The following is a 53,494-nucleotide window of genomic DNA, read 5'->3' as shown; positions in this document are numbered from 1 at the left end:
CCTTGTTCAGGCAGGCAATACATCGCTTTTTTACGGAAATATTACCGGAACTTGCCGGGAACCTGTCGTGTCGTATTAATGATGACTTCCAGGTTTTGAATCCTGCATCTTCAAGTTAAGCGGGTATATATTGTTGTTTGGTTACTACTTCTATGTGCATTCTTATGGTTAACTTAGCCATGATATCAACTATAAATACATTATTTATGGACATAAGAAAACGTAAACCTATTTTCATTCAAGTCAGCCATGTATTGTATATGATACTTGGATATTGGAATCCAAATCATTTACCTAAAGCTTTGATATCTTTCTCATCAGAAAGTTCGCTATATTTCATCAGGTTTTTATTACCATCGATCACCATTAGCTCTTTCTGTGATTTGAAACAATTGCTTAATGGTGAACGGCAGTATTCTGGAAATTTATGATAAATACCTAGCCAATCACTGATAAGGTAATAATTATCTGAAGTTGAGAAAGGGGTATTTATTACACCAGTATGACGATATTTTGGATCAACATTATCGTTATACCAAATAAATAAGGGGATATTATAAGCCTCTTTTCTAGGATGACTAACTCCGTGGTGATAACGAATGTCACCGTTTTTATCTAAGCGTTGTAATCCATGATCTGAAAAATAGAGAATAGATGCTTTATAATCTTTGATTTTATTAATGATTTTCTCTATTAGATGATCAGTATAAATTATTGAGCTGTCATAGCAATTATCATCTTCGTTCGATGAGAAAGATATTAGTTTATTTTCGGGAAATCGGTTACAGGATGGCTCATGACTGCCGTAGATATGCATAATAATAAATTTTTTACCTTTCTGTTTTAGTGCATCATCTAGATAGGGTAGTAACTCTTCATCGTATCCAATATATTCATTCCATTTTTGGCTTTCAGCCATATTAGCAATAACTGTAATCAGGCTATTGCTTTTACCTGATCTTCCTTGATTACTTATCCAAGTTGTCCTAAAACCTGCATCTTTAGCTAAAGATATAATATTGTCGGCATAATGAACCTTATTTCTGAGCTGATATAGAGTAATATTAGAAAGCGAAATAGGTAAGGATAATATAGTAACTGGAGCTGGGGAAATAGCTTGATTGAATATCAACATATTTCTCTGCATTGTGTCTAATGTCGGTGTTGTGGTTTTGTTATAACCGTACAGAGACATATGATCTCTTCTTACTGATTCTCCTATCAGCAATATGTAAATATCAATATCTTTATCTTCTTTTATGTAATCAAAATTCACATTAACAGAAGAAATATTTTTAATTTGTTGATTTTCATATATTGCTTTTACCATTGCTGATGAGTTATAGAATGGTGTTCCCATTAGAAAGTGTTCTGATAGAATAATGTCATCTGAATATTTCTTTCCTGAGATATAGTAGTCAACAGGCACTAATAGGCAGACAAAAATAAAAGCCCATAAACTGGATTTGAGTAATTTTTTGTCTATATTTTTGGATAGCCATCTAATAGACAAAAAATATATTAACAACATGAAAATAAAGAAAAGCACATAGTATTTATTGTAGGACAACATACCTACAGCTTCGTTGCTATTTGTATTAATAAAAGTATTGGCAATAGTTGAAGAAAAGCTTATCTGGTGTTCATTAAAGAAGAAAAAAGATGTGGATATATTAAGCGACCACAATAGAGAAATAAGTAAAACCAATGGTTTAAGATATTTATAACAATAAAAGAATGCGTTAACACTTGCTAGCAAGAAACTCAGTAATATTATTTTTAACTTATACTCACCGGCTAAATCGCTAGTGAAAATTATCGGTAGTAAAGAGAGAATCAAAATAATAATAATCGGAGATTTATTTCGCATACAGATTAATAGTTTAATTAATAAATTGAAATAAAATAGTTAATCATTAACCTGTGATTAAAACAAGAGGTTAACTTGTGAAATAGCTCTGAATTCAGGTGACTTCTAATGAAAATACCTCTCCCGAAGGAGAGGTTGGACATAAAAACGTAACTAATGTGTTTTTCCTTGTGCGATACCGAGTCCTGTTTGTGATCGAATAAACTGGATTCTAAATTGTTCTCTTTCCTGCATACCTTGTTGTGAATTATCGGTGATAGAAAATAGCCATGAGCCAATAAAAGCGATAATCATTGAAAATAATGCTGGATATTCATAAGGATAGATTGGTCTCTCGTGGCCGAGAATGCTGACCCAGATTGTTGGGCCGAGAATCATCAAAACCACCGCTGTAATTAATCCTAGCCAACCCCCAGCTAAGGCACCACGGGTAGTGAGTTTACGCCAGTACATAGATAAAAGAATAATTGGGAAGTTACAGCTTGCAGCAATAGAAAATGCCAATCCAACCATGAAGGCTATATTCTGGTTTTCAAATAAAATACCTAATCCGATTGCGATAAACCCAAGTATCACAACTGTTATTTTTGATACTCTCAGTTCATCTCGTTCATTGGTTTTACCGCGTTTAATGGCGTTTGCATATAGGTCATGTGATACCGCTGATGCGCCAGCCAGCGTTAGCCCCGCAACAACGGCTAGAATTGTGGCAAAGGCGACAGCAGAGATGAACCCCAGGAACAAGTTGCCTCCAACTGCATTAGCGAGGTGAACGGCTGCCATGTTAGTCCCACCAATGAGCGCGCCGGTAGCATCTTTAAAGGAAGGGTTTGGACTAACCAGTAAAATAGCACCGAAGCCGATAATAAAAGTCAGAATGTAAAAATAGCCAATAAAGCCAGTAGCATAGAAAACGCTTTTTCGTGCTTCTTTCGCATCACTTACAGTAAAGAAACGCATAATAATATGAGGTAAACCAGCAGTACCAAACATCAATGCCAGACCGAGAGAAAGTGCGGATATTGGGTCAGATACCAACCCTCCTGGACTCATGATAGCTTCACCTTTTGAGTGAACAGCAACAGCTTCTTTGAATAACGTATTGAAATTGAAGTTTACTGTTTTCATGACCATAAGCGCCATAAAGGTGGCGCCAGCTAGTAATAGGATAGCTTTGATAATTTGTACCCAAGTCGTTGCTAGCATACCGCCAAATAGAACATAAAGTACCATCAGGATGCCAACCAATACGACCGCTACATGGTAATTGAGTCCAAAAAGCAATTCGATAAGTTTACCTGCCCCAACCATTTGAGCGATAAGATAAAGAGCGACAACAAACAGCGAACCAATTGCAGATAACGTACGGATTGGACGTTGCTGTAACCGGTAAGAAGCGACATCGGCAAAAGTATAGCGTCCAAGGTTTCTTAATCTTTCGGCAATCAGAAATAGGATAATAGGCCAGCCAATCAGGAAGCCGATAGAGTAAATTAGTCCATCATAACCAGAGGTATAGACTAAAGCGGAAATACCAAGGAATGATGCTGCGGACATAAAATCTCCCGCAATTGCCATTCCATTTTGAAAACCTGTAATACGTCCACCCGCCGTGTAGTAATCACTACGGGAGCGTGTTTTTTTTGAGGCCCAGTAAGTGATATAGAGTGTAAAACCAACAAACAGGACAAACATGATAATAGCTTGAACGTTGACAGGTTGCCTTTCTCCGGTTTCAGAGATTGCATTAGCCCAAGTGAGATGAGGAAATAGCATTATTGCTAATAGCAGGAACTTTTTCATTTCTTTACCTCACTGAGAATTTGTGAGGTAAGGTGATCAAACTCGCTATTGGCTCTGATGACATATAAGCCGGTTAAGATGAATGAAATAATAATTAAACCAATACCAACCGGTATTCCACGGGTAATACTGGAATCATTATAAAGGGGAGTACCTAGCCATTCGGGTGAAAATGCAATGAGAAAAATAAAACCGACATACAGAATTAATGTGATTATTGATAGCAACCATGCAAAACGTCCTCGCTTTTCAACCAATTCTTTAAAACGAGGGTTATTTTCGATCCCTTGGTAAATATCGTCATTCATCGGAATATATCCTCTTATATTTATTATATTTTGATTACAGCCGCCTTACGGCGGCATGATCTGTTACGAAATTCTCATTGTTTGTTTTTCTTCCAACAATTTTTCTACTACGCCTGGATCTGCTAGTGTTGAAATGTCTCCTAGATTGCTGGTATCGCCGGAGGCTATTTTGCGCAGAATACGGCGCATAATTTTTCCTGAGCGGGTTTTTGGTAAGGAGTCTGTCCAGTGTAGGATATCTGGTGTAGCAATCGGGCCGATTTCTTTACGTACCCAATTACGGACTTCTGTATAGAGTTCTGGAGAGGGTTCTTCACCGTGATTTAAGGTGACATAAGCGTAAATTGCTTGCCCTTTAATGTTATGCGGGGTACCTACGACAGCAGCTTCTGCAATTTTAGGATGAGAGACCAAAGCAGATTCAATTTCAGCAGTACCTAAACGGTGGCCGGAAATATTCAACACGTCATCAACACGGCCAGTTATCCAATAGTAGCCATCTTCATCACGGCGTGCTCCATCGCCACTGAAATACATCCCCTTAAAGGTGGAAAAATAGGTTTGTTCGAAGCGATCATGATCACCAAATAGTGAGCGTGCTTGTCCTGGCCAGGAATCAGTAATAACCAGGTTTCCTTCACAAACACCTTCTAGTAGCTCACCAAGATTATCAACCAACGCGGGCTGAACACCGAAGAAAGGTAGCGTTGCGGAACCTGCTTTTAGTTCGGTTGCGCCCGGCAGTGGTGTGATCATGAAGCCACCAGTTTCTGTTTGCCACCAGGTATCGACAATCGGGCAATTGCTGTTACCAATTTTCTGGTAATACCATTCCCAAGCTTCCGGATTAATCGGTTCGCCAACTGATCCCATAATACGCAGAGAAGTACGTTTTGTTTCTTCAATAGCTTTGTCGCCTTCAGCCATCAGGGCTCGAATCGCTGTAGGCGCTGTGTACAGGATATTGACCTGATGTTTATCTATAACCTGGCTCAGACGGTTAACCGCAGGATAGTTTGGTACGCCTTCAAACATTAGAGTGATAGCGCCGCAGGAAAGGGGACCGTAGAGCAGGTAGCTATGCCCGGTAACCCATCCCACATCTGCTGTGCACCAATAGACTTCCCCCGGCTGATAGTCGAATACATATTTAAATGTCAGAGATGCATATACAAGGTAACCTCCAGTGGTGTGCAATACACCTTTAGGTTTACCGGTAGAGCCTGAGGTATAGAGAATAAATAGCGGGTCTTCTGCATTCATCTCTTCGACTGGGCAATCAGCACTAGCGTCTGCTACCAATTCATGCCACCAAAGGTCACGGCCAGATTGCCAGTGACTAATATTTCCAGTACGTTTAAAAACGATCACATTGGATACACTGACAACGGCTGCATTATTTAATGCGTCATCAACATTCTTTTTCAGGGGAATGGTGCGTCCGGCTCTCAATCCTTCATCGGCGGTAATGACCAATTTTGTGTTTGAATCGATGATGCGCCCGGATACGGCGTCAGGAGAAAAACCCGCGAAAATAACAGAGTGAATAGCACCAATGCGGGCACATGCCAACATGGCAACCGCTGCTTCTGGCACCATCGGCATGTAAATAGCAACAACATCGCCTTTTTTAATACCCAGATTTTTTAATACATTGGCAAACTGACATACATCATGGTGTAGTTCACGATAGGTTATTGCTTTGGATTCTGTTGGATCATCACCTTCCCAGATAATAGCGGTTTGATCGCCACGTTCTTTTAGATGACGATCGAGACAATTTACGCTTAAGTTTAGTGTCCCATCTTCAAACCAGCGGATATTGATATGTCCAGGATCAAAAGAGGTATTTTTTACCTTGGTGTAGGGCTTAATCCAGTCAATAATTTTGCCTTTCTCACCCCAGAACCTTTCGGGATCTTGCAACGATAATTGATAATCTTGTTGATATTGTTGTTTATTCATCAGGGCATGTTCTGCGATGGAGGCAGGAATAGGGTGCTTCATTATTTTGGTCATATAATATTCTCCTTACGAATGTTAATATTATGTCAAATCAAAGTTAACTAAAGTGTAAAGAGAATTTTTGTTTTTTTTTTGCGCGGAAGATCACGCAATAAAAAGAATATTTTTCACGTAATCGTCATTTAGTGTAGCGGGTTTCTTTAGGTTTAATTGCTAACCAAAAATAGTAATTCAAAATCCTAATCCAATAATAATGTTAAATATAGATAAATTAACTGATAAGTTGCTGAAACACAGTCATATAACAAAACCATAATGAGAGTATGGTATTGATAAACATTTCCAATAATATTTAATTAACTATAATGATCACGTTGTTCACAAGGTGTGGACTTTGAACCATTCTTATATGACTGGAGTACATGATATGAGCTATTCATTACCTTCTCTTCCTTATTCTTATGAAGCTCTGGAACCTCATTTTGATAAGCAGACGATGGAAATTCACCATACCAAGCATCATCAGACTTACGTCAATAATACCAATAGTGCCTTGGAAGCTTTCCCTGAGCTAGCGAGACTGGATATTGATGATCTGATTCAGCAATTAGATAAGATACCTGCTGATAAGCGTACTTTTGTACGTAACAATGCTGGTGGACACGCTAACCATAGCTTGTTTTGGAAAGGTCTGAAATTAGGTACAACTCTGCAAGGCCCATTGAAAGAAGCTATTGAACGTGATTTCGGTAGCATAGATTCTTTTAAAGAGAAATTTGAGCAGGCAGCGGCTACCCGTTTTGGTTCTGGCTGGGCGTGGCTAGTACTGAAAGATGATGGCAAGCTGGCGGTTGTATCGACTGCTAACCAGGATAGCCCATTAATGGGCGAAGCTATTTCTGGTGCATCTGGTTATCCGATTATTGGTCTGGATGTTTGGGAACATGCTTATTACTTACAGTACCAAAACCGTCGTCCTGACTATATTAAAGCGTTCTGGAATGTTGTTAACTGGGATGAAGCAGCAACACGTTATCAGGAAAAAGTGAAATAACTAGCTGAATAATTTCTCTTTTCTGCTATGCCGGCTGATATGACTGCCGGCATTTTTATTGGTTGAATGTTGGTTTATGATGGTGATGTCAGACTGATTTCAATAAGGAAAGTGCATTATGTATTGTCCGCAGGTATATACAGGTAAAATTGAAATATCAGGAAAACTTTCTGCTAGCGCAATTAATAAACGAATGGTTGATGGTAGTCTGAGTCTGACTTCTCTAGGATTGGAAGGTGATGAGCAGGCTGAAACCCGTTTCCACGGTGGACCTGATCGTGCACTTTGTCATTATCCTCGTGAACACTATGATTTCTGGAAACATCAATTTCCTGATCAAGAAGATTTTTTTATTGCTCCAGCGTTTGGTGAAAATATTTCCACAACGGGGTTGACTGAAGAAAATGTTTGTATTGGTGACATTTTCAGTTGGGGTGGGGCAATGATTCAGGTAACTCAGCCTCGTTCGCCTTGTTACAAACTTAACTGTCATTCTGGTATCAGCAATTTTTCTGCCATTATGCAGGAGAGTGGCCGTTGTGGCTGGCTTTATAGAATTATTTCCGCGGGAAATGTCAGCCCAGATGAGCCTTTTGTTCTTGTTTCCCGTAATAGTGATGTTTTAATTAAGGAAGCGATAGCTATTGCTTTTAATATGCCATTTGACGAAGAGCAATATCGTCGGCTGATGAGTGCCGCTGGCTTATCTGCTAGTTGGAGCCTGACTATGCAAAAGCGGGTGATGTTTGGAAAGATTGAGGATTTTAACCGTAGGTTATTCGGAAAATAATAAAATGTGCACGTGATGAACGTGCATATTTTAGATTGCTGGTTTTTAACGTTATTTTTATTCCTTTATTAACCTTGCGATTTAGTGTTTTTTATTGACTTTTCTAAGTCCGATTTATCAGGTTAAATCATATGGATTATCTTTTCTATACCATTTAAAAACAAATGGTTATATAAAACTCTCTTATTTAAATGCGTTATCTGAAAATGATAAAATAGTAGTTAAGAAAAGCCGATAGTCTTTTAGATTAACCATATTACAGCGAAAAAAGAATAAAAACATTTAACAGTATTAAAACCATTAAATAAATGGACTTTGATTTTAATACTATTAGCATATCTATTATCCTTTTTGGTTTTAAACTTAAAATAAATCAAATATGGGAAAAACGAGAAAACTTAAGTATCAGTTTAATGAAAATGGAAAAACCATTATGTTTGCAAAAACTACTCGTTTAAACGGTAATCTGGCAGGTTTTTTAAAATAAAGTTACGCACATCTGGTTTTCGGTTGATTTATCAAGTGATTGATGAAGAAATCGTGATATAGGTTATTGTTGTTGGTAAACGTGAGGATGAGAAAGCCTATGATACTGTGCGTAAATGGATTCACTGAGGTTGAGCAAAAAAACAGGCGTATCTGGGGAAAAGGCTTTTTCTCTGCTGTACAAAAAACAGATTTAATTTAGAATTATCCCGTTTTCCAAACAGCCCCTAGGTCATGTGGGTGAATTTAAGCGATTCCACCAAAATAGTGTTTCGTAATACCCGGTTATCCCGAACAATCCTGTTGAGATAGAAACCACGATGTCCGATATCAGTAATCTGCTGCGGGATCCGCAGTTTTTTTCCATGCTGCATAAACAGATGTTGCAGTTTGCCAGCTTGCAGTTGAATGATTTTCATCAGGCGGAAGATGTTGTCCAAGAGGCGTTGGAAGGGGCGATGAAGAATGCCGCTTCTTTTGCCGGACGAGCCGCTTGGAAGAGTTGGGTGTTTACGATCCTGCGCAACAAAATCTCGGATGCCTTGCGTATGCGTTATCGGCACAGCAACGTGCAATTGACTGATGATGTTGATGAGCAAAATTTCGAAGCGCTGTTTGATGAATCTGGTCACTGGCCGAGAAATGAGCACCCACAGCGCTGGCATTTACCGGATGAAGCGGTCGAGCAGGAGCAGTTCTGGACGGTTTTCGAGCTTTGTTTGACGCAGTTGCCAACGCAAAACGCCCGGGCATTTATGATGCGCGAATTTATTGGCCTTGAAACTCAGGAGATCTGTCAGGAAATGGCGCTTTCTGTCAGCAACCTGAATGTGATGCTCTGGCGTGCGCGTATGCGTTTACGCGAATGTTTGTCACAACGTTGGTTTTCCCAGGAGGGTAAATATGCTTAGTTGTTATCAAGCTACGCGCCTGATGTCTCAGGCGCTGGATGAAAAAATCGTGCTTTCCCAACATGTTCAGCTAATGCTGCATTTGCGAATATGCGGCGGGTGCCGAAACGTCAGACAACAGCTTGCCGACCTGCGCACTATCACTTCCGCATTCACTCGTGGCGAAAACGAGAATCAAAATAAAGTAACGTAGGGAAGGGGAATCAGGTGGTACGATGGCGGTAAATCAGGCGATCAAGCGAAAACCTCCCACCGCCATACGTCACCAGATACAACTGAGCTGTCAGCCAGGTAGCGTGAACAGGCCAGGCATCTGGATAAACAAATATCTGAATCACCAGCGTCATCACCATTAATGCTAGCGCGGAGAAGCGTGTCGCTAATCCGACAATCAGCAGCAGCGGAAACAAGTGTTCTGCGGTCGCGGCCATGACGGCAGCAACATCGGGTGGTAGCAGAGGGAGCTTGTACTCGCTGATAAAGAGCGACACGGAGCTGTCGGTAACGCGCGGGATACCTAATTGCCAGGGTGTACGTGTTTCCAGAATATCTATGTTTAATCCCACCACTTTGCTTTGGCCCGACAGCCAGAATGTTGCGGCAAGGCTAATGCGCGCCAGAAGGGGGATAACACTTTCCTGCGCAATGTGTTGCCCTTTTAACACTAATGTTTTGAGTAGTGCCATCTTAGCGCTCCGTGTTGCTATATAGAGAAAGGATCAGTTCGTAGTGCTGCATGCGTTGTAAAACCGGCTGAGGCTCAAAAGTTGCATCCTCCCTGGCGGCAATCTCCAGGGCTTCGGCAAGGCACCGACCGGACTGGAGCATGGCGACAAATTGCATTTCCGCACGGCTGAGCAACATTATTCGCACGTCGTCGGCAACGCGGCACAGCAGCATATGTTCCGGCTGGAATGGGTCCAGCGCCATCTCGTTTTCACTTTGTTGGTGTGCGGCCCACAGGCTGAAAACGGCATAATCTGAACTAAAGAGCCGTACCGAGGGATGGAGCACCATCCGCAACTGTGTAGGATCGTCAACGAGAGCTGCTTCTGTTGTCTGTTCGGTAGGGTCTGCCGCGTGCAGCGATTCAATAAACAACATTTCCAACCGGGTGAGATCGCTCAGCCAAGGCCAGTCTGCCAACGGCTGAAACGTCGCAATCCAGTCCGGCAATTTAGCGCCATAGCCTGCCAAAACAGGAGAAGAAGGCGGTTGTTGACGTATAAACTCCGCCGCCATCGCGCGGAAAAAGCCCTCTCCAAGTTGGGCGACAAGGACGGGGCAGTTTTCGGCCAGTGCGTCGATCAGCGACGTTATGACATTATTACGATAAACCGCAAAACGTACCGCTGGATCGCTACCGTTCCAAGCTGTCAGCCCTTCTGGCACCATGAGGTCGGGGTTAAGGAGGGCTTTATACAGTTTTTGTTGCATTTTTCGTGCTCTCCGTAATGTAACGCTGGGCATGGCTGGCTTCGTTCAGCAACACATCTAATGGTGGAATATTGCTGTCCCATTCGAGCAGGGTGGCGATCGGCCCCGTTTCACGTAGGGTCTTGTTATAAAGATCCCAGACAGGCCCGGTCACATGACTGTCGTGTGAATCAATCAGCAGCCGGTCGTTTGCTCCATCGCGGCTTTCCGTATAGCCCGCCAGATGAATCTCACCGACACGGTGAAGCGGTAGCTCGAATAGCATCTGCCGTGGGCAGCGATTATGGTTGACGCCACTGATATAGAGATTGTTCACGTCCAGCAGTAGTCCGCATCCGGTACGGCGTATCACCTCGGAGATAAAGTCAGTCTCGCTCATGGTTGAGGCACTGAACTCGACATAGGTGGACGGGTTTTCCAGCAGAATGGGGCGACGCAGCGCATTCTGTACCTGATCGATGTGTTCGCAGACCCGAGTCAGTGTGATGTCAGTATAAGGCAGCGGCAGCAGATCATTGAGAAATAGATCGTTGTGAGTCGACCAGGCAAGGTGTTCAGAAAAAACGGCTGGCTGATAGCGTTCAACCAGCGCAGCAACACGTTGTAAATGGGTCTGATTCAGAGGATTTTCTCCTCCGATGGACAGGCCCACTCCATGAATAGAAAGCGGATAATCCTGGCGAATGGCGGTCAGTGCCTGATGAAACGGACCACCCGCAACCAGATAATTTTCCGCGTGAATTTCAAAAAAACCAATGTCGGGTTTATCGCGCAGAATAGCGTGAAAATGTTCCGGCTTTAATCCGATCCCTGCTCTGGCCGGAAGCCTATTTAGCATGAGGCGGTCAGGAGCATCACGAGAGACGCTGTGTGAGGGTAAAGAAATTGTCATCGTATGAGCTCCTGCCTGATACCGGAATTACACTTCTTTAAATGCGTCCAGTTGACCAAAGCCGGTCGGGGAGGTCGGAGACTTCATTTTTACGCAGGAGCCCGCGGGTACCATTTTCCAGGCGTTACCTTGATAATCCTTTTTTGAGGTACCAGCACAGGTGGTGCCTGCACCTGCTTTACAGTCGTTTTTCCCTTTCAGAGAAACGCCATAGCATTTCTCCATTTTGCTGCCGGAATCCGCCATTGCTGAAGTGCCTACCGTAATCAGTGCGCTACCTAAGGCCAGAGCCAGTAATGCTTTTGTCGTTTGTTTAGTCATAGAACGTTCCTTTTATATTGGTGTAGAAGGTGAATTACTGCTTCGCTTAAACGAGCATTTGCTTCACTCCATTAGTCGCACCACACATTAATTTCTTACAGTGAATATGAGAAAAAAATGATTTTTTTATAGTTAACTGATTTTTAATGACTTATTTTTTTGAATTAGATATCGCTCTGTACAATAAATAGGCTTGTTTTGGGATGTTTTCCGTATGTTCATCGTAGTAGGCGTGAAAGCGGGGTGGTTGTGGTCGTCATAGTACATCTGTATCAAGATGCCAAAAAACTTCCGATTAAACCTAATAAAAAGCAGGTGTTAAAAGTGGTAAAAACAACGCTCAAAACCTTATACCGATTAAAACTAGGAGGTAAAACAACGGCCTTTAATAATGGTTTAAAATATGCCCATCATAAAACTATTAATGGAAAATGAACCGTTTTAATAATATTTTCAACCGCGGAATAAACTTTTTGATAAACCAGTTAAATAATCGAATATGAAAAATCGGAATACCTTAAATAGGTCAGTTTAAGCTTGCTTTACGCTGTTTTTAATCTGTTTAATCGTATTGCTTTTCTGTCTGATTAAGCTATCAGGCTTTTTACCATCGATGATGTAAAAATACGCCTCGTTTTTTAAATGGATTTTTCTGTAGCTTGAAATATGCACGTAATGAACGTGCACATTTTATCGATTTAAGGATGGGCAATAAAGCCAACAGCTTCGTATACTTTATCCAGCGTAATCTGGGCGCGGGCTTTTGCCTTCGCTGCACCTTCCGCCATGATTTTATTCAGCAGGACTTCATCGTTACGGAAATGATGGAAACGCTCTTGTAACTCAGTCAGCATACCGGAAACGGCATCAGCAACAGCACTTTTTAAATGACCATACATCTGGCCTTCAAATTCTGCTTCCAGTTCAGGAATAGTTTTGCCAGTAACACCCGCGAGGATATCTAATAAGTTGGAAACCCCCGGCTTTTGTTCCAGATCGTAGCGAACACGAGGGGGTTCTTCTGAATCCGTGACGGCGCGTTTTATCTTTTTAGCTGCTGATTTTGGATCTTCCAACAAAGCGATAACGTTGTTGCGGTTATCATCTGATTTGGACATTTTCTTGTCTGGGTCTTGAAGAGCCATAACACGGGCACCACCTGTTGGGATAAACGGCTCTGGTACAGCGAAGATATCGCCGTAGATGGCATTAAATCGTTGAGCAATATCACGGCTCAATTCAAGATGTTGTTTCTGATCGATACCCACAGGAACCTGATTTGTTTGATATACCAAAATATCCGCAGCCATCAGTACTGGATAGTCAAACAAGCCTGCATTGATATTTTCGGCATGACGAGCTGATTTGTCTTTAAACTGGGTCATACGGCTGAGTTCACCGAAATAGGTATAGCAGTTCAGAACCCAGCTTAATTGGGCGTGTTGTGGGACATGAGATTGGACAAAAATAGTACTTTTCTCCGGGTCGATGCCACAAGCCAGGTAGAGCGCCAGTGTATCCAGAGTGCGTTTTCTCAACTCTTTTGGGTCCTGGCGGACTGTGATTGCATGTTGGTCAACAATGCAATAGATGCAGTCATAATCATCCTGCATTTTAACCCACTGACGTAACGCCCCCATGTAGTTACCGATGGTTAATTCACCGGAAGGTTGTGCGCCGCTGAATACAATAGGTTTTTGGGAGTTTAGTGTTTCAGATACAGTGGGTTCATTCATTTTATTATGCTTCCTGAAGTTTCAAAGATGGGAGTCCAATTGTGGATAGCAGATCCGAAAAATCCGTTAGTATGCAATCTGGATTGTTTAATGCAATAGATTCACCGTAGTTATATCCATAAGTTAAACCAACACAAGGGCAGCCAGCCGCTTGTGCCGCCAAAATATCATTACGGGAATCACCGACAAAGAGCAGTTCTTCCTTACGCAGTCCGAATGTGCCCATTGTTAAATAAATAGGTGCCGGATGTGGCTTTTTCTCTTTAACATCATCACCACCTAACACTAATGAGAAATATTCACTGATGCCTAAAGAAGCCAGCAGAGGAGCAATGAAAGGTGTTGGTTTATTGGTGATGATACCCATTGGTAAGTTGTGTTTTGCCAGTTCAGCCAATGTAACTTTGACTTCCGGGAATAACTGACTGCCTGTTGTTACAGTTGTTTCATAGAAACGGTCAAACAACTCACGGGTTTCTTTATGCAGTTGAGCGGTCAATTTGACGTTGGCCCATGTCAACGCCCGTTCCACCATAATATCTGCGCCATTACCTACCCAGGCAGCAACCCGCTCTTTTCCCGCAGCAGGGAGATCTTTGGCTAGCAGCGCTTGATCCAATGCATCAGCCAAACCACCGGCACTGTCTACCAGTGTGCCGTCCAGATCAAAAGCGATAGCACGAATACCTGTTAATATCTTACTTGCCATGAGATACCTTTGACAATTCACTACGCATATTATCAATAACAGTTTTGTAATCTGGTTGACTGAAAATGGCTGAGCCAGCAACAAACATATCTGCCCCCGCGGTTGCTGCCGCGGCAATATTGCTAGCTTTAATACCACCGTCTACCTCAAGACGGATATCATAACCGCTTTCATCAATGATTTTACGAACCTGACGCAATTTCTCTAGTGTTCCAGGGATGAAAGATTGGCCACCGAAACCGGGATTTACCGACATCAATAGAATGATATCCAGTTTATCCAAGACATAATCAAGATAACTCAATGGAGTTGCAGGATTGAATACCAAGCCAGCTTTACAACCATGTTCTTTGATGAGTTGTAAACTGCGGTCAATATGCTCACTGGTTTCTGGGTGGAAGGTAATGTAAGTCGCCCCTGCTTTGGCAAAATCAGGGATGATGCGGTCAACCGGTTTTACCATCAAATGGACATCGATTGGCGCAGTGATGCCATAATCCCGCAGAGCCTGGCAGACCATAGGCCCGATAGTCAGGTTAGGGACATAATGGTTGTCCATAACATCAAAGTGAACAACATCTGCCCCGGCTGCCAGCACCTTAGCGGTATCTTCACCCAGTCGTGCAAAATTTGCAGATAAAATGGATGGGGCAATCAGAAAATCTTTCATTATCTTCTCCAAATCGTTTCTATCATCCCTTAATTGCCTGGCAAAAGGGGAGTGGATAAATCAGCGATATAATGCCAAGAGTTCGTCTACCTTACTGCGGGCAAGGATATTCCTGCTGATAGTACGACGTGCTTTGACAATATGAAGTGAAGCTTGATAGTACCATTTTCGTGTCATTGGCGTATCGTGGTTGGATATTAAAACAGGAATTGCACGTTCTGATGATAACTTAAATGCAATATTTGCCAGATTTTCCTGATCTGCAATGTTAAAACTATTAGTGTGATACGCCGTAAAGTTCGCTGTTGCTGACAAAGGCGCATAAGGTGGGTCGCAATAGATAACCGAGCCTTTATGTGCTTCGTTCAACGTGTGTTGGTAGTGCTCACAGATAAAAGTCGCATTTTTAGCTTTTTCAGCAAACCAGTGTAGTTCTTCTTCAGGAAAGTAGGGCTTTTTATAACGGCCAAAAGGTACGTTAAATTTACCATGAGAATTATAACGACAGAGGCCGTTGTAACAATGGCGATTGAGATAAAGGAATAACACGCTGCGATAGAACGGGTCAGTGCTTTGGTTAAATTGCTCCCGTAACTGATAAAAATGTTCGGCTGTATTGTATTCTTGGGTAAACAGAGGGCGTGTGTGGACGATAAACTCATTAGCCCTGAGTTTTACCGTGTTGTACAGGTTAATCAGGTCACTGTTGATATCAGCGAGGATATAAGAATCGTAGTCTGTGTTCAAAAAGACAGAACCTGCGCCAACAAATGGCTCTATCAGACAACTACCGGCTGGCAGATGACGTTTGATGTCATCTACCAACGGGTATTTTCCACCGGCCCATTTTAAGAAAGCGCGTTTTTTTTTCATGCTGTCAATAATTACTCAATCATTCCAGAGCCGCAGATTGTACTCTGTTTAGGACAGCATATCAGCGCCTAATAAATATTGTTTTATTTTCTTAGGTCTTGTTGCACTTGCTGCATCGTTCTGACCCAAGGTTTTTTCGCCTGAATCTCGGCCGGTAGAGATGAAACAGCCCGTTTAGCTTCAGAAACGGAACGGTAATCACCATGAATTAAAACAAACCAAACTTTTCCATTACGTTTAGTTTCATAAACTTTGTAATGAGTAAGATTATACTTTTTAGCAAAAGCGGTCAGTGTATCTGAGCGGCTGGCACTACTTAATTGTAAAGTGTAGTGGTTTGCCGGGGTTTTCGATAAATCACTACTGGTGCCGCTGACCTCATGGTTTTTACTGCTAGCATGATTTGTCGATGGTTTTGATTTAGCCGGTGTTTCTGATTTCAGTGGACGGATATTTTCCGATTTCTGCTGTATCACTGGCGGCGGTGTTACTGTCTGTTGTTGGGCCTGATTCAGATTTTGCACTGCGTGATTTATATTACTTTGTTGTTGAGTCAGTGCATCAGGAATATTTCCTGGTAATTCAATGCGCTGATTTTGGGTTTCGCCATTGTTATTTTGAGGCTGATGAGGTTGAGTTGCAGCACCACTAACAGGAGGAACATGGATTTCCTGTGGCCTGTTAATTGTATTTGTGGTGTTACTCTCTGATGTTATGGATTGATTGTTATCGTTGTTGGACGATGAACCGGATAAATCAATATTCTTCTCGGCAACATTTGGCGATTGCTGTTTTTCATGCTCAGTTGGGGCTTTTAAAGCAGAACTGATAGCAATAATCAGCAGTACCAGCACTAAAATACCAATGCCGAGCATCATTTGCTGACGTGAAATCGCAAATTTAGGTTTGTTTAATGGCTGACGCGAGCGTGAAGGACGGCGATCTGAGGTATCTGGCCTAAACTCACTGTCTACTCTTTGAGCCGCTCTTTGTTCATTTTCTGATTTGAATTCGTCCATATAGCCCTCCAAACAGAGCCAATACTGCCAATTGCAATTGAAGCCAGTCCGGCCGGCTGACTTAACTAAGATAGAAATTTGTCTGATAGAATTGTTATTTTATGACACAACAATCAGATGTATGCAAAAAAACATTTAGTTTAATGCCATAAGCATACAACTTACTTAAAATTTACACATTTTCATACGGTAAACACTGACGAATAGCGTCAACAACACAATTGTGTTCAATATCTGAGCGAAGTTCGGCTTTACCTATTTTTGTTGGAAGAACCAGCCGTAGTTTACCTGCTATAACTTTTTTATCCCGCATCATATGTGGCAGATAGGTTTCTGGTGGCATGTTTTGTGGCCCGTGTACCGGCAAATTTGCCCGCTCCAACAATCGGATAATGCGTTGAGTATCCTGTTCGGAGAAGTTATCAGCAAGTTGAGCTGTTCTTGCTGCCATGACCATTCCTGCGGCAACTGCTTCTCCATGTAACCAGACACCATATCCCATTTCTGTTTCGATGGCGTGACCAAAGGTGTGACCAAGGTTCAACAGGGCACGCAAGCCACTCAATTCTTTCTCATCTGCTGCGACAACTTCAGCTTTCAATTCGCAGCAACGACGGATGCAGTAAGCCATTGCTTGGGTATCGAGAGCCAGGAGTTTACCCATATTATCTTCAAGCCAGCTAAAAAATGCTCTGTCGAGAATGATACCGTACTTAATGACCTCAGCCAGACCGGAAGAGAGTTCGCGGGCTGGAAGCGTTTGCAGGCAGTTGAGATCGACCATTACAGAGGCGGGTTGATAGAATGCGCCTATCATATTCTTGCCGAGAGGATGGTTTACTGCGGTTTTTCCTCCGACAGAGGAATCAACTTGAGCAAGAAGGGTGGTAGGCATTTGAATAAAACGGACGCCACGTTGATAACAGGCAGCGGCAAAACCAGTTAAATCACCGATTACGCCGCCACCGAGAGCGATAAGTGTTGTGTCCCGGCTGTGGTTATTTTCCAGCAAAGCAGAAAATACGTCATTTAATACGGAAAGAGATTTGTACTGTTCACCATCAGGGAGAATCACTTCATCTACCCGAATCCCGGCTTGCTGCAAGGCGGCTTTTACTTTTGCCAAATACAGCGGAGCTAGGGTTTGATTCGTTACCAGCATAACCTGCTGGCCTGCTTTTAGTGGTGCAAAAGCAGAAGGATCGTCAAATAACCCTTTTGCAATGGTAATTGGGTAACTACGTTCCCCTAAAGTGACAGTGATCTTTTCCATAAGCAGCCTTCGCCTTAATTATTTATCGCTGTACAGACTTGCTTGAATCAGTTTTTTTCCAGTAACTCAATGATTTGGTTAGCGACAACTTTAGCGCTCTGTTCATCGGTACGGATAGTGACATCAGCAATTTCCTCATATAGAGGGTTACGTTCGCTTGCTAAATTTTCTAAAACTTCACGTGCTGGTGCATCGACTTGAAGTAAGGGGCGTTTTTTATCGCGCTGGGTGCGTGCTAACTGTTTTTCAATGGTGGTTTCCAAGTAGACCACGACACCACGGGCAGACAGACGATTACGGGTTTCTCTGGATTTCACAGAACCTCCGCCAGTCGCCAGTACAATGCCTTGTTTTTCAGTGAGTTCGTTAATCACTTTTTCTTCGCGCTCGCGGAAGCCTTCTTCGCCTTCCACGTCGAATACCCAGCCCACGTCAGCTCCGGTACGTCGCTCAATTTCTTGATCGGAGTCATAAAACTCCATATTGAGTTGCTGAGCTAACTGACGACCAATAGTGCTTTTGCCGGCACCCATAGGCCCAACCAGAAAGATATTACGTTTCTCTGCCATGTTTTTGGTATTACTAAGACTATTCGTTAATGATAACCCGCCCCGCTAATCAAATCAGCAGCGGGACCTAAACTGAAACCTCATGAGCGGTAATGTGAGATCAGATAACAAAATTATCTCAGTACATCAGCCAGTTTTGCAACTATATAAATCAATGATGAGCTTTTTGTAACGAAAGCTCTGGTTTCATTGGCTGATTATTGTGATGTTAAACCCGACCACTCAATTAGCTAACTCTTGTATGCTAAATCGGACTCAGCGTCAAATCTATAAACAAGATTAGTTGGAAAAATCTGCGTATCATCATACAGAATAGTTAAGTTTTTTATGTCCAACTCACTGATATAATGGTTATATTTTTATTTTTGATCAAATGTCCATCAGTTGAGGCGTAATAAATATGACTAACTCTCGTCGGCTGTGTTTATGGCCCTTTTGGTTAAATAGTGAACCGAACAATGGAATGTCTGATAGATAAGGTACCTTTTGGGTTTGCTCGCCTTTTTTCTGTTGAAAAATTCCACCGAGAATAAGTGTCTCACCATTCTTTACAGTAACTTGAGTTATTATTTCCTGTTTGTCGATGGTTAAATTCTCACCTCCTCCTTGACTTATTGAGATCCCTGGCATGTTTTGGCTGATTTTCAGAGAGAGTCTGATTTTATTTTTTCTCAGTATATGGGGGGTAACTTCCATTCCTAGTACGGCTTCTTTAAATTGCACGGTACTTTTCTCTTTTTCTTGGCTGACGTAGGGAATATCAGAGCCTTGCTTGATGCTGGCTAGCTGTTGATGTGAGGCGGTTAATCTTGGACTAGCGATAATATCTAGTTGGTTTTCTTGCTCTAAGGCACTGAGTTCCATTTCCAGTAAACTGGTGTGAATGCGGGCAATATTGAACGCAAATCGATGCATGTTATCGTTGGCTGCTTGGTTAATATTGAGGCGGTTTATACCCGTTGTTGCATTAATCGGCTCCCCTATCGGCATGCCCCAGTAAATGCCGAGTTCATGTAGTGCTTCCCTGCTGCTGGTCACGATATGTGCCGTAATTTGCACTTGCTGTTGTGGTGTATCTATCTCTTTCAGCCAACTTTTTATCTGTGCGATGGCGATGGGGGTATCCTGTAAAATCAGACTATTAGTTTCAGGATCAAAATCAACTTTACCCTCTTTTGTTATCAGTGCGGGTCTATTTTGCTTGAGATTCAGAGCAATTCTTTCTGCGTCTGCATAGTGTAATACGGTTGAGAGGGACTGAATTTCGGTCTCATTGACTGATTGATCAAATAACTCAACCGATTGCTCTTCTGCCTCTATCATAGGGGGAGCAAAAGGATTTCTTATTTCTGCAACAACAATAGTGGGCAGAAAAAGGATCAACAGAATAAATTGCTTAGTCATAAAACTCCTCATGTGAGGTTTCTGACAGGGTGATTTTGACGTTTAGGAATTCACCTGATGGCGAAATGGAAAGCTGTTTAATCAACAGCGGTGGATGTAATGTTTGTAACGCTTCAAGAAAATTCAGCATCTGTTCGTAGTTCAAATAAATTGTGATTTGCCAGAGCGTTTTTTCCCCTTCTTTTTTACGTTGCCACTCAAGAACTTGTGCGCCAGAATTTATCAATGGCTGTTGCAGTTGTTTTATTGCGGTAATTTTTACCGCATTTTGTCGCGGCTTACTGAGTTCATTTTCTATTTGGTTGATATGTTGTTGTATATCTTCCAATAGCGGTAGCTGATTTAGTCGTTCATTGGTTGCTTTGGTATTGATTTGTTGAACTGCTATTTTTTCTGTCAGACTACTTCTCTGTTCAGCTCTTTCTTGCCAGAAGAAAAGATAAAACAGAATCAGAAATGACATAATGAGAGTTTGCTGCCAGATAAAGAGCAGCCAGGTTGGTTTGGCAAACCACCATAGGTAGTCACTTTTTATCATTGGCAATCTCCGTCTGCCAGTTAGCGTCAATAGTGAATTGTCTGATTTGTTGTTCGGTGGTGGTCATCTTTTTTAGTTGAATTTCAGATAATTGCCTGTTGTTTTCAAGATTATCCAGCAGAGATGTCATACTGGAATAATCCAGACTATTAGCAACCAGTTTTAATTGACCGGCCTGATCATCGAAAGCAGTTAACCAACTTCCTTCCGGTAATAATTCAGGTAATTCATTGAATAATTGCCAATGTTGTTGGTTCTGTTTCAGCCATGTTTGTTGTTGTTTTAATTTATAGGTCAGTTTGTTGTGAAGATTGATAGACTCCTCGGTCTGAGTTATCTGTTGTTGCAAATGTAATTGTTGCTGGCTGAGTTGTTGTAATTGCCTTTGATACTGATTAATCGTTTCCTGTTGCTTTAGTAGCATCCAGACGAGTACTGTCAGCCACAATATCAATTGCAATAAGAGAAGAATCGCCCACCAACGATAGCGATGTTTTAGCCGGGTTTGTCGCCAAGGCAGAAAATTAACCTGATACATCGTTACTTATCATCCGGTCTGAGTGCTAAACCACCGGCTATCACATATTCCATCAGTTGAGCTGGTAGTGGTGGTTGATAGTGACGGAATGCTGCCAACATATCCCAAGAGTAAGTTCCTTCCGGTAGGGCTTCTTGTTGGTAGCTACTGTAGTAAACAGGCTGTTCAGCCATAGATGAAGCAGATAATTGACGGATAATCTGCTGTGGAGAAGTAGCCGTATTTGCTGATACCAGATCATAAGCGAAAGGGGCATTGGCAGGAGATACCCATAGCCAACCAGATTGTTGCCGGTGTAACAACCAGCTATCAGCGGGAACACCGGCATATTGCGCTATATAGCGTAGGGCGCAGGGGGCAATATCAATGGCGTCTGGAAATATTCCTGCTTGTGCAAGACATTGTAGCCAGAGGTTGAGATCTTTCTGGCGAGCGGCGCTGATGTAGGCATTTTGTTCAATGATACGGTAATCCAACGCCAGTTCTCGGGTGTTAAAGGGAAATTGTTTCTCGGCACTGGCGTTGATAAACCAGCCTTGTTCCGGCTCTTTAAGATTGATATCTGGAGGTAAAATCAGACTCTTCTGCAATGTTTGTTGTACAGGCAGGGCGAGTCTGAAACTGATTTTTTTAGGTAATTCTTGGCGCCATTGATTTAAAATATCACATAATATTTCTGGCCGTTGTAAACGACCTTCTGGCATAACCGCATCAGATAAAAGATATTGCCAGCAGTGGCGAAGCTGCCAGCCATCTCGGCGTTTTATAGCTGCGACGGCGCGAAGGGTGCCATTTTGGATGTCTAATCCGACATACCATTTTGGTGAATACATCTATCGATCTCCATATCAGTAATTTTAATAAAAGACCATATTCAAGGTGCTGTGTAACCTTTATACTACGCGCCGATTGTTTATAAACCACCCGACTAACGTGGCATGGGAAATTTCAGGTGAAGTTCGTAAAGTATTTTCTAGTCTTTGTCGTGAGTTGCATTTTTCTGGGAACGGCCTCGATTTTTGGTATGTACAAATATATCGAGCCTCAGTTACCTGATGTGGCGACATTAAAGGATGTTCGATTACAGACACCAATGCAGGTGTTCAGTGCGGATGGCGAGCTTATTGCCCAATATGGTGAAAAACGCCGTATGCCTCTTGAGCTGTCCGAAATTCCACCCATTATGGTGAAGGCGTTCATTGCAACGGAGGACAGCCGTTTTTATGAGCATCATGGGGTTGACCCTGTGGGGATCATCCGGGCAGCATCTGTCGCAATGAGTTCAGGCCATGCATCACAAGGGGCAAGCACCATTACTCAGCAACTGGCGAGAAATTTCTTTCTCACTCCTGAGAAGACGTTGATGCGTAAAATCAAGGAAGTTTTTCTGGCCATCAGGATTGAGCAATTGCTGAATAAGGATGAGATCCTCGAACTCTATCTCAATAAAATTTACCTTGGTTACCGGGCTTATGGTGTCGGGGCGGCGGCTCAAGTCTATTTTGGTAAGAGTGTCAAAGAGTTGACATTGAGTGAAATAGCCATGATTGCCGGTTTGCCAAAGGCGCCTTCTACATTTAACCCGCTTTATTCGTACAGTCGGGCGATTAACCGCCGGAATGTGGTTCTGAGCCGTATGCTCAATGAGGGCTATATTACTCAGCAGCAATATAATCAAGCCAGAAGTGAAAAGTTGGTCGCTAATTACCATGCGCCCCAGATTGCTTTCTCCGCGCCCTATTTGTCCGAGATGGTGCGTCAGGAGATGATTGAGCGTTATGGTGAGAATGCTTACACCGACGGTTATAAAGTTTACACCACGATTACCCGTAAACTTCAATTGGCTGCCGTGGATGCGGTTCGTAATAACCTCATTGATTATGATGTGCGTCATGGCTACCGTGGAGCGCAGGAAATCTTGTGGAAAGTGGGCGAACCTGCTTGGGATCGGGAACAGATTGTCAAGAAGCTTAAGACCTTGGCAAATTATGGGTCGTTAATGCCGGCTGTGGTGACCAGAGCGGGTAGTGATCAGGCGATAGTGATGTTGCCTGATGGCAGTAGTGCGGAATTGCCAATGGCGGGTGTCCGTTGGGCCAGAAAGTTCAGATCTGATAGTGCACAGGGGGCGGTTCCTCGTAGTGTGAATGAAGTAGTTCAGGTTGGTGAACAGGTTTGGGTTCGGAAAGTAAAGGATATTTGGTGGTTGGCACAAGTGCCGGAAGTTAATGCGGCTTTGGTCTCTATTGATCCAAATGATGGTGCTGTGAAGGCGCTAGTCGGTGGGTTTGATTTCAACTTGAGTAAATTTAACCGTGTCACTCAGTCGTTACGTCAGATTGGTTCCAATATCAAACCATTTCTCTATACCGCAGCGATGGATAAAGGGCTGACATTGGCTTCATTGCTGAATGACTTACCCATTAGTCGTTGGGATGCTGGAGCCGGTACTGACTGGCGTCCGAAAAACTCACCACCGACTTATGTTGGGCCAATCCGTTTGCGTCAGGGATTAGGGCAATCGAAGAATGTCGTGATGGTTCGGGCAATGCGAGCAATGGGAGTCGATTATGCTGCTGATTACCTCCAACGGTTTGGTTTCCCGGCACAAAATATAGTACGTACAGAATCTCTGGCTTTGGGATCGCCATCATTCACACCAATGCAAATGGTACGTGGCTATTCGGTCATGTCCAATGGCGGCTATCTAGTTGATCCTTACTTTATTACTAAGATTGAAAACGACGATGGCGATATTTTATTTGAGGCTAAGCCTAAAATTGCATGTCCGCAGTGTGATATTCCAGTAATTTATGGGGATACGGTACGTTCAATCGAACTTTCTGAAAACTCGATTGAAAATGTTGCTCAATCTCGTGTCAGACAACAAGAGATATTGCCGTTACCTGAATTGGAAAGAGCGCCGGTAATTGATAGCCATGAAGATGCGCCAAAATATGCTCCTCATGTTATCAGTACTCAGTTGGCATTTTTGATCCATGATGCTTTGAATAGCAATATTTTTGGCGAGCCGGGTTGGTCAGGTACGGGGTGGCGCGCCTCACGCGATCTGAAACGTCGTGATATCGGCGGCAAAACTGGAACAACTAACAGTTCAAAAGATGCTTGGTTCTCAGGTTATGGGCCAGATATTGTCACGACGGTTTGGATTGGTTTTGATGACCACCGCAGAAGCCTTGGTCGTACCGCGGCCGGTGGCGGTGAAGCGGGTGCTAAGAGTGCGCAGCCAATTTGGGATGACTTTATGAAAATCGCACTGGAGGGGGTTCCTGAAAAAGAAGTCACACCTCCTCCGGGGGTTGTTTCTGTCGTGATAGATCGTAAGACAGGTAAACTTGCTGGCGGAGGCGGGGATACCCGTAGTGAATACTTCATTGACGGAACTCAACCTACAGAGAGTGCGGTGCAAGAAGTTGGCACAACTTTAATTGAGAATGGTGAAAGCCAAGAATTATTCTGAGGATAAGACACAGGCACAACGGAAGCGCTGTTGTGCCTGTGAACTTCAACGGTGTTTTAAATATTTTTGTGCCAGAAATAGGGCGCAGACATTACGCGCTTCGTTGAAATCAGCGTGATCCAGTAATGACATCATATCGGCTATTGGCCAGCGTATTTGTGGTAGTGGTTCAGGTTCATCCCCTTCCAGTCTTTCTGGATAGAGATTTTCAGCAATAACAATATTCATTTTGTGAGAAAAATAGGCCGGAGCCATAGTAAGTTTGGCTAATTGTTCTATTTTTCTGGCACCAAAGTTGACTTCCTCTTTTAGTTCACGGTTAGCGGCTTCGAAGATACTTTCCCCAGGGTCGATCGCACCTTTAGGAAAGCCTAATTCGTACTGCTCGATGCCGACTGCATACTCACGAATAAGCAACAATTCATCCCCAATGACTGGGATTATCAGAACAGCTTCCCGATTGGCCGGACGCATCCGTTCATAAACGCGTTTTACACCGTTACTGAATTCGAGATCAACTGACTGAATATGAAATAAACGTGAATGGGCAATGTCCTCTATGTTTAGGATTTTAGGGTTTTTCAGGTCATTCATAATTGCCCCTGATGGTTGAATATTGGTTGAATTGAGTGTCTGTGCATTATTACGTCATAAATTATTTCATTAACCTTAGATTTTATGATGAAATTAGGTACACTCCATAAATTGACTAAATATGGCCGATTATTTTGATAAATGATAGTGATTATCGCTGGTTATTGTTGTTACTGTTATCTTTATCCTCTTTGGAAATAGATCTATGCTGTAGATAGTTTAGTGTGTGATTATATATAACTCATTGTAAAATAAATTAAAAAAAACAGATAGAAATAACCTAATTCAGAACTTAACGTGTAGTTGCTAATTTGCAAACAACAATAGCAAGATTATCATGGGTATGGGGATAAAATGAGCGTAACAGTCGTTATATTGGCTATCTTGGTAATTAGCCTGATTGTCATGGCTTCCTTTCTGATTTTCAAATGGAAGCTACATGATAATGCCTGTTATCTGCCTTCTGTTGCTGCACCAACCTATCGTAAACTTAATACTGATGAGTATCAGGCTATTGAATGTTATTTGAGTCGAGTGTTGCCGCCAGTTGTAACAGACCGTATTAATAAAACAAGTTGGCCAATTCTGATGGGTAAAAATGATATGGTTTATACTATCTGTCATTCCATTACCCGGTTTTCTGTTGCCTCAGATGAACTACATAGCTGGCGTTATTATATTGATATGGCAGAAGTTCATTTACCTTTTTTCCTTGAGCCTTTTATTAAACAACAGAATATTATTGATGTTGTTCACACCGCGACAATACCACTGGTTATTTCGATTAATGGTCACTTTCTGAAAGATTTTCAACAGGATTTTCCTTCTGCTCCGGTAATTTCAGATGTCTCTCATCAACAGGCATCTATCCAGAAAAATGGTGAAACTAGCGTAAAATTACAAAATATCCGTAAAGAGACATTGGAAGAGTACCGGTTAAATCACTCATCGGGTATTTGGGAGGGGGGATTTTTGTGTTTTGGATTTTTCATTTGGTTTCTTGCATTACTTTCACCAACACTGCTTTTGCCGTGGCTGATGTTGATTGCAGGCAGCTTAGTCGTTGTCAGTTTTTTGCCACTATTTTGTCCACTCTCAATATGCAGGCGCCAGGATATTCACTGTTTTACCGGTATACCAAAACGATGGGGATTATTTGGCGAATTTGAACAAGGGCAAATGAGTAATATTTCACTTGGTGGAATTGATTTGATTTATCCTCCTCATTGGGAGCCTTATGTTGCTCACTATCTTGATCAAAAAACCAATATTGATATTTACACTAACGGCCAGGTAGTCAGGCAAGGGCATTATCTCTCTTTGCATGAGGAAGAAAAAAATTACCCTTATCATCGTTATGGGAAAAATCTCATGATGATCGTTAGCAGCTTGCTGATTATGTTACTACTCTATTTTTATCAGCCTGTTAGTGTACCGATGAAACTCAGTTTTGCTTGGTTGCGTGGCAGCAGCACAAAAGTCGTCACTGACGCTAGTATGATGGAAAGGATGGAATTGCGAGTTGGGGATATCCTGAAAGCAAAAGGGGTTGGTATGTGTTATATGCCGCCAAACAATATGAATGGTAAAGGAGACACCTATTTTTCTCCATTCGATTGTTCGGGGATATATTGGAATAGAGTTAATCCACTGCCAATACCAGAATCAGAAATTATAGAAAATGCCGCTAAACTGATTGCAACTGTTAATAAGCAATTACGTTTACAGGAAAATGACGATGTAATAAATCCAGACCTTGTTCAGGAGACTTTCAAATCTGGCATGATATTATTGGATAATTTCCCTGATATTATATTGAAAACTAAAGAATTATGTGAAAAAGAAACCGACTGTTTACGATTAAAAAATGCTTTGGTTAACTTGGGTAATGCTAATGATTGGCTAACTTTGTTAAAGAATGCGGAAAGTGGCAAATTGGATGGCACTCATGTTTTATTGCGTCCGGCTGGCGCTGAAGCTTTGGGGAAATTGGTTGATGCAACTACATCATCATTTATCTACCGGGAAATAGATAAAGTCGCAATGCTGCTTAATAGCCCTTCTCCTGGCGGAGTTCTACTTATCAGTGATGAAGGCAAACAACTGGTTGAATATATAACGCCGTCTATCATCTCTTATGACCATAGTGCGTTGGAACAATGGCGTGAATTACAGCGGTTGTCGGATATGGTATTGCAAACACCCTTTGAGACAACGGGAATTATCACGGAATTGTCCATAGATAGTAATGGAACCCGCCGGATTGTGTTACATAATGAACTGGATTCCATGACGCTTGCTCGTTGTATTGGTACTACTGTTTTATTCTTGGCTCTTTTTACAACCTTAATCATTAACTTTGTGCTGGTTGTTAAGAAAAATCGGCAGAATAAACAACGTCTAAACAAAATCAGTCAATATTACGATAACTGTTTTAATACACTTTTTCCGCCTACGCGTTGGCGATAATCGACAATGGTATGTTAGGCTTTGCTTTATTTGCCAAAGCTGATGGTAAGAGGAAAAATGAAGGGTAATTCAGACTCCGATCAAGCTGTCCGTCTGGATAAATGGCTGTGGGCGGCCCGTTTTTATAAAACACGGGCTATTGCACGAGAAATGATAGACGGTGGTAAAGTTCACTATAATGGTCAAAGAAGTAAACCGAGTAAATTGGTTGAACCAGGGGCTGAAATTAAACTGCGTCAAGGTAATGATGAACGTATAGTTGAAGTTCTTGCGTTGAGCAATCATCGACGTAGTGCGCCGGAGGCGCAGCAACTTTACCAGGAGACGGAAGCGAGTATTGCTAACCGGGAAAAAATGGCAATTGCTCGAAAAATGAATGCATTAACTATGCCTCATCCTGATCGCCGACCGGATAAAAAAGAAAGACGCACGCTGATTAAGTTTAAGAACACCAAATTAAGTGGGCAGGAATAACCTGCTTGAATGAGAGATAGTTATGTTTAAACAAGACCAATTGCACCGCTTTTTATTTGAGAATTATTCTGTACGTGGTGAGCTGGTTTTAGCCAGTGAAACTTACCAGCATATTTTGGAAAATCATGATTACCCGCAGCCGGTACAGCAATTATTGGGAGAACTGTTGGTAGCAACCAGTCTATTAACGGCAACCCTGAAATTTGATGGCGATATTACGGTTCAAATTCAGGGGGATGGTCCGGTCAAATTGGCAGTGATTAATGGTAATCATCAGCAACAAATGCGAGGTGTCGCTCGTATTGATGGATTAGTGCCTGAAAATAGCAGTTTGAAACAGATGGTTGGTACAGGCTATATGGTTATTACCATTACGCCAACTCATGGTGAGCGTTATCAAGGCGTGGTTGCGCTGGAAGGTGAAACACTGGCGGATTGCCTTGATGATTATTTCAGACAGTCTGAACAGCTACCGACTCGTTTATTTATCCGTACTGGCATTCAGGATGGAAGGATTGCTGCTGGTGGTATGTTGTTACAGATTCTGCCAGCTGCGGAACAGGGGAGTGCAGAAGCTTTTGATCATCTGGTGCAACTTACTGCAACCATTAAAGGTGAAGAGTTATTTTCATTGGAAGTTAAGGAAATCTTGCACCGTCTTTATCATGAGGAAGATGTCATATTATATGAACCGCAAGCGGTCGAATTCCGTTGTACTTGTTCTCGCCAACGTTGTGCTGACACATTAGTCACACTTTCCGATGAGGATGTTAATCATATTTTGCAGAAAGATGGCAACATTGATATGGCGTGTGAGTATTGCGGCACGCACTATATTTTTGATGCTAATGATCTTGCTGCAATCAGGACGGAAAAAAAGAACCGATTCCATTGATATTCGATCTAAACAAACTTTTTCACCTTTTAAGGCGCGGCTCCGCGCCTTTCTATCAATTATCCATAATACTCAGAACTATTTTCGTGCCTTTGGCCCAAGATCAAACTTAAAAAAATAGTGGGTTTTCAATTTTTTGATAACTATCGCTGTTAATTAATCATAACTATTTATTATTGCTCACAGAAAAAGCGTGACTACCCACCAGGAGCAATGACATGAGTGTTAAAGGCATTACCCCGCAGGAACTCGCGGGCTACGGAATTCATGATGTTAACGAAATTATTTATAATCCAAGCTATGAGTTGTTATTTTCAGAAGAGACTAAACCTTCACTCAAAGGCTGCGAGAGTGGCACTCTGACCAACCTGGGGGCTGTGGCTGTCGATACGGGGATCTTCACGGGCCGTTCACCCAAAGATAAGTACATTGTTCGTGATGATGTTACCTGTGACACCGTATGGTGGGCCGACCAGGGAAAAGGTAAAAATGATAACAAGCCATTACAGCAGGAAACATGGACACATCTGAAAGGCTTGGTCACTAAACAGCTTTCAGGCAAACGTTTGTTTGTGGTTGATGCTTTCTGTGGTGCTAATGCAGATACACGATTGAAAGTCCGCTTTATTACAGAAGTTGCGTGGCAGGCCCACTTTGTTAAAAACATGTTTATCCGTCCGTCAGATGAAGAGTTGGCTGAGTTCAAACCAGATTTTATTGTAATGAATGGTGCAAAATGCACCAACCCGCAATGGCAAGAGCAGGGTTTGAACTCTGAAAACTTTGTTGCGTTCAACCTGACAGAGCGTATGCAGCTTATTGGCGGTACCTGGTACGGCGGCGAAATGAAGAAAGGGATGTTCTCTATAATGAACTACCTGTTGCCACTGAAAGGTATTGCTTCGATGCACTGTTCTGCCAACGTGGGTGAAAAAGGGGACGTTGCGGTCTTCTTCGGCTTGTCTGGTACAGGTAAAACCACACTTTCTACTGATCCAAAACGTAAGCTGATTGGTGATGATGAGCACGGTTGGGATGATGACGGTGTGTTCAACTTTGAAGGGGGTTGTTACGCGAAAACCATCAATCTGTCTAAAGAGGCGGAACCCGATATCTATCATGCGATTAAACGTGATGCGTTGCTGGAAAATGTTACTGTACTGACAGATGGCACGGTTGATTTCAATGATGGTTCAAAAACGGAAAACACCCGTGTTTCTTATCCTATCCACCATATTGAAAACATTGTTAAGCCGGTTTCCAAAGCGGGCCATGCAACTAAGGTCATTTTCCTGACTGCGGACGCATTTGGTGTGTTGCCTCCAGTATCTCGCTTGACACCTGAACAGACTCAATATCACTTCCTATCTGGTTTTACGGCAAAATTGGCTGGTACCGAACGTGGTGTGACTGAACCGACACCCACATTCTCTGCATGTTTTGGTGCCGCATTCCTGACTTTGCATCCAACCCAATACGCGGAAGTATTGGTAAAACGTATGCAGGCGGCAGGCGCTAAGGCTTATCTGGTGAATACTGGTTGGAATGGGACGGGTAAACGAATCTCGATTAAGGATACCCGCGGGATTATTGATGCCATCCTAAATGGTGATATTGAAGAAGCAGATACCATTACATTACCTATTTTCGATCTGGCGGTTCCGACAGCATTGCCGGGTGTTGATACCGATATTCTTGATCCACGTAAGACTTATGCAGATAAATCTCAATGGGAAGAGAAGGCGAAAGATTTGGCTCATCGTTTTGTCGACAACTTTGATAAATATACCGATACCCCGGCGGGGGAAGCTTTAGTGAAAGCGGGCCCTAAACTGTAATTGTGAATTTTTTAGCCTCATCCGTTAGGGTGAGGCTTATTTGATATTTATGCCGGAGGAAGGTCGAACAACAATATTTCACTATCGTTGCTGCTGTTAAATTGGAGATTGATTTCATCCCGGATAGCCAGACCATCGCTGGTGGTGGCTTTGACGCCATTAACCGTCACTTCGCCACGAATGACTTGTATCCATATGTAACGGCCTTTTTCTGCGACATATTCGGTGGCTTCGTGATCTTTAAGTACCCAACGCCATAAAGTCATATCCTGAAATACTGTCAGTGAACCATCCCGGGCATCAGGCGAGAGCACCAGTTGGCGGCCTTGTACATTATCAAAACGGCGCTGTTCATAACGTGGTGTTAAGCCTGTTTTATCTGGGCTAATCCAGATTTGATATAGATGCAATTGGCGCTCTCTGTTCGGGTTGTATTCTGAATGACGAATACCGGTACCTGCGCTCATAATTTGGAATTCACCGGCAGGTACCCGTTCTTTATTTCCTATACTATCCTAATGTTCAACGGTGCCGGAAAGAACATAGGTCAGTATTTCCATATCCTTATGCGGATGGATGCCAAAACCTTGACCTGCTTTGATGAAATCTTCATTAATCACTCTCAGAGCTGAGAAACTCATAAAATTGGCGTCGTAGTAGTTGGCAAATGAGAAGGTATGCCAGCTAGTTAACCAGCCATGATCGGCATGGCCGCGATCTGATGCTTTACGTAAATGGATCATATTCAAATCTCCTCAATAGTTTTTACAATCTAATTGAGAAGAGCTAGCATTAAAGCTTAAAAAGCTGACTTAATATCTCAAATATTTTGAATGATTGGCAATTGGATTAATTAATAAAAAAAAGCCAGCACCCGGCTGGCTAAAGTAAACACTGGAAGCAATGTGAGCAATGTCGTGCTTTCATCTGTACCCTGAAGACGGTTCATCTGAAAGCGATACGAATGATAATAATTATCACTATCGATTGTAAAGCGTTTTTTCTGGTCAAATATAGAATAATGGTGAGTTTAAACATCAAATATTTGATAAATAATACTATTTTTGTAAATGTCGGTGTAATGTTCAAGGGAAAGAAAACCCTTTCACCGAGTCGATTTATTAGGTGGTTACTTTAGATTGTTCAGTAAATTTGACATGATATTAAGAGCCTTGACAGAGTTACCGTAAACCCTTAGCTGAGGTCTATCTGTCGAAATAATTTGATTAGGAGCTGAAACATGCTTAAACAAAATAAGCGAGTATTGGAGTTTCATTTACCATAGCCAACTATTTATTTTAAGAAATGTTTTGATGAAATAATTACGCTATAATGAATTTTAATATGCTGCTCAATGCCAAATGTTCTCTAAAATTCAACTCATTCTGAACTTTTTTACTCTAATAAGCCGTCTCCTTTATATATTCTGACTGTATTTTTAACGTCATGAAAGATATCTTCTCAGGTAATTATATGTGGCATTTTTTGGTGTGGATTGTGTTAACAGGTTTGACTATTTGGGGAATGATTAATCATTCACTAAATCAGAATTATCAACAACAAACAGTTTCATTTAATATTCTTTATCGAGAGCTGAGTGAAAAGCTAGCACAACATGATGCGATTGTATCGCTAACGAATACTAATATCGAATTAGAACAGCTACAGGAAAATTTTCCACAAATCGTCGGATTACAAGAGATGCCAATGAATGCTTTAATATTCCCTATAGTCAGTGAAGAGGGAGAGGGAAAATATTGGCTTAATAGTAAACGTGATAGCATCCGATTATTAATAGATCTTAATATCCTGATGAAAGATCTATCATTATTGTCACAATTCCGAATGGTACAACTGGATTGGAATAATCGCCCATTGATTACGTATGGGCTGGAGAAAGAGCACTATTTTTGGAACTGGGAGAAAAAATTAACCAATCGTTTTCAGCCTTTTGTACTTAAAGTGGGTAACGATCAACAATGGTCTAAACTTCCGTGGGGCTATATTGCTTGTCTGAGTTTTTTATGGGCCGTGATTATCTGTTTTATCTTTTTAATTCAGAAGAATAAAAGATTGAGGAAAATTTCTGATTTACGAGCACATTTCTTTGAATTTACCCGCTTAAATACAATGGATGAAGTGGCAACCGGTGTTGTTCATGAATTAAATCAGCCTTTGACGGCGATTATGAGCTATAATCAAACCGCATTGCGGTTAATGAAAAAGCAACAATATGATAAAGTGACGCCGATACTGGATTCATCAATTTTGCAAACTCAACGCATCGCAAATTTATTAACGCAATACCGCCAAAAACTGACGGCCGGTAGTATTATTTTTCAATCTATAAATATTCAATCGATATTAGGTCGAGTTGAAGTATTGCTCGAAAATGAAATAAAGGTTGGTAAGATCAAGATAATAAAGCATATTTGTGATGAGCTGCCGATGATATCTGCCGAGCCGTTGTGGATTGAGCAGATATTTCATAATTTAATCAGCAATGCTATTCAAGCACAGCAAGAGCGAGGTCAGTCAGAATATCAAAATTGGATCTGCATCGATATTACCTATATTAATGAGATGATAAGAATCACTATAACAGATGGTGGTCCTGGATTAAGTGATGAAGCTTTAAGAAACGTATTTATTCCATTCTTCACAACACGCCAACAAGGTATGGGGTTGGGAATGACATTAACGGAGACATTAATTCATAAACTTGGTGGTGATATTAATGCTGAAAATTGTGAAACAGGAGGAGCGCGTTTTATTATTTGGCTACCAACTAATAAATTTAAGGAGAAATAATGGCGGCAGTGATTTATCTTATTGATGATGATGAAGCGATCCGTGATTCATTATCTATGTTATTAGAAACAATGAATTGGCAGGTAAGTTCATTTCCTGGCGCGCAAGAATTTCTTGATGAAATTAATAGCGAGAATATTGCAGTGCTTCGGGGATGTATTTTATTGGATATTCGTATGCCGGGAAAACCTGGATTGGCATTGCAGGCCGATCTATTGAAACTCAATAGTACATTGCCGGTCATTATCATGACCGGACACGGAAATATTGATATTTGTCGTCGAGCTTTTAAAAATGGCGCTTTCGAGTTTTTAACCAAACCTATTGATGCGGATTTACTAATTGAAACAGTTTCAAGTGCATTATTATTTCATCAGAAAGTATTTAAGCAGCGTCAGATATATGAGCAGTTGAAAACGAAATTTAGCCAATTATCTGAACGTGAAAAGGAAGTGATGAAAATTATTTTAGAAGGTAAAACCAGCAAACAAATTGCTCAACAGTTATCATTATCACCACGTACTATTGAGGTTCATCGAGCCAATATATTTCATAAATTGGATATACATTCTTTGCCGCAGTTAGTCAAAGAGTATGAATTATTTAAGTCATTATCTTATGACTAAGTATTTCTACTGAGTCGAATAAGTAATTGGCCGAATAGCTATAGCCGATAAACCTCATTAAGTTAGAACAGGATAATTCATCAACTTAAACTTAATGAGGTTTACCTATGAAACATTCTCTTTTCTATACTGTTCTGGCAGCAGGTTTATTCGCTCAATCTGCTTTTGCTTCATCACTAATTACTGAACGTAATATTACCCTTGAGGTAGCAAATAAATTAGCTTCTGAGGCAATTCAGTCTTGTAAATCGAATAATTATAACGTGGCAGTTTCTGTTATTGATAAAAGTGGGGTTTTGAAAGCGGTTCAGCGTATGGATAAAGCTGGGTTGCATACCGTTGAGGCGAGCAAAATGAAAGCTTATACCGCGTTATCTACCCAGAGAACGTCAGAGGACGTAATGAAAACGGCGCAATCAAATCTTGGTGCTCAATATTTAGGGGATATTCCAGGCTTCCTATTACTTGGTGGTGGTGTTCCGGTTAAATCTGGTGATGAAGTGATTGGTGCAATTGGTATTGGCGGCGCACCGAGTGGTTCTTTAGACCAACAGTGTGCTCTTGATGCAATTCAAAAAATTTCATCAGATTTATCTTAATCATAACGATTTATAAAATTTGCAGGGGTAACGATAATGAATTAAATCTCCATTTCTACTTATGATGACAATATTCGTTGTGTTGATATTAGGAATATAGAAATTAGCTTTAGTATCTTTAATTATCGTGCTCTTGCATAGAGGCAATAACTGGAATTAAGTTATTGCCTCTCATTGATTTTGTTTATGGTTAATAGGTCAACTTTATCCTCAGCTTTATTTAAATATATTCTTAGGCTATTATTTTGTTCGCAATGATCAAGCTTTACGTTTTTACACAGGTGTAGGCCCTGTAACAAGTTACACTTATATCTAATGCAAGAAAAAACGCAGGATTAGGAGGAAAGGAATGACTTAATAATCCTGCATCAAAAAAATGCTTTTTTGTAGAAACAATAAAGTTTGTGAAAATATATAAAAATGACAATGACTATATTTGACATCATTTTAATCTGTATCTGATGGAATAATATAAATCAACTCACACAAGGTTTATGTAATAAAAGATTATTACATTATTATTGTGCGCAATATCACGAAAAAGTATCTCCTCCTAATCCCTCCTCCCTCTTAGTATCAAAACTAGGAGGATGCTGACTCATCTGAGACATTATTTAATATTTCATTCCTATTTTATTAACAATAATATCGGCGACGATTTATTTCTATTAAAAAGGTCTGATTATGGTAGCTCACTTCTGGAAAAGGGCTTACCTGGCCCTATTAAGCAGTACATTTGTTTTACTACTGGCAAGCTGTGATAACAATAGTTCTTTACCCGAATCCCCGGAGGAACCGATGGCGCATATCCCTAATAAAGTACCCAGTGAAGCTGCTGTTGCCGGCAATTTTCAGGCAGTGATCCACTTGGTGGACATTGCTAAATTGAGTCAAAGCCCAACAACAAACCGTGACTACAGTACCAACACCCTCTACTTATGGAACGATAAAAATTGTGATGCCTTGGCTTCCCCTTCATTAAGCTGGGACGATATCAGTGCAACTCCCGCTGGCAGTGATAGTTATGGGCCTTACTGGGTAATACCGTTAACCAAGAACGCGGGTTGTATCAATTTTATCGTGCGTGATGGTAGCAACAATAAATTGATCGACAGTGACCTAAAAATCTCCTTCTCTGATTTCAAGAATCGTACCGTCTCTGTGATACCCGGCAGTCATCAAATCTATAGCAGTCGTGCGGCAGCCTTTAATTCCGTGTTTGGCGTTTCTCAGGCTTCGGCACACTGGGTCGATAACCAGACTTTGTTGTGGTCGGGCGGAGCGGATAAACCCCATGTCCGCTTATATTACAACCGGAATGGCAAAGTAGAAGCTAATGATGAAGGAAATTTCATCGATAGCTATCTGACATTAACACCGACCACCTTGAGCCAGAAAACGGCTGATAGATTTCCGCACTTGAGGAAATTAACCGCATTTCGTTTGCCTGCGGATACGGATGTCGATACGTTACTTACCGGTGATCTGGTGGCGTTGGCGACCAATGAAGCGGGCTTGTTGTTATCAGCTACTCAAGTACAAACGGCTGGTGTTTTGGACGACCATTTTGCCAATGTTGCTGACACACTGGAATATGGTGCGCTAATCAACGATGTAGGTGTTACTTTCCGCCTGTGGGCGCCTACTGCTCAACATGTTGGGTTGGTTATCTACGATAAAGATAAACAGGTCATTGCCAATCATGCAATGAACCGTAATCCTGCTAGTGGTTCCTGGTCATGGCAAGGTGATAAAGAGCTGGTTGGTGCTTATTACCGCTATGTTTTAACGGTATACCATCCATATTCCCGTAATGTAGAGCACTACGAGGTTACCGATCCCTATTCCCACAGTTTGTCCACCAATTCGGAATACAGCCAAGTCATCAACTTGGATGACGAAGCGCTAAAACCACAAGACTGGGATAGCGTTCTTATGCCGCATTCGCAAAATACACCAGCGGATATTGCGCGTATGACCATCTATGAAGCTCATGTCCGTGATCTCTCCGTTGCAGATAGCACAGTGCCAGAAACCTGGCGTGGTAAGTATCTGGCTCTCACCGCTGACAACAGCGATATGTTCAAACACCTTAAGGCATTGAGTCAGGCAGGGGTGACTCATATGGAGCTATTGCCGGTATTCGATGTGGCTTCCATTAATGAATTTAGCAACCAAGTAGCGGATCTCAACCATCCATTTAGTCGTTTGTACCAAGTCAATCCAAAGGTGAGGAGCAGCCGTTTCGCTGATTATTACAATAGCTCACAGACTGTGGGTGAAGTATTGCAGGAGTTACAGCGTGGTGACAGTGCCAATAACCCGCAGGTACAAGAGTTAAATGCAATAATTGCGGAAACCGACTCCTACAACTGGGGTTACGATCCGTTTCATTACTCGGTACCGGAAGGCTCTTATGCCACTGATGCGGAAGGTTCGGTACGTATAAAAGAGTTTCGCGCCATGATTCAGGCCATCAAGCAACAATTGGGGATGAATGTGGTTATGGATGTGGCGTACAACCACACCAATGCTGCTGGCCCTACAGATAGGTCTTCCGTGTTAGATAAGATAGTTCCTTGGTATTATCATCGCCTGAATGAAATCAGTGGTAATGTTGAATCCAACACTTGTTGTCACGATACAGCGCCAGAACACCGCATGTTCGCTAAGCTCATTGAAGACTCATTGGTGACTTGGGTTAAGGACTATAAAATCGACGCATTTCGATTTGACTTAATGGGCTATCATCCGAAGGCTCAGATTTTATCGGCGCTGGCAAAAGTACGTGCGATTAACCCATCGGTCTATTTTTTTGGTGAAGGTTGGAACTCAGGGCAGGAGGACCGCTTCGAGATTGCTTCACAGATTAATCTTAAAGGCACAGGGGTGGGTACTTTCTCTGATCGGCTACGAGATGCGGTACAGGGTGGCGGGCCGTTTGATTCCGCTGATAGCATTCGCATTAATCAGGGGGTAGGCAACGGCGCTGGAACGTTACTTAACGAAATGGCGTGGTTCGATGCTAATGAGGCGCGTCATCTGGCGGATTTGGTACGTCTCGGTATGGCGGGTAATTTGGCTGATTTTGTGATGATCGATAAAGATGGGGCAGTGAAAACGGGTAGAGACATTAACTACAAAGGCGCTATAGCCGGTTATGCCGCTGATCCAATTGAGGTGATTAATTATGTCTCTAAGCATGATAACCAAACGTTGTGGGACATAATCAGCTACAAAGCGGCGCGTGAGGCAGATTTGGCGACACGAGTTCGTATGCAGGCAATATCTCTCGCCACGACATTCCTTGGGCAGGGGCTGGCTTTTGCTCAACATGGATCGGAGCTACTGCGTTCAAAATCTTTTACCCGCGATTCCTATAATTCCGGTGATTGGTTTAATCGTGTTAGCTACACCTACCAGGATAATAACTATGATGTTGGTATGCCGGATCAGCGTGTTGATGGCGAAAATTATGCATTGATTGAAAAAGTGAAAAATATGGTAGATAAACCGGGCCGGACTGAATTATTACAGATGACGGCTTTTTATCAGGAATTGTTGCGTTTGCGCCAATTTTCACCACTGATGACGCTTGGTGATGGCGCATCGGTTAAACAACGTGTTGATTTCCTTAACGTTGGGCCGCATCAGCAGCTTGGGTTGCTGGTAATGACCATAGATGACGGTAATACTACTGGTGATGACCGTGATTCGCGATTTGACGGCTTGGTGGTGATGATTAATGCGGCTCCACATCCTGCCACAGTAAGAGATCTTAACGTCAGAGGGTTGAAGTTGAATGATATTCAGAGCGAGCTAGGCAGAGCTTCGTTGGCGGCGGGTATCAAAATAGCAAAAGACGGCACAGTCACGTTACCAGCTTGGTCAGTAGCGGTGCTGGTTCTGCCACAGGATGGTGTTAGCGGTACTGGTTTGCCTGTCCGTAGAAAGTAACGCATAGGAATTTTCCATTGTTTGCATCGGGGCGGTTTGTCCAGACCGCCCATTTTTACCTTGAAAGGGTCCTCCCGCCGCTTTCCTTGCTGATGATAATTGAGGCATTATTTATCTCCTTATTATATTCCTACATTATCACTCTTTGTTTTTCGTTATCGTCTTGCTGCTACTCTTCACAAAATAGGTGGCTTTATAAGCTTAATTTTCCCATTGGTCACAGCGCTTAATAGTTATAAAAGTCAGTAATTTGTGTTGACATAATAAAAAAATGTGATGATATGGTTTTTATTCGATTGTAAATTATACAAAATTCTTGGTGGTAGCTTTTTACTTGTTACCACACAGAGGGAGGCGAGTTGAATTTCCAAGGGTTACAGGCAAAGTATCGCCGTCTATTTCAGGAAAGTGCCGCCTGGAAACTGTTAAGAGCCGATAATTCCCCTTTAATTTTGGCGTTTCTGGGGGAGTTGTTTTCTGAGGAGAGTGAAGTCCCTTTTAGTCGTGCCCGTGTGTCACTTGATGCAGAACTGGTACGCTGTCGTGAACTTGGTCTTTGGGAAACTGAAACGGGAGCGGGTACGTATCTTAATAAATGGATTCGGGAAGGCTGGTTGCGTGAGATGGACGACATGTTAACCAAAACGGATGCCAGTGAAGTTGCACTTCGTTTTAGTCAGGGGCTTGATGAACGCAGTACAGGAACCACCGCGTCTCATCTTCGAATTGTTCAAGAAGCGGTCAGAGAATTTGCGGTGGCTATTAGCCCAAATATTGATGAGCGTGTCACGCTTTTGGAACATAGAAAAGCTGAAATCCAAAGAGAGATTGATGCCCTGAGAGCTGGCGTGGTGCTTGAACTGACCGAGCTTGAGCAGCGGGAGAGAATTCGTGAGATCTACCAATTGGCCTCTGTTTTAACGGGTGATTTTCGTCGTGTTGAAGATGAAATTCGTCAACTGGATCAGGAAATTCGCATTCAAATTATTGAAGGAGATTCCACCAGAGGGGATGTTCTTCTCTCTGTTTTAGAAAAAGAAGCGCTATTGGCGAAAACGGATGCGGGTAGTGCGTTTGAAAGTTTCTTTGATTTGTTATGTGATCAAAATAGAACAATGGAACTGCGGGATCAACTTCGAAGCATTTTAAATCGTCCCGCAGCAGAACATTTGACTACCCAGCAACGACAGTTTTTAAATCAGCTCATGAGGGAACTGAGCCGCGAGAGTGACAGAGTTTTTCAAATCAGGCGAAGAACGGAAGAGAGTTTGCGTGCTTATATAGAGAGTGGCACTGCTCAAGAAAATCGTGCTGTTGATAGATTGCTTGGTCAATTGGAACGACTCGCCGTTGAATTGAGGAACTCAGGTTATGACTTGCAAACGGCGACAACTCTGTCACTGCCTGTTGGCGCGGCAAGTATTAGCTCTCCTGAAAGCATGCTGCTTAAATCACCTGATGAAAAACTAGATACTTCAGGTGCTGAAGAACAGATCAACTCTCGAGAACCGAGTATGCAGATGCTGGATTGTCTTGATGTTGTTCAAATTCGATTAATCGCTGAGAGAACATTAGCAACGTTAAAAGAGTTTGGCCCAATGACGATTGCATCTGTTGCAAATTATCACCCACTTAATTCAGGGTTGGAGGAGTTAGTTGCCTATTTGCGGGTGGCGAAATCTGTCGGGGCTGCATCATTGGAAGGAAAAGAATCAATTGAAATCAGCGATAAACGGGGAGTTCGCTTGCGGGCGTCTATACCTACTTTTCTGTTGAGTGCCGACCTGTTTCCTGACAGTTTGGATGAATTGGTTCTTTAAATGGTGAAGAGAAAGTGGCTGTAGATTTATATAGTGAGGGTTGAAATGCACAAAGGTAAGAAGTTGAATAAAGATAATGGCATCCTCGCTACCCTTGGGAAGTCTAATTCTGATCCTCAAGAAGAACAGAAAACAGGGTTCTTCGATCAGTTGATAAAACACCATACGCAATCAGAGTATAACCCGCTTACAGATACAGCCGGCGTTGAATCTGATGTTGCTTTTTCGGTTGTCAATCAAAGCCCATCCTGTGACGTTGATAATGTATTAGTCAGTGAGCAGGCTGAGAACTCAAACAGTGATATGCCGCCTGATGCGCGTCGGGTACTGGTTAGCTTATTGCGTCAGGGCGTTATTTTGTCTTCGCAGAAAGCTAAACTGTTTGAATTACTTTGTCGATACCAATCTGCTGTACGCAAACATCTATCAGAAGTCTATTTGAAGTTAGTTTTGGATGAAAAAGCAGGTGTTGCCTTTATAGCTGGCTTTCAAAATGAGGAAGATACTGAATCATTGGGTATAGATGATGACGAGGTTGTCTCTCTGATTAGCCGAAGGACGCTCTCTTTATACGATACATTGTTGCTGTTAGTGCTGCGTAAACACTATCAAGACCGGGAAACATCGGGAGAACAAAGGATTATCATTGATATTGAACGTATAGAATCCCATCTGACGCCGTTTTTACCGCTGACAAACAGTACTAAATCTGACCGGAGAAAACTCAAGGGCGCTCTTGATAAAATGGTGACGAAAAAAATATTGAGTTCGGTCCGGGGAAGCGAAGATCGCTTCGAGATTACGCCGGTGATCCGCTATGTAGTCAGCGCTGAATTTCTTGAAAGCATGCTTAATGAATACCTGAAAATGGCGAGAGAGAAGGGTATTGAGCTAAATAAAAATGGCGGCGACGCTGTTGATTATCAAGATGAAGAGGAATAGACAGGAGATGAAAATGACTGATCAAACTCTTTCGGCTAATTCATTATTTCACGTTGGTCAAATCAGATTAGCTGAACTCTCAGTTTATAACTGGGGGTCATTTAATGGCTTGCATACCGCGTTGATCGATCCTATGGGAACGCTGGTCACTGGAGATAATGGCGCCGGGAAATCGACGTTTATTGATGGCCTTATGGCTCTGCTGCTTCCTGCCGGAAAGGCAACTTTTAATGTGGCCGCGGCTCAGGGTGATCGTTCTGACCGGACTTTACTTTCCTATATGCGGGGAAGTTTTGGATCTGCCCATGACGGAGCGGGGACGAGGGTCAGAAGTAAGCGTGAGTTTGGCGTAGTGACCGGGCTTAGAGCTTTATATCAGGGTGATGATGGTTCAAAAATCACGCTTGCGGCACTTTTCTGGATTACTAAATCGACGAATGTGCTGGCGGATGTGACGCGAGTTTATGTTGTTGCCAAAAGAGACCTGACGCTTAAGGAAATGCTCAATGCTTTTGGCGATGGTAATGCCCGGGCATTCAAGCAATGGCTGCGTGATGACCCGGCGATTACGTGCTGTGATGATAATTTTTCTGATTATCAGGAGTTGTACCGAAAGCTTTTGTATATGGACAATAAGAATGCGCCTGCATTGTTGTCGCGGGCGTTAGGTCTAAAAAAAATTGATGATTTAACTGGGTTGATTCGTGAGTTGGTACTTGAGCCGAGCACAGTTAAAGATGATGCTAAAAAGGTCGTGGAAGAGTTTGCTGATTTGGTGGCAATTCATAGTCAATTAGTGGATGCAAGAGCGCAAAAAATGCACTTGTCTAAGTTACCTGAACTTAGCTCAATTATCGAAAAAACGATGAGAGAATTTGAAGAATTAACGGCCGAAAAAAATAGTCTTCCGGTTTACTTTGGGGAAGTCTTCGCGCAACTGTGGAGCGAAAAAATTGCCGATATTGAGTCTGAACTCGAAGCACTACTCTTTGAAATTAAGCAAGCGGAAGAGCAGAAAACAGATGCGGATAAGTTGGTTGAGAGAAGGCATGAGGAATACCTTCAGTTTGGTGGGGATAAAATAGAGTCGCTTCGAAAGGAAATTGGTCATACCCAAACTCAGTTGAATCGGGTGGTTAGGAATTCATCGCAATATCAAACTCATGTTAATGAGCTGTCTCTGCCTTCGGTATTAGAGGAGGCTGTATTTCTTAAAAATCAATCCGCGGCATCAGCCAGACTTGCCAGTATTCAACGAGACGAGGAAGAGTATCAGGACAAGTTTGCCGCCATCAGTGCTAAATTCAGTGAGCTACAAGCCAATATCCATGATATCTCTCAGGAAATCCGGGAAATCGAGGCAAGGCCGGATTCCAATATCGATGTGAAATATCAGCAACTGCGGGATGAACTGGTTAATTCCTTAGAATTAAGTAAAGACCAATGCGTATTTATTGGTGAGCTTATCGACGTCGAAGATAGTGAAAAAATCTGGCAAGGCGCGATAGAGAGGGCGTTAGGCGGGTTACGAACAACGCTTGCTGTGCCACATCATTGTTATTCGATGGTGACTCGCTGGTTAAACGTCCGGCATACAGGTTTACATGTCCGTGTTCAAGTTGTGAATGATTCTGCGATTAACCGGGGTCATTCGGCGGAGTTTAAGCCTAATGGCTATTTAAAGAAACTGGTATGGCGTACTCACCCTTATCAAGAGTGGCTCAAGCATTATTTGCAGCGATTTGACCTGCAATGTGTCTCGAATACGGAAGAATTGGATAAGACCCCGTTTTCGATGACACAACAGGGGTTAATGCACATGGATAAGGGGCGCTTTGAGAAAAAAGATCAACACCGAATAGATGACAGAAGACGCTGGTGCTTGGGTTTTTCAAACAAATCACGTTTAGCCATTCTTAATAACGATAAAAAAGAGTTAACTCTGCAATTGGCGGAAACCGAGAAAAAGGTGAGTCAGGCCCGCCAAGATTTGAATACTGTTTCTGATCGTAAAATACTCTGGGAGAAGATCCAAAGTTACTGTTGGGATGATATCAACGCTCCTTATTGGCATGAAAAGCTTTCGGATTTGCAGGCTGACCTTAAGGTATTGGAGCAGTCAGGTGGTGATCTTGATAAGGCCAGAGAGCGTTGGGAATCGGCTAAAGAGCAGTTAGTTCAAATCCAATCGGTATTAAATCAGCTCAATTCTGATTCTGGCGGCGTTAAAAATACGCTGAAAAATGCAAAAGAGGAATGGAGCAAAGCGCAGGCAAAAGCATCAAAAGGATTACCTGATTCAGCCAGACAATTACTTGCTCTTCGGGTTGGAGTGCTTAGTACAAACGATTTAAGCCAGATGTCTGAATTGGTGTCCAAGGTTGAAGAAGATTTGGAGCGTTTGTTAGATATTAGCCGAAACAGTAAAGACAGGGCGGAAAGGTCAGCCATCAGCATTATGGTCTCATTCAGGTCTAACGATAAATGGCAAGTCTTCACGGTTGATTGGCAAAGTAATATTGGCAGCCTGCCTGATTATCTTAATCATTTACGACAACTGGAAGAAGAAGGGCTTCCCAACCTTGTGGAACAGTTTATTGAACGTTTGAATAAGCATGCAACGCAGTCGCTAGCGCGGATTAAAACTAAGCTTGAATCTGAACGGGAAGATATCCTTGAGCGGATTGATATCATTAACCGGGTCCTCAAGCGTACCGAGTTTCGATCAGGGACACACTTAAAGCTAGGTTCAAAGAGAGAGAAATTCCCGCATGTTAATGAGTTTGAACAGCATTTGCGTAAGGTGCTTAGTCAGGTAACCAGTGATGACCATGAAGCGCGGTTCCGTCAATTGGCTAAAGTAGTTGAAATACTTGGGAAAGCAAGTGCGCCAGGTTCCTCAAATACATTGGAAAGCTTAAGGTTGCTTGATCCTCGTTATCAGATGTCATTTTATGCCGAAGAGTTGGATAGTAATACCGGTGAGATTCGTGATGTATTGGAATCATCCAGTGGAAAGTCAGGTGGAGAGAAAGAGTCATTTGCGGCGACTATTGTCGCGGCAAGTTTGGCCTATGTTTTGACGCCAGATGGTTATGATCGACCGGTTTACTGTACTGTTTTCTTGGACGAAGCATTCTCAAATACGGCTGAAACAGTAAGTCGGCGGGTGCTCCGAGTATTTCGAGAGCTCCACATTCACGTTAATTTGATCACGCCTTATAAGAACTTGAATCTGGCAAGAGAATCGGCTCGCTCACTACTCATTGCGGAAAGAGACCAGGAAAACCATGACAGCCATTTATGTGAAGTGACTTGGGAAGAGATTGACCGGAGAATGGGCGAAGAGAAGGAGAAAAAGTTGTCTGATGAGGCTGCTGATCTGGGGATCGAGTTTGAGAAGTTGACATGAAAAAAGGGCAGTATGAGGTGCGTTGGGGGTTATTGCCAGCGCAAGTTAAGAGCATCATTAGGCAGCGTGAGTGGGATAACCGTTCCTCACTAAAAGACCGGCTACTGGGCAACAGGGCATTTCCTATTCGCGTTGGATTAAAACCACCCAAAGGGAATTCTGCCATATTAGATATCGCTCATTTTCAACGGTTTATTGATGAGTGGAGATCATTTCCCTATCAAGATGTTGTGGAGTGGTCTTCTAAGAATTTCAGGGAATTATCTGAACAACGCATTCCAACTTTTGTTGTCATTGAATCGATGCAACATTTGATTCAATTTTTAGGGAATGATGCCCTTTCCCGAAGTAAGGTATGGGAAAGAAATATGAAGCCATTTTTGCGGATTGATAAAGATCTCTATCCTGCATTGGTGAAATGTATAGATATTGTGGAAAAACTCTCGTTGAGAGATGCGGAATTATTAGCAAAATTGCTACCACAATTAAAGCAGGGCTTAGGCGAAGGACAATATTTAAGAGCACTGCCACTCATTGGGATTGATACTAAGTTTCTTGAGAACCACCAAATCCTGATCGAAGAGCTGGCCGATATCATTCACAAGGGAGCTGTTTCGGTATCAGGTGGTCTTATCGCTTGGTTGGGATGTTCAATAAATCCTAAAGGCTGGTTAACTATCAGGCCGCTTTGCCGTGCTGCAACTGTTGCGCTTGGGGGAATGCCGATACTACAAATACCTAGCGAATTACTTAGAAGGCATGAACTTCCGGCATCGAATATATTAATAGTTGAAAACTTACAGTCTGGTTTAGCATTACCCGAAATGTCTGACACGATAGCGGTGATCGGCGGGGGGAAAAACATTGCTTGGATGGATGCAGCTTGGTTGAAAGGTAAGCGTGTAGGGTATTGGGGAGATATTGATACTTGGGGTTTATCTATTCTCAGTGATGCCAGAAACAAGTTTATGGATATTGAGCCTCTGATGATGGATGTTAAAACTGTTAAAGCTCATGAAGATAGAATGGTTCCTGAACCAAATCCAGTTGAATCTAATCCTACATTGCTAAATGAGGATGAAGCAAAGTTGTTTAATGATCTCATTTCTGGCCGGTTCCAATCTTCACGTTTAGAGCAGGAGCGCCTTTCATCTGATTACATTAGAAACAAGCTTACGAATTGGCTGTCCTAATACGGAAGGGAAGCCGCCAGACGCGATGTGTTTTCTATTTATCAGAAATCGTCACTTTCTTGGTGTACATCGAAATGGTGTGTGATCAGATTGGCAAACGCTTGGCTTGCCGCGCTTCGATATGCACCACGGCGCCACAACAGTACTGCATTGCGTTGCGGTAACGTAGGTCGAATTGCAATGGAATAGAGCCCGGTCTGTTCGTGGGCTATGACATCAGGTAACAGAGTTGCGAGTCGCCCTCGACGGACAATTTCTACGATTGCACTGATTGAGTTGGCCTCAATTGCAATGCGTGGGGTGATCCCCTGTTTCTGGAAGTACAAATCAATATGGCTTCGCGTTGCAAAGTCTTTACTTAGTAGCGCTAGCCCTTCATGTTCCAACATTTTCGCCGTCAATGATGTTTGTTGACCAATAAATCGATGCGATTGACCAACGATCAGGCTGAGTGTTTCGATGAACAATGGTTCGCTATCAATGTCGGGGGAGCGTACGTCTGAGAACGCGATACCGAGATCGAGTTGATTCTCCGCTAAAGAGACTTCTATTTGATCTTGCGTCATTTCCTTGATATTCAAAGCAATTTCTGGATAGAGTGCATTGAAACGCTCTACCCAATGGCCGATGAAGTAAGTGGTGAAGGTGGGTGTCATAGCTAGCCTGAGCAACCCACGGCTTAAATCCTGTACATCATGAATCGCACGCTGACCAGCATCCAGATCCTGCAATGCACGACGGGCGTAACTTGTGTATACCTCGCCAGCGTCAGTGAGTCGCACACTCCTTCCAGAGCGATCGAACAGTTGCACATGCAGTGACTCTTCAAGTTGTCTGATTTGTTGCGATAAGGTTGGTTGTGAGATGTGAAGTTCTTCTGCCGCGCGTGTGAAGTTCTGATGTTCGGCAACTGCCAGCAGATAACGAATATGTCGCAGCAGCATATCAATTAACTATTTGAAAATAATATGGAAGTAATGACATCCTGAGCTTTGAGACTATAGAAAAATTCGTTCATTCTTCACCTGTTAGCTGTCTTATCGGCCACGATGGAGTGAAGACTATAAGGGCTTCTTGAACATGTCAACGCTGGTTTGTTGTTCTGTACGCTAGTGCTTGAAACAAAAAGAGGTGACTACTGGATTATTAACAAATACGTCGCCGCAGAACAGCAATGAACTATTGGAAAATACTATAGCGATGATAGTAATCCGATCTTTGACGCTATAGATAAACTCGTTCATTCTTTATCCATCCGCTTTCTTATCGATCACGATGGAGTGAAGACATGCAGGATATTATTGAAGGCTTTTTACAATTCCAGCGCGAGGTATTTCCAAAGCGTTGCGAGCTTTTCAAGCGGCTTGCCACCAGCCAAAATCCGCGTACTTTGTTTATTGCGTGCTCCGACAGCCGTGTGGTTCCAGAGCTTTTGACTCAGAGTGAGCCAGGTGATCTGTTCGTGATACGCAATGCGGGTAACATCGTTCCGTCGTACGGTGCAGAATCTGGCGGTGTTTCCGCTACTGTTGAGTATGCGGTTGCTGTGCTTGGAGTCACCGACATTGTGATCTGCGGACATTCAGATTGTGGTGCCATGACCACGATTGCAAGCTGTAAATGTATGGATCACCTGCCCGCGATTACAAACTGGTTACGCTATGCGGATTGTGCCAAAGCGATTAATCAGGCACGTGCGCACGTTAACGAGACTGCTCAAATTGATTCGATGGTGCGTGAAAACGTAATCGCTCAAATTGCTAATATCAAAACCCATCCGTCCGTGGCACTCGGACTGGAACAGGGGCATTTGAATCTACACGGCTGGATTTACGACATAGAGGCTGGTTCGATCGATGCTCTAGACGGCTTGGTCGGCCAATTTGTTTCGCTTGCGGACTATCCGCATGTTTCTGCAACGCAATCCGTGTTTCACCACGGCATTTAAATAGCTTATTAATCCAAAGGAATCATTATGACACAATCTCAATACTCCCAAACTCCCCGTCAGGCCCTGACCGATGCTATCATCGACGCCAAAACACACAAAAATTTGACGTTTGAGGATATTGCACAAGGTACCGGTCTGAGCCTTGCATTCGTCACTGCTGCACTGCTCGGCCAACATCCTTTGCCCGCTGATGCTGCGAGGATTGTGGTTGACCGACTTGAACTGGACGAAGATGCCTTCCTTCTGCTGCAAACTATCCCTGTACGCGGTAGTATCCCCGGAGGTGTACCGACAGATCCGACTATTTACCGATTCTATGAAATGGTGCAAGTTTACGGTTCAACGCTTAAGGCGCTTGTCCACGAGAAGTTTGGTGATGGCATTATCAGTGCGATTGACTTTAAACTTGATATCAAAAAGGTCGATGATCCTAATGGCGGTTCACGTGCTGTAATTACGCTGGATGGGAAGTATTTACCGACTAAACCGTTCTAAAGTCATTGTAATTATTGGCATCGGCAAGAGGTTTGAATTTGAGAGACAAACCCTTTGCCGTTTCAAAATTACTGAGTGTCAACTTGACCGCTAAAAGTTCCCCATAATCCTTGATAAAGCAATGCCTGCTATAGCTCTCCAGAAAATCAAAGGGATTATGGCAGGTCTGAAGGGATTATGGTTCCAGCAGGATAAAACGAAGGGTTCGCGCAGAATTGGTCAATAACCTGCATTAACTGCGCAGGACGCTCATAAACGACCGCATGTCCACACTCTATCTCTGTAAAGCGTGCATCCTGAATTGCGCCAAACAGAGCTTTGCTGTGGCGGATGGGCGTCATTTGATCATGCGTACAGCCAATAATCAGTGTGGTAGCTTTTATCGTAGGAACAATTTGAGTGATATCGACCCGGCCATTAAGGTCCATTTGTAACGCTTCAAATTCCCCTGGTATGGCATTGTCGAAGCTGATTGCAAACTGATCTGGAAGCATATTTACATGATTGGGAGAGCTGAAAGCGCAAAACATCACAAAGTCTGCAATAGCTGGTGATTGGATCTCATATAACTGACGCCAGACAGATAAAAATCGTTCTATCTGTAAATCTGTTTTCATCCATCCTGCGATCAGAACCAAATTACAAACCAAATCCTGACGCTTAGCGGCAACAGAAGCAGTAACGACAGCTCCCAACGAGTAACCTATTAGTGTGACAGGTTCTCCTAACGCTGCTGCTTCAATAACAGCTTCGACCTGTTTTTCAAGATGTTCAAGGGTAAGCGTTTCGTTTGCTTTTACCGGTTGAGAAAAATCTAGGGATATAACTCGATTTTCCGTGGCAAGCAGTTGAAAGAGATAACCGAAATGTATCTCTGTACTGCCGCCAGTGCCATGTACCAAGACGATAGGATTTCTCTTGGCGTTATTCTTAATTGGATCGAGAGGTTGGGATATGAAGAACTTTACCTCTTTTCCATCTACGTTTATGACACTTTCGTTGATATTAAATTTTTGCTCGGACTTATTCATGGTAATGAAATATCTCCTGATAGATATGGATTATATAGAAGCCAAATATAGATAATTAAACAATTTCCTTGTTAGTTGCTTAATTAAATTAATAACCAAGTATAGAGTTATTGTCAAATTATAAAATTAAAATAGTGTCGTGCTTGAATATTCATATTATTACAAATCTCAATATTAGAGCCTATTTATTGTGTTTTTGCGATATTTCAGGTAGGGAAAATAAGTTGCAACCCATTAATTAAGCTATGAATATTTTTTCAAGCGGAATAGAAGAAATATCAAAATATTAAAAAGCCCATATGCAGGGTTGTCTTATTAATTTCTTGTTTCACATTGACAGATTTTCATCCTCATACCATAGTGATTACATCACTTTTTTATGTGATTGCATTGTTAAATAATTTTATTCATCTATTGCTTGGGTATTATTGATTGATAATTTATATAATTAAGAATTATCAGTAATACACCCAAAATCGTTTTTCGAAATATTTTATAAAGTATTTTTTTCGCTCTGACAGCATTCTGCTATAACGTTCGACTCTGTTTATACAATTCATCAGCGTGTGTAGTCTGCTTCGGAGAGATAAAACTGAATGGCATCATCGGATATTTAACACACCTATTCAGGAGATGAAAAATGTCTACTCGAATCGTGAATGAACTAGATCCGCAATATGTGGTGGCAGAAGGTGAGAAACGAGCTATACGCACGATTAAGCTATTTATTTCTTTGGGCTTTATCGCAGAGGCTGGATTTCTTTTAATGGGGCTTATTTTGTTTCCCGATAATGGCCCTTTGGTATGGCGTCTCGTATGGGCGCTTGGTTTATGTGGTATTGGCATGGGGGCCGCCGTTGGGGGGTTGACTTACTTGGTATCAGCACGTTTCGCGCCTGGAAGTACCGGCGCTTATATCATGACCGCAGTAAGTAGCACTCTGTTATTCAGTGTTTGCCAAACACTTTGTTGGGGCTTGGACCACAACGTGGGGCTGAATTATTGGGGTTCAATAGAAATGCCGTTGCTATTCCTGATTAAAGGATACACTGCTGCACTCATTGCTGGCATTTTGGGCAGCTTTCTTCTTAATTCTGTAACAGGTGCGAGATTCCTTGCTCGTCTCAAGGTTTTTTAGTGGATAAGAAATTAACTTTGCCTAATAGTTTCGCCGTTTCCGTATTTCTGGCTGTATTAGCTGCATGTTTGAATCTTATATTGTGGCGCGCTGATATTCTGGAGATGGCACATAGCATCCCGCTGAAGGGGTTAATGATTATTTGGTATCTTTTGGGATGGGGTTTTGCTCCGGGTTGCCTGACCGCGCTCACCATCAATTCAATCAGGGGAAGATTACCTCAGAGGGTGGGGTCGGTGATTGCAACGCTTATAAGCTTTCTGTTGGTTACAGGGATTTGCGGTTTGGTTTATGCTTACCTGACAAACTCTGTCTTTATGCAAATTGCTATGGGAGGAGAGGCTCATCATCATTTCATGGTAAACAACGGAACTATTCTTGGTTTTATTACGCAACTGCTGCCCAGTTTATGTGCAACGGTTATTTCAATCATGAATGCTTTTTCGATAAAAATGGGGAAGCCGTTTAGGTGATAAAATCCAAATAAATTCTTGGTGGCTAAACATTACTTGTGAATTAGCTTCCAAAGCGTAGCTAGTCGACGGTTCTTCTCCTATCTTGTCATGGTGCTCAGTTCCCCGACAGTAAGGCGAAAGATATTAAGCCCCTGTTTTGCGAATGCAAGATTGGGGCTTCCCCACCAATACAGTTTTACAGTAAGCTTTTTAAGTCCGCTGGCGTCGATTCTTCTACCGTCTGATATTGTTAGATTTATTCCTCCAATTACCCTAGTTTTTCGTTACAGTCGTGCCTTTAAGCCCAAGGGAAGAGTTTTGACCGATGTGTAAGAACGTCAGAAATCGACAAATGACGGAATGAAACCAACAAATAGACGCTATCAAAACCAGCATTTGGACGATGTAGTAGCCAGCAAATAGACGCTGTACAAACCAGCATTTAGACGAGAGCATAGCTAACAATTGCCTGCCAATTAGCCACATACCGAACACATTTGCAGTACCAATGAATGCTCTTTGGGGGCATTGATATCTACCACGTCCTAAAGGACGCCTTAATTCAGCCCAAACTTGGCGTGTCTCCCACCCAGATCACTAAATGGAAAAAGGGTGAGCATATGTCTCTGGATATGGAAAAAAAACTCCGAGGTGTAGCAATGATAGGTGAACTGGACCCTGAATTTATTCTCTGGGCGGGTTCTTATGAAGACGCTGTTAAATGGCAAAAACTCATATACTGTCTTGCTGGAATGGCTCATGAGAATGCAGAGACTGGGTATATTACTTACCCCTTGCAGGACGAGATGGATCTTATGTTTAAAAGTTTCCAGCGTACTTACAGACATGGGGATAAAGCTGCCGAAGTCATTCCCTGAAGAGCTGGACGTTGATGAAGATGAAGAATTCTGGGATGCAGTAGAAAAGGATAATTACGCTAATATCATCTACAAAACCTTCAATGCACTTAATAATGTTTATGGCTTCTACGCTGCTTATATTTCTGATCTCATCTATGATGAAGAGTTAGATTTATTTGAAACAGATGCAGGAAACATTGAGTCCTGCTTGGTTGCTCTGGCTGCCTGTAAAATTGAGGTTGATACAAAACTGGCTCTTGGACACAAAGAATTTAAATATAATGTTATTAAATATTATGAAGAATGGATAAATATTGTTAAAGATAAAGAGTTTCGGGCTGGTGTTCCTCTCAGGGCAGAACTGCTCGCGTTAATTTATGATTCTGGTGACGATTTTGGTCTCGAAGCCGAAGCAGAAAGTTTAGGGCTTAATTCTTCACGTATCCATCCAGACATTTATATGAACGAACTTCTGGTTGGCATGCGTACGATTCACCAGGTTCTTCCCGCTATATTAAAAAAGTTGGAAATTGACAAAGAATTTCAACTAGATCCATCTGCTTTTCGTATAGGATGATTCTGCTATTAAACACCAGCTCATCTGGCAGTTTCCTAAATTCAGGGTATCCTGCCAGATGTATACCCGTCATCTTTCAAGTTGCCTCTTTAGTTGGCTGCACTTACTCACCCCGGTCACATAGTTCTCTATGCTCCCGGGGATTCGCTCCCTTGCCGTCGCGATCCATCTTGAAATCCATTGGGTATATAACGAGTGATATATATCGGTGAAATGAGAATCCTTTTCCTTTCGTGAGAGATCAGTCAACAAGAGTTGATGGAAGACAAACTCTATTTTAGCTTCATATCAGGTTATTTAGCGTATTTTCAGTGTCTGCAATCGGCTGTCCTGGGTATCTTTGGCTTCATTGGCTGTTTGCACGGTCATGTTAATAGCGCTGCCTACCGTACCGGGCAACGCCAGCGTCAGACCTGACTATTTTTGCTCGGTTTTGCTCAGTTCGGTATGGTTGTTTTTCGTGGCCGTGATAGTGACTTTTTTAACTTCAATATTAATATCTTTGCCGGCGATAATATCGCTGCCATACAGGGCAGCCTGTTCCCCGGCGCACAGTGTGACATGGCCGTCACTGTTGCCACGGTACTGCCTTTTTTCGGGGTGGCATTGCTGTCGCTGGACTGTTTGAGTTTTGAACTGCCCATCGTAAAGCCCACGCCACCAGTGCCCATCAGACCGGATTTTTTCTCTTGTTTGAAGTGTGTTTCATG

At 42.3% G+C, this 53,494-nt stretch carries 48 protein-coding genes and 3 pseudogenes; 28 read left to right on the top strand and 23 right to left on the bottom strand.

The genetic code is table 11. From position 1 onward, the window contains the following. Positions 1-119: pseudogene (locus tag BA1DRAFT_RS23160) on the top strand (IS630 family transposase); the annotation flags it as partial. 167 nt (positions 120-286) lie between these two features. On the opposite strand, the gene BA1DRAFT_RS12325 reads toward BA1DRAFT_RS23160, so the two are convergent. The 4 genes from BA1DRAFT_RS12325 to acs form a co-directional block, all read right to left on the bottom strand. After that, positions 287-1,870, bottom strand: a complete 1,584-nt coding sequence (locus tag BA1DRAFT_RS12325; RefSeq protein WP_036779495.1) for a phosphoethanolamine transferase family protein — start codon at positions 1,868-1,870, stop codon at positions 287-289. A gap of 153 nt (positions 1,871-2,023) precedes the next feature. Next, on the bottom strand, positions 2,024-3,673 hold the full coding sequence (gene actP / locus BA1DRAFT_RS12320; protein WP_036779492.1) for a cation/acetate symporter ActP: 1,650 nt from the start codon (positions 3,671-3,673) through the stop codon (positions 2,024-2,026). After that, on the bottom strand, positions 3,670-3,981 hold the full coding sequence (locus BA1DRAFT_RS12315; RefSeq protein ID WP_036779490.1) for a DUF485 domain-containing protein: 312 nt from the start codon (positions 3,979-3,981) through the stop codon (positions 3,670-3,672). The genes actP and BA1DRAFT_RS12315 overlap by 4 nt, the downstream gene beginning before the upstream one ends. 63 nt (positions 3,982-4,044) lie before the next feature. Beyond that, a complete protein-coding gene (acs, locus tag BA1DRAFT_RS12310; protein ID WP_036779486.1) occupies positions 4,045-6,000 on the bottom strand; it encodes an acetate--CoA ligase in 1,956 nt (651 codons plus the stop codon). Between the two features lie 373 nt (positions 6,001-6,373). Here acs and sodA point away from each other — a divergent pair, with 373 nt between their 5' ends. The 5 genes and pseudogenes from sodA to BA1DRAFT_RS12290 all read left to right on the top strand — a co-directional run bounded on the left by sodA (position 6,374) and on the right by BA1DRAFT_RS12290 (position 9,380). Next, a complete protein-coding gene (gene sodA / locus BA1DRAFT_RS12305; RefSeq protein ID WP_036779483.1) occupies positions 6,374-7,000 on the top strand; it encodes a superoxide dismutase [Mn] in 627 nt (208 codons plus the stop codon). A 118-nt stretch (positions 7,001-7,118) separates the two neighbouring features. Continuing rightward, complete coding sequence (gene yiiM / locus BA1DRAFT_RS12300; protein ID WP_036779480.1) at positions 7,119-7,790, top strand: 6-hydroxyaminopurine reductase; 672 nt, start codon at positions 7,119-7,121, stop codon at positions 7,788-7,790. 433 nt (positions 7,791-8,223) lie between these two features. Then, positions 8,224-8,405, top strand: a pseudogene (locus tag BA1DRAFT_RS24660) (hypothetical protein). Between the two features lie 191 nt (positions 8,406-8,596). After that, a complete protein-coding gene (locus BA1DRAFT_RS12295) occupies positions 8,597-9,187 on the top strand; it encodes an RNA polymerase factor sigma-70 (RefSeq protein WP_036779478.1) in 591 nt (196 codons plus the stop codon). After that, a complete protein-coding gene (locus tag BA1DRAFT_RS12290; RefSeq protein WP_036779475.1) occupies positions 9,180-9,380 on the top strand; it encodes an anti-sigma factor family protein in 201 nt (66 codons plus the stop codon). Before BA1DRAFT_RS12295 ends, BA1DRAFT_RS12290 begins: the two co-directional genes overlap by 8 nt. A 10-nt stretch (positions 9,381-9,390) precedes the next feature. On the opposite strand, the gene BA1DRAFT_RS12285 is transcribed toward BA1DRAFT_RS12290, so the two are convergent. From BA1DRAFT_RS12285 to BA1DRAFT_RS12270, 4 genes are read right to left on the bottom strand one after another with little or no spacing between them, the layout of a single operon-like run. Continuing rightward, entirely contained in the window at positions 9,391-9,873 is a 483-nt protein-coding gene (locus BA1DRAFT_RS12285; RefSeq protein ID WP_036779472.1) for a DoxX family protein, read from the bottom strand. Position 9,874: 1 nt separating this feature from the next. Continuing rightward, positions 9,875-10,624 carry an HvfC/BufC N-terminal domain-containing protein gene (locus tag BA1DRAFT_RS12280; protein ID WP_036779469.1) on the bottom strand — a complete coding sequence of 250 codons (750 nt, stop codon included), beginning with the start codon at positions 10,622-10,624 and terminating at the stop codon, positions 9,875-9,877. After that, positions 10,605-11,516: an MNIO family bufferin maturase gene (bufB, locus tag BA1DRAFT_RS12275; protein ID WP_036779467.1), complete on the bottom strand. Its 912-nt coding sequence runs from the start codon at positions 11,514-11,516 to the stop codon at positions 10,605-10,607. Before bufB ends, BA1DRAFT_RS12280 begins: the two co-directional genes overlap by 20 nt. 27 nt (positions 11,517-11,543) lie before the next feature. Continuing rightward, on the bottom strand, positions 11,544-11,837 hold the full coding sequence (locus BA1DRAFT_RS12270; protein WP_036779464.1) for a BufA1 family periplasmic bufferin-type metallophore: 294 nt from the start codon (positions 11,835-11,837) through the stop codon (positions 11,544-11,546). A gap of 249 nt (positions 11,838-12,086) precedes the next feature. Between BA1DRAFT_RS12270 and BA1DRAFT_RS12265 the strand changes: the two genes are divergently transcribed. Then, the gene (locus BA1DRAFT_RS12265; RefSeq protein WP_036779461.1) at positions 12,087-12,272 is read left to right on the top strand and encodes a hypothetical protein; all 186 of its coding nucleotides are present in this window, start codon (positions 12,087-12,089) and stop codon (positions 12,270-12,272) included. Between the two features lie 263 nt (positions 12,273-12,535). Here the strand turns inward: BA1DRAFT_RS12265 and trpS are convergent, their stop codons facing one another. The 11 genes from trpS to pilM form a co-directional block, all read right to left on the bottom strand. Then, positions 12,536-13,573, bottom strand: a complete 1,038-nt coding sequence (gene trpS, locus BA1DRAFT_RS12260) for a tryptophan--tRNA ligase (protein WP_036779458.1) — start codon at positions 13,571-13,573, stop codon at positions 12,536-12,538. 4 nt (positions 13,574-13,577) lie between these two features. Beyond that, on the bottom strand, positions 13,578-14,282 hold the full coding sequence (locus tag BA1DRAFT_RS12255) for a phosphoglycolate phosphatase (protein WP_036779456.1): 705 nt from the start codon (positions 14,280-14,282) through the stop codon (positions 13,578-13,580). Continuing rightward, positions 14,272-14,952, bottom strand: coding sequence for a ribulose-phosphate 3-epimerase (gene rpe / locus BA1DRAFT_RS12250; protein ID WP_036779454.1), 681 nt, complete (start codon positions 14,950-14,952; stop codon positions 14,272-14,274). The genes BA1DRAFT_RS12255 and rpe overlap by 11 nt, the downstream gene beginning before the upstream one ends. Before the next feature lie 60 nt (positions 14,953-15,012). Beyond that, on the bottom strand, positions 15,013-15,825 hold the full coding sequence (gene dam, locus BA1DRAFT_RS12245) for an adenine-specific DNA-methyltransferase (protein ID WP_036779452.1): 813 nt from the start codon (positions 15,823-15,825) through the stop codon (positions 15,013-15,015). Between the two features lie 83 nt (positions 15,826-15,908). Beyond that, on the bottom strand, positions 15,909-16,844 hold the full coding sequence (locus BA1DRAFT_RS12240; protein WP_036779449.1) for an SPOR domain-containing protein: 936 nt from the start codon (positions 16,842-16,844) through the stop codon (positions 15,909-15,911). Positions 16,845-17,016: 172 nt separating this feature from the next. After that, entirely contained in the window at positions 17,017-18,117 is a 1,101-nt protein-coding gene (aroB, locus tag BA1DRAFT_RS12235) for a 3-dehydroquinate synthase (RefSeq protein ID WP_036779447.1), read from the bottom strand. Between the two features lie 47 nt (positions 18,118-18,164). Next, positions 18,165-18,686, bottom strand: coding sequence for a shikimate kinase AroK (gene aroK, locus BA1DRAFT_RS12230; RefSeq protein ID WP_036779445.1), 522 nt, complete (start codon positions 18,684-18,686; stop codon positions 18,165-18,167). Between the two features lie 369 nt (positions 18,687-19,055). Further along, positions 19,056-20,090, bottom strand: a complete 1,035-nt coding sequence (gene pilQ, locus BA1DRAFT_RS12225) for a type IV pilus secretin PilQ (RefSeq protein ID WP_036779443.1) — start codon at positions 20,088-20,090, stop codon at positions 19,056-19,058. Further along, a complete protein-coding gene (locus BA1DRAFT_RS12220) occupies positions 20,083-20,628 on the bottom strand; it encodes a hypothetical protein (RefSeq protein WP_036779441.1) in 546 nt (181 codons plus the stop codon). The genes pilQ and BA1DRAFT_RS12220 overlap by 8 nt, the downstream gene beginning before the upstream one ends. Further along, a complete protein-coding gene (locus BA1DRAFT_RS12215) occupies positions 20,615-21,166 on the bottom strand; it encodes a PilN domain-containing protein (RefSeq protein WP_036779439.1) in 552 nt (183 codons plus the stop codon). Before BA1DRAFT_RS12215 ends, BA1DRAFT_RS12220 begins: the two co-directional genes overlap by 14 nt. A 2-nt stretch (positions 21,167-21,168) precedes the next feature. Next, the gene (gene pilM, locus BA1DRAFT_RS12210; protein ID WP_036779437.1) at positions 21,169-21,999 is read right to left on the bottom strand and encodes a pilus assembly protein PilM; all 831 of its coding nucleotides are present in this window, start codon (positions 21,997-21,999) and stop codon (positions 21,169-21,171) included. A 119-nt stretch (positions 22,000-22,118) separates the two neighbouring features. Between pilM and mrcA the strand changes: the two genes are divergently transcribed. After that, entirely contained in the window at positions 22,119-24,647 is a 2,529-nt protein-coding gene (mrcA, locus tag BA1DRAFT_RS12205) for a peptidoglycan glycosyltransferase/peptidoglycan DD-transpeptidase MrcA (RefSeq protein ID WP_036779435.1), read from the top strand. Between the two features lie 45 nt (positions 24,648-24,692). On the opposite strand, the gene nudE is transcribed toward mrcA, so the two are convergent. Further along, a complete protein-coding gene (gene nudE / locus BA1DRAFT_RS12200; RefSeq protein ID WP_036779433.1) occupies positions 24,693-25,241 on the bottom strand; it encodes an ADP compounds hydrolase NudE in 549 nt (182 codons plus the stop codon). Positions 25,242-25,595: 354 nt separating this feature from the next. Between nudE and BA1DRAFT_RS12195 the strand changes: the two genes are divergently transcribed. From BA1DRAFT_RS12195 to pckA, 4 genes are all read left to right on the top strand, one after another. Further along, complete coding sequence (locus BA1DRAFT_RS12195; RefSeq protein ID WP_036779431.1) at positions 25,596-27,710, top strand: intracellular growth attenuator family protein; 2,115 nt, start codon at positions 25,596-25,598, stop codon at positions 27,708-27,710. Positions 27,711-27,767: 57 nt separating this feature from the next. Continuing rightward, positions 27,768-28,184, top strand: coding sequence for a ribosome-associated heat shock protein Hsp15 (gene hslR, locus BA1DRAFT_RS12190; RefSeq protein ID WP_036779429.1), 417 nt, complete (start codon positions 27,768-27,770; stop codon positions 28,182-28,184). Between the two features lie 22 nt (positions 28,185-28,206). Then, positions 28,207-29,079: an Hsp33 family molecular chaperone HslO gene (gene hslO / locus BA1DRAFT_RS12185; protein WP_036779426.1), complete on the top strand. Its 873-nt coding sequence runs from the start codon at positions 28,207-28,209 to the stop codon at positions 29,077-29,079. Between the two features lie 218 nt (positions 29,080-29,297). Beyond that, a complete protein-coding gene (gene pckA / locus BA1DRAFT_RS12180; protein WP_036779424.1) occupies positions 29,298-30,917 on the top strand; it encodes a phosphoenolpyruvate carboxykinase (ATP) in 1,620 nt (539 codons plus the stop codon). 47 nt (positions 30,918-30,964) lie between these two features. Here pckA and BA1DRAFT_RS12175 read toward each other — a convergent pair. Next, a pseudogene (locus BA1DRAFT_RS12175) lies at positions 30,965-31,660 on the bottom strand (pirin family protein). 730 nt (positions 31,661-32,390) lie between these two features. On the opposite strand from BA1DRAFT_RS12175, the gene BA1DRAFT_RS12170 reads away from it, so the two are divergent. The 8 genes from BA1DRAFT_RS12170 (at position 32,391) to BA1DRAFT_RS12135 (ending at position 46,277) form a co-directional block, all read left to right on the top strand. Continuing rightward, positions 32,391-33,728, top strand: coding sequence for a sensor histidine kinase (locus tag BA1DRAFT_RS12170; RefSeq protein ID WP_036779422.1), 1,338 nt, complete (start codon positions 32,391-32,393; stop codon positions 33,726-33,728). Further along, positions 33,728-34,354, top strand: a complete 627-nt coding sequence (locus BA1DRAFT_RS12165; RefSeq protein ID WP_036779420.1) for a response regulator transcription factor — start codon at positions 33,728-33,730, stop codon at positions 34,352-34,354. Before BA1DRAFT_RS12170 ends, BA1DRAFT_RS12165 begins: the two co-directional genes overlap by 1 nt. A gap of 107 nt (positions 34,355-34,461) precedes the next feature. Beyond that, positions 34,462-34,953: a GlcG/HbpS family heme-binding protein gene (locus BA1DRAFT_RS12160; protein WP_036779418.1), complete on the top strand. Its 492-nt coding sequence runs from the start codon at positions 34,462-34,464 to the stop codon at positions 34,951-34,953. Between the two features lie 684 nt (positions 34,954-35,637). Then, entirely contained in the window at positions 35,638-38,910 is a 3,273-nt protein-coding gene (gene pulA / locus BA1DRAFT_RS12155; RefSeq protein WP_072164798.1) for a pullulanase-type alpha-1,6-glucosidase, read from the top strand. A gap of 359 nt (positions 38,911-39,269) precedes the next feature. Continuing rightward, on the top strand, positions 39,270-40,730 hold the full coding sequence (locus BA1DRAFT_RS12150; RefSeq protein ID WP_036779416.1) for a DUF3375 domain-containing protein: 1,461 nt from the start codon (positions 39,270-39,272) through the stop codon (positions 40,728-40,730). Positions 40,731-40,775: 45 nt separating this feature from the next. Continuing rightward, positions 40,776-41,672: a DUF4194 domain-containing protein gene (locus BA1DRAFT_RS12145; RefSeq protein WP_051560770.1), complete on the top strand. Its 897-nt coding sequence runs from the start codon at positions 40,776-40,778 to the stop codon at positions 41,670-41,672. Between the two features lie 13 nt (positions 41,673-41,685). Continuing rightward, positions 41,686-45,084, top strand: coding sequence for an ATP-binding protein (locus tag BA1DRAFT_RS12140; protein ID WP_036779414.1), 3,399 nt, complete (start codon positions 41,686-41,688; stop codon positions 45,082-45,084). Continuing rightward, entirely contained in the window at positions 45,081-46,277 is a 1,197-nt protein-coding gene (locus BA1DRAFT_RS12135; protein WP_036779412.1) for a Wadjet anti-phage system protein JetD domain-containing protein, read from the top strand. The genes BA1DRAFT_RS12140 and BA1DRAFT_RS12135 overlap by 4 nt, the downstream gene beginning before the upstream one ends. A gap of 41 nt (positions 46,278-46,318) precedes the next feature. Here BA1DRAFT_RS12135 and cynR read toward each other — a convergent pair whose 3' ends face one another. Further along, positions 46,319-47,221 (bottom strand): transcriptional regulator CynR, encoded by a 903-nt coding sequence (gene cynR, locus BA1DRAFT_RS12130; RefSeq protein WP_036779410.1) that lies wholly within the window; start codon positions 47,219-47,221, stop codon positions 46,319-46,321. Positions 47,222-47,565: 344 nt separating this feature from the next. Between cynR and BA1DRAFT_RS12125 the strand changes: the two genes are divergently transcribed. Further along, the gene (locus BA1DRAFT_RS12125; protein ID WP_036779408.1) at positions 47,566-48,225 is read left to right on the top strand and encodes a carbonic anhydrase; all 660 of its coding nucleotides are present in this window, start codon (positions 47,566-47,568) and stop codon (positions 48,223-48,225) included. Between the two features lie 27 nt (positions 48,226-48,252). After that, entirely contained in the window at positions 48,253-48,723 is a 471-nt protein-coding gene (gene cynS / locus BA1DRAFT_RS12120) for a cyanase (RefSeq protein ID WP_036779406.1), read from the top strand. 155 nt (positions 48,724-48,878) lie between these two features. Here cynS and BA1DRAFT_RS12115 read toward each other — a convergent pair whose 3' ends face one another. Next, positions 48,879-49,754 carry an alpha/beta fold hydrolase gene (locus BA1DRAFT_RS12115; RefSeq protein ID WP_051560769.1) on the bottom strand — a complete coding sequence of 292 codons (876 nt, stop codon included), beginning with the start codon at positions 49,752-49,754 and terminating at the stop codon, positions 48,879-48,881. Positions 49,755-50,394: 640 nt separating this feature from the next. Between BA1DRAFT_RS12115 and BA1DRAFT_RS12110 the strand changes: the two genes are divergently transcribed. From BA1DRAFT_RS12110 to BA1DRAFT_RS24060, 6 genes are all read left to right on the top strand, one after another. Further along, positions 50,395-50,892, top strand: coding sequence for a hypothetical protein (locus BA1DRAFT_RS12110; protein WP_036779404.1), 498 nt, complete (start codon positions 50,395-50,397; stop codon positions 50,890-50,892). Further along, the gene (locus BA1DRAFT_RS12105; protein ID WP_036779402.1) at positions 50,892-51,365 is read left to right on the top strand and encodes a hypothetical protein; all 474 of its coding nucleotides are present in this window, start codon (positions 50,892-50,894) and stop codon (positions 51,363-51,365) included. The genes BA1DRAFT_RS12110 and BA1DRAFT_RS12105 overlap by 1 nt, the downstream gene beginning before the upstream one ends. A gap of 602 nt (positions 51,366-51,967) precedes the next feature. Continuing rightward, positions 51,968-52,225 (top strand): hypothetical protein, encoded by a 258-nt coding sequence (locus tag BA1DRAFT_RS24065; RefSeq protein ID WP_235201079.1) that lies wholly within the window; start codon positions 51,968-51,970, stop codon positions 52,223-52,225. Then, a complete protein-coding gene (locus tag BA1DRAFT_RS12100) occupies positions 52,194-52,784 on the top strand; it encodes a hypothetical protein (RefSeq protein WP_235201077.1) in 591 nt (196 codons plus the stop codon). Before BA1DRAFT_RS24065 ends, BA1DRAFT_RS12100 begins: the two co-directional genes overlap by 32 nt. Before the next feature lie 258 nt (positions 52,785-53,042). Beyond that, the gene (locus tag BA1DRAFT_RS23550; protein ID WP_160170006.1) at positions 53,043-53,201 is read left to right on the top strand and encodes a hypothetical protein; all 159 of its coding nucleotides are present in this window, start codon (positions 53,043-53,045) and stop codon (positions 53,199-53,201) included. 30 nt (positions 53,202-53,231) lie between these two features. Further along, on the top strand, positions 53,232-53,494 hold a 263-nt coding region (locus tag BA1DRAFT_RS24060), incomplete at its 3' end, for a hypothetical protein (protein ID WP_036779400.1).

Source organism: Photorhabdus aegyptia, assembly GCF_000612035.1.
In the GTDB taxonomy this organism is placed as follows: domain Bacteria; phylum Pseudomonadota; class Gammaproteobacteria; order Enterobacterales; family Enterobacteriaceae; genus Photorhabdus; species Photorhabdus akhurstii.
The sequence above is the reverse complement of the archived record's forward strand: the minus strand, read 5'-3'. Positions and strand labels throughout refer to the sequence as shown.

Excerpts from the sequence above, each read along its gene's own strand:
- BA1DRAFT_RS12325 (WP_036779495.1), bottom strand. The coding sequence starts at position 1,870 with ATGCGAAATAAATCTCCGATTATTATTATTTTGATTCTCTCTTTACTA.
- actP (WP_036779492.1), bottom strand. The coding sequence starts at position 3,673 with ATGAAAAAGTTCCTGCTATTAGCAATAATGCTATTTCCTCATCTCACT.
- BA1DRAFT_RS12315 (WP_036779490.1), bottom strand. The coding sequence starts at position 3,981 with ATGAATGACGATATTTACCAAGGGATCGAAAATAACCCTCGTTTTAAA.
- acs (WP_036779486.1), bottom strand. The coding sequence starts at position 6,000 with ATGACCAAAATAATGAAGCACCCTATTCCTGCCTCCATCGCAGAACAT.
- sodA (WP_036779483.1), top strand. The coding sequence starts at position 6,374 with ATGAGCTATTCATTACCTTCTCTTCCTTATTCTTATGAAGCTCTGGAA.
- yiiM (WP_036779480.1), top strand. The coding sequence starts at position 7,119 with ATGTATTGTCCGCAGGTATATACAGGTAAAATTGAAATATCAGGAAAA.
- BA1DRAFT_RS12295 (WP_036779478.1), top strand. The coding sequence starts at position 8,597 with ATGTCCGATATCAGTAATCTGCTGCGGGATCCGCAGTTTTTTTCCATG.
- BA1DRAFT_RS12290 (WP_036779475.1), top strand. The coding sequence starts at position 9,180 with ATGCTTAGTTGTTATCAAGCTACGCGCCTGATGTCTCAGGCGCTGGAT.
- BA1DRAFT_RS12285 (WP_036779472.1), bottom strand. The coding sequence starts at position 9,873 with ATGGCACTACTCAAAACATTAGTGTTAAAAGGGCAACACATTGCGCAG.
- BA1DRAFT_RS12280 (WP_036779469.1), bottom strand. The coding sequence starts at position 10,624 with ATGCAACAAAAACTGTATAAAGCCCTCCTTAACCCCGACCTCATGGTG.
- bufB (WP_036779467.1), bottom strand. The coding sequence starts at position 11,516 with ATGACAATTTCTTTACCCTCACACAGCGTCTCTCGTGATGCTCCTGAC.
- BA1DRAFT_RS12270 (WP_036779464.1), bottom strand. The coding sequence starts at position 11,837 with ATGACTAAACAAACGACAAAAGCATTACTGGCTCTGGCCTTAGGTAGC.
- trpS (WP_036779458.1), bottom strand. The coding sequence starts at position 13,573 with ATGAATGAACCCACTGTATCTGAAACACTAAACTCCCAAAAACCTATT.
- BA1DRAFT_RS12255 (WP_036779456.1), bottom strand. The coding sequence starts at position 14,282 with ATGGCAAGTAAGATATTAACAGGTATTCGTGCTATCGCTTTTGATCTG.
- rpe (WP_036779454.1), bottom strand. The coding sequence starts at position 14,952 with ATGAAAGATTTTCTGATTGCCCCATCCATTTTATCTGCAAATTTTGCA.
- dam (WP_036779452.1), bottom strand. The coding sequence starts at position 15,825 with ATGAAAAAAAAACGCGCTTTCTTAAAATGGGCCGGTGGAAAATACCCG.
- BA1DRAFT_RS12240 (WP_036779449.1), bottom strand. The coding sequence starts at position 16,844 with ATGGACGAATTCAAATCAGAAAATGAACAAAGAGCGGCTCAAAGAGTA.
- aroB (WP_036779447.1), bottom strand. The coding sequence starts at position 18,117 with ATGGAAAAGATCACTGTCACTTTAGGGGAACGTAGTTACCCAATTACC.
- aroK (WP_036779445.1), bottom strand. The coding sequence starts at position 18,686 with ATGGCAGAGAAACGTAATATCTTTCTGGTTGGGCCTATGGGTGCCGGC.
- pilQ (WP_036779443.1), bottom strand. The coding sequence starts at position 20,090 with ATGACTAAGCAATTTATTCTGTTGATCCTTTTTCTGCCCACTATTGTT.
- BA1DRAFT_RS12220 (WP_036779441.1), bottom strand. The coding sequence starts at position 20,628 with ATGATAAAAAGTGACTACCTATGGTGGTTTGCCAAACCAACCTGGCTG.
- BA1DRAFT_RS12215 (WP_036779439.1), bottom strand. The coding sequence starts at position 21,166 with ATGTATCAGGTTAATTTTCTGCCTTGGCGACAAACCCGGCTAAAACAT.
- pilM (WP_036779437.1), bottom strand. The coding sequence starts at position 21,999 with ATGTATTCACCAAAATGGTATGTCGGATTAGACATCCAAAATGGCACC.
- nudE (WP_036779433.1), bottom strand. The coding sequence starts at position 25,241 with ATGAATGACCTGAAAAACCCTAAAATCCTAAACATAGAGGACATTGCC.
- BA1DRAFT_RS12195 (WP_036779431.1), top strand. The coding sequence starts at position 25,596 with ATGAGCGTAACAGTCGTTATATTGGCTATCTTGGTAATTAGCCTGATT.
- hslR (WP_036779429.1), top strand. The coding sequence starts at position 27,768 with ATGAAGGGTAATTCAGACTCCGATCAAGCTGTCCGTCTGGATAAATGG.
- hslO (WP_036779426.1), top strand. The coding sequence starts at position 28,207 with ATGTTTAAACAAGACCAATTGCACCGCTTTTTATTTGAGAATTATTCT.
- pckA (WP_036779424.1), top strand. The coding sequence starts at position 29,298 with ATGAGTGTTAAAGGCATTACCCCGCAGGAACTCGCGGGCTACGGAATT.
- BA1DRAFT_RS12170 (WP_036779422.1), top strand. The coding sequence starts at position 32,391 with ATGTGGCATTTTTTGGTGTGGATTGTGTTAACAGGTTTGACTATTTGG.
- BA1DRAFT_RS12165 (WP_036779420.1), top strand. The coding sequence starts at position 33,728 with ATGGCGGCAGTGATTTATCTTATTGATGATGATGAAGCGATCCGTGAT.
- BA1DRAFT_RS12160 (WP_036779418.1), top strand. The coding sequence starts at position 34,462 with ATGAAACATTCTCTTTTCTATACTGTTCTGGCAGCAGGTTTATTCGCT.
- pulA (WP_072164798.1), top strand. The coding sequence starts at position 35,638 with ATGGTAGCTCACTTCTGGAAAAGGGCTTACCTGGCCCTATTAAGCAGT.
- BA1DRAFT_RS12145 (WP_051560770.1), top strand. The coding sequence starts at position 40,776 with ATGCACAAAGGTAAGAAGTTGAATAAAGATAATGGCATCCTCGCTACC.
- BA1DRAFT_RS12140 (WP_036779414.1), top strand. The coding sequence starts at position 41,686 with ATGACTGATCAAACTCTTTCGGCTAATTCATTATTTCACGTTGGTCAA.
- BA1DRAFT_RS12135 (WP_036779412.1), top strand. The coding sequence starts at position 45,081 with ATGAAAAAAGGGCAGTATGAGGTGCGTTGGGGGTTATTGCCAGCGCAA.
- cynR (WP_036779410.1), bottom strand. The coding sequence starts at position 47,221 with ATGCTGCTGCGACATATTCGTTATCTGCTGGCAGTTGCCGAACATCAG.
- BA1DRAFT_RS12125 (WP_036779408.1), top strand. The coding sequence starts at position 47,566 with ATGCAGGATATTATTGAAGGCTTTTTACAATTCCAGCGCGAGGTATTT.
- cynS (WP_036779406.1), top strand. The coding sequence starts at position 48,253 with ATGACACAATCTCAATACTCCCAAACTCCCCGTCAGGCCCTGACCGAT.
- BA1DRAFT_RS12115 (WP_051560769.1), bottom strand. The coding sequence starts at position 49,754 with ATGAATAAGTCCGAGCAAAAATTTAATATCAACGAAAGTGTCATAAAC.
- BA1DRAFT_RS12110 (WP_036779404.1), top strand. The coding sequence starts at position 50,395 with ATGTCTACTCGAATCGTGAATGAACTAGATCCGCAATATGTGGTGGCA.
- BA1DRAFT_RS24065 (WP_235201079.1), top strand. The coding sequence starts at position 51,968 with ATGTCTCTGGATATGGAAAAAAAACTCCGAGGTGTAGCAATGATAGGT.
- BA1DRAFT_RS12100 (WP_235201077.1), top strand. The coding sequence starts at position 52,194 with ATGGGGATAAAGCTGCCGAAGTCATTCCCTGAAGAGCTGGACGTTGAT.
- BA1DRAFT_RS23550 (WP_160170006.1), top strand. The coding sequence starts at position 53,043 with ATGGAAGACAAACTCTATTTTAGCTTCATATCAGGTTATTTAGCGTAT.